The 57096-nt window shown below is 64.0% G+C and carries 52 protein-coding genes (1 of these 52 only partly in view); 18 read left to right on the top strand and 34 right to left on the bottom strand.

Annotated elements, in window-relative coordinates:
- On the bottom strand, window positions 1-373 hold a 373-nt coding region (locus QM685_RS19225; protein ID WP_415118209.1), incomplete at its 3' end, for an electron transfer flavoprotein subunit beta/FixA family protein.
- A 20-nt stretch (window positions 374-393) separates the two neighbouring features.
- Window positions 394-1566, bottom strand: coding sequence for an acyl-CoA dehydrogenase family protein (locus QM685_RS19230; RefSeq protein WP_415118211.1), 1173 nt, complete (start codon window positions 1564-1566; stop codon window positions 394-396).
- Here QM685_RS19230 and QM685_RS19235 point away from each other — a divergent pair.
- The gene (locus QM685_RS19235; RefSeq protein WP_415118213.1) at window positions 1565-1711 is read left to right on the top strand and encodes a hypothetical protein; all 147 of its coding nucleotides are present in this window, start codon (window positions 1565-1567) and stop codon (window positions 1709-1711) included. The two genes, QM685_RS19230 and QM685_RS19235, sit on opposite strands and share 2 nt — an antisense overlap.
- On the opposite strand, the gene QM685_RS19240 is transcribed toward QM685_RS19235, so the two are convergent.
- Together QM685_RS19240 and QM685_RS19245 are read right to left on the bottom strand one after the other, a co-directional pair.
- Complete coding sequence (locus QM685_RS19240) at window positions 1696-2988, bottom strand: acetyl-CoA hydrolase/transferase family protein (RefSeq protein WP_415118215.1); 1293 nt, start codon at window positions 2986-2988, stop codon at window positions 1696-1698. The two genes, QM685_RS19235 and QM685_RS19240, sit on opposite strands and share 16 nt — an antisense overlap.
- Before the next feature lie 78 nt (window positions 2989-3066).
- Window positions 3067-3912: an enoyl-CoA hydratase/isomerase family protein gene (locus tag QM685_RS19245; RefSeq protein WP_415118217.1), complete on the bottom strand. Its 846-nt coding sequence runs from the start codon at window positions 3910-3912 to the stop codon at window positions 3067-3069.
- A 370-nt stretch (window positions 3913-4282) separates the two neighbouring features.
- Between QM685_RS19245 and QM685_RS19250 the strand changes: the two genes are divergently transcribed.
- The 3 genes from QM685_RS19250 to QM685_RS19260 all read left to right on the top strand — a co-directional run bounded on the left by QM685_RS19250 (window position 4283) and on the right by QM685_RS19260 (window position 7422).
- The gene (locus QM685_RS19250; RefSeq protein WP_415118219.1) at window positions 4283-4579 is read left to right on the top strand and encodes a hypothetical protein; all 297 of its coding nucleotides are present in this window, start codon (window positions 4283-4285) and stop codon (window positions 4577-4579) included.
- 93 nt (window positions 4580-4672) lie between these two features.
- Complete coding sequence (locus QM685_RS19255; RefSeq protein ID WP_415118221.1) at window positions 4673-5455, top strand: SDR family oxidoreductase; 783 nt, start codon at window positions 4673-4675, stop codon at window positions 5453-5455.
- A gap of 2 nt (window positions 5456-5457) precedes the next feature.
- A complete protein-coding gene (locus QM685_RS19260; RefSeq protein WP_415118223.1) occupies window positions 5458-7422 on the top strand; it encodes an FAD-dependent oxidoreductase in 1965 nt (654 codons plus the stop codon).
- Between the two features lie 40 nt (window positions 7423-7462).
- On the opposite strand, the gene QM685_RS19265 is transcribed toward QM685_RS19260, so the two are convergent.
- A complete protein-coding gene (locus tag QM685_RS19265) occupies window positions 7463-8194 on the bottom strand; it encodes an IclR family transcriptional regulator (RefSeq protein ID WP_415118225.1) in 732 nt (243 codons plus the stop codon).
- Between the two features lie 368 nt (window positions 8195-8562).
- Between QM685_RS19265 and QM685_RS19270 the strand changes: the two genes are divergently transcribed.
- Complete coding sequence (locus QM685_RS19270; RefSeq protein ID WP_415118227.1) at window positions 8563-10248, top strand: flavin-containing monooxygenase; 1686 nt, start codon at window positions 8563-8565, stop codon at window positions 10246-10248.
- A gap of 6 nt (window positions 10249-10254) precedes the next feature.
- Entirely contained in the window at window positions 10255-11175 is a 921-nt protein-coding gene (locus tag QM685_RS19275; RefSeq protein ID WP_415118229.1) for an alpha/beta hydrolase, read from the top strand.
- 61 nt (window positions 11176-11236) lie between these two features.
- Here the strand turns inward: QM685_RS19275 and QM685_RS19280 are convergent, their stop codons facing one another.
- The 6 genes from QM685_RS19280 to QM685_RS19305 all read right to left on the bottom strand — a co-directional run bounded on the left by QM685_RS19280 (window position 11237) and on the right by QM685_RS19305 (window position 16356).
- The gene (locus QM685_RS19280) at window positions 11237-11977 is read right to left on the bottom strand and encodes a carboxymuconolactone decarboxylase family protein (protein WP_415118231.1); all 741 of its coding nucleotides are present in this window, start codon (window positions 11975-11977) and stop codon (window positions 11237-11239) included.
- Window positions 11978-12187: 210 nt separating this feature from the next.
- A complete protein-coding gene (locus QM685_RS19285) occupies window positions 12188-12967 on the bottom strand; it encodes an IclR family transcriptional regulator (RefSeq protein ID WP_415118233.1) in 780 nt (259 codons plus the stop codon).
- Window positions 12968-13015: 48 nt separating this feature from the next.
- Window positions 13016-13885, bottom strand: coding sequence for an IclR family transcriptional regulator (locus QM685_RS19290; protein WP_415118235.1), 870 nt, complete (start codon window positions 13883-13885; stop codon window positions 13016-13018).
- Between the two features lie 145 nt (window positions 13886-14030).
- Window positions 14031-14969: an alpha/beta hydrolase gene (locus QM685_RS19295; RefSeq protein WP_415118237.1), complete on the bottom strand. Its 939-nt coding sequence runs from the start codon at window positions 14967-14969 to the stop codon at window positions 14031-14033.
- On the bottom strand, window positions 14966-15751 hold the full coding sequence (locus QM685_RS19300; RefSeq protein ID WP_415118239.1) for an SDR family NAD(P)-dependent oxidoreductase: 786 nt from the start codon (window positions 15749-15751) through the stop codon (window positions 14966-14968). Before QM685_RS19300 ends, QM685_RS19295 begins: the two co-directional genes overlap by 4 nt.
- Before the next feature lie 32 nt (window positions 15752-15783).
- Entirely contained in the window at window positions 15784-16356 is a 573-nt protein-coding gene (locus tag QM685_RS19305; protein WP_415118241.1) for a nuclear transport factor 2 family protein, read from the bottom strand.
- 283 nt (window positions 16357-16639) lie between these two features.
- Here QM685_RS19305 and QM685_RS19310 point away from each other — a divergent pair, with 283 nt between their 5' ends.
- The 7 genes from QM685_RS19310 (at window position 16640) to QM685_RS19340 (ending at window position 23864) form a co-directional block, all read left to right on the top strand.
- Entirely contained in the window at window positions 16640-18298 is a 1659-nt protein-coding gene (locus QM685_RS19310; RefSeq protein ID WP_415118243.1) for a flavin-containing monooxygenase, read from the top strand.
- Entirely contained in the window at window positions 18295-19065 is a 771-nt protein-coding gene (locus tag QM685_RS19315) for an SDR family NAD(P)-dependent oxidoreductase (RefSeq protein WP_415118245.1), read from the top strand. Before QM685_RS19310 ends, QM685_RS19315 begins: the two co-directional genes overlap by 4 nt.
- A 285-nt stretch (window positions 19066-19350) precedes the next feature.
- Window positions 19351-20538, top strand: coding sequence for an ABC transporter substrate-binding protein (locus QM685_RS19320; protein WP_415118247.1), 1188 nt, complete (start codon window positions 19351-19353; stop codon window positions 20536-20538).
- A gap of 49 nt (window positions 20539-20587) precedes the next feature.
- On the top strand, window positions 20588-21463 hold the full coding sequence (locus QM685_RS19325; RefSeq protein ID WP_415118249.1) for a branched-chain amino acid ABC transporter permease: 876 nt from the start codon (window positions 20588-20590) through the stop codon (window positions 21461-21463).
- Window positions 21456-22403: a branched-chain amino acid ABC transporter permease gene (locus QM685_RS19330; RefSeq protein WP_415118251.1), complete on the top strand. Its 948-nt coding sequence runs from the start codon at window positions 21456-21458 to the stop codon at window positions 22401-22403. Before QM685_RS19325 ends, QM685_RS19330 begins: the two co-directional genes overlap by 8 nt.
- Window positions 22404-22408: 5 nt before the next feature.
- Window positions 22409-23152, top strand: a complete 744-nt coding sequence (locus QM685_RS19335; protein ID WP_415118626.1) for an ABC transporter ATP-binding protein — start codon at window positions 22409-22411, stop codon at window positions 23150-23152.
- The gene (locus tag QM685_RS19340; protein ID WP_415118253.1) at window positions 23142-23864 is read left to right on the top strand and encodes an ABC transporter ATP-binding protein; all 723 of its coding nucleotides are present in this window, start codon (window positions 23142-23144) and stop codon (window positions 23862-23864) included. The genes QM685_RS19335 and QM685_RS19340 overlap by 11 nt, the downstream gene beginning before the upstream one ends.
- Before the next feature lie 60 nt (window positions 23865-23924).
- Here QM685_RS19340 and QM685_RS19345 read toward each other — a convergent pair whose 3' ends face one another.
- From QM685_RS19345 to QM685_RS19365, 5 genes are all read right to left on the bottom strand, one after another.
- Complete coding sequence (locus QM685_RS19345; protein ID WP_415118255.1) at window positions 23925-25118, bottom strand: HNH endonuclease; 1194 nt, start codon at window positions 25116-25118, stop codon at window positions 23925-23927.
- Window positions 25119-25217: 99 nt separating this feature from the next.
- A complete protein-coding gene (locus QM685_RS19350; RefSeq protein ID WP_415118257.1) occupies window positions 25218-26858 on the bottom strand; it encodes a cyclic peptide export ABC transporter in 1641 nt (546 codons plus the stop codon).
- Window positions 26859-26878: 20 nt separating this feature from the next.
- A complete protein-coding gene (gene fhuB, locus QM685_RS19355) occupies window positions 26879-28909 on the bottom strand; it encodes a Fe(3+)-hydroxamate ABC transporter permease FhuB (RefSeq protein ID WP_415118259.1) in 2031 nt (676 codons plus the stop codon).
- On the bottom strand, window positions 28906-29826 hold the full coding sequence (locus QM685_RS19360; protein ID WP_415118261.1) for an iron-siderophore ABC transporter substrate-binding protein: 921 nt from the start codon (window positions 29824-29826) through the stop codon (window positions 28906-28908). Before QM685_RS19360 ends, fhuB begins: the two co-directional genes overlap by 4 nt.
- 2 nt (window positions 29827-29828) lie before the next feature.
- Window positions 29829-31991: a TonB-dependent siderophore receptor gene (locus tag QM685_RS19365; RefSeq protein WP_415118263.1), complete on the bottom strand. Its 2163-nt coding sequence runs from the start codon at window positions 31989-31991 to the stop codon at window positions 29829-29831.
- 250 nt (window positions 31992-32241) lie between these two features.
- Here QM685_RS19365 and QM685_RS19370 point away from each other — a divergent pair, with 250 nt between their 5' ends.
- Window positions 32242-33063, top strand: a complete 822-nt coding sequence (locus tag QM685_RS19370; RefSeq protein ID WP_415118265.1) for an AraC family transcriptional regulator — start codon at window positions 32242-32244, stop codon at window positions 33061-33063.
- A gap of 195 nt (window positions 33064-33258) precedes the next feature.
- Entirely contained in the window at window positions 33259-34386 is a 1128-nt protein-coding gene (locus tag QM685_RS19375; RefSeq protein WP_415118267.1) for an aminotransferase class V-fold PLP-dependent enzyme, read from the top strand.
- Window positions 34387-34489: 103 nt separating this feature from the next.
- Here QM685_RS19375 and QM685_RS19380 read toward each other — a convergent pair whose 3' ends face one another.
- From QM685_RS19380 to QM685_RS19465, 18 genes are all read right to left on the bottom strand, one after another.
- Window positions 34490-35392 (bottom strand): 2-dehydropantoate 2-reductase, encoded by a 903-nt coding sequence (locus QM685_RS19380; RefSeq protein ID WP_415118269.1) that lies wholly within the window; start codon window positions 35390-35392, stop codon window positions 34490-34492.
- 100 nt (window positions 35393-35492) lie between these two features.
- Window positions 35493-36218 (bottom strand): alanyl-tRNA editing protein, encoded by a 726-nt coding sequence (locus QM685_RS19385; RefSeq protein ID WP_415118271.1) that lies wholly within the window; start codon window positions 36216-36218, stop codon window positions 35493-35495.
- Window positions 36219-36330: 112 nt separating this feature from the next.
- Window positions 36331-37173, bottom strand: coding sequence for a helix-turn-helix domain-containing protein (locus QM685_RS19390; protein WP_415118273.1), 843 nt, complete (start codon window positions 37171-37173; stop codon window positions 36331-36333).
- 184 nt (window positions 37174-37357) lie between these two features.
- Entirely contained in the window at window positions 37358-37801 is a 444-nt protein-coding gene (locus tag QM685_RS19395; RefSeq protein WP_415118275.1) for a VOC family protein, read from the bottom strand.
- A 66-nt stretch (window positions 37802-37867) separates the two neighbouring features.
- The gene (locus tag QM685_RS19400) at window positions 37868-38725 is read right to left on the bottom strand and encodes a helix-turn-helix domain-containing protein (RefSeq protein ID WP_415118277.1); all 858 of its coding nucleotides are present in this window, start codon (window positions 38723-38725) and stop codon (window positions 37868-37870) included.
- A gap of 202 nt (window positions 38726-38927) precedes the next feature.
- Window positions 38928-39854, bottom strand: coding sequence for an aromatic amino acid DMT transporter YddG (gene yddG / locus QM685_RS19405; RefSeq protein WP_415118279.1), 927 nt, complete (start codon window positions 39852-39854; stop codon window positions 38928-38930).
- A 123-nt stretch (window positions 39855-39977) separates the two neighbouring features.
- Entirely contained in the window at window positions 39978-41480 is a 1503-nt protein-coding gene (locus tag QM685_RS19410) for an aldehyde dehydrogenase (protein WP_415118281.1), read from the bottom strand.
- Window positions 41480-42388 (bottom strand): dihydrodipicolinate synthase family protein, encoded by a 909-nt coding sequence (locus QM685_RS19415; RefSeq protein ID WP_415118282.1) that lies wholly within the window; start codon window positions 42386-42388, stop codon window positions 41480-41482. Before QM685_RS19415 ends, QM685_RS19410 begins: the two co-directional genes overlap by 1 nt.
- A gap of 78 nt (window positions 42389-42466) precedes the next feature.
- Window positions 42467-43798, bottom strand: coding sequence for an MFS transporter (locus tag QM685_RS19420; protein ID WP_415118284.1), 1332 nt, complete (start codon window positions 43796-43798; stop codon window positions 42467-42469).
- A 126-nt stretch (window positions 43799-43924) separates the two neighbouring features.
- On the bottom strand, window positions 43925-45244 hold the full coding sequence (locus tag QM685_RS19425) for an NAD(P)/FAD-dependent oxidoreductase (RefSeq protein WP_415118286.1): 1320 nt from the start codon (window positions 45242-45244) through the stop codon (window positions 43925-43927).
- Between the two features lie 87 nt (window positions 45245-45331).
- Window positions 45332-46063: a GntR family transcriptional regulator gene (locus QM685_RS19430; protein WP_415118288.1), complete on the bottom strand. Its 732-nt coding sequence runs from the start codon at window positions 46061-46063 to the stop codon at window positions 45332-45334.
- A gap of 439 nt (window positions 46064-46502) precedes the next feature.
- Window positions 46503-46976: a ferritin-like domain-containing protein gene (locus QM685_RS19435; protein ID WP_415118290.1), complete on the bottom strand. Its 474-nt coding sequence runs from the start codon at window positions 46974-46976 to the stop codon at window positions 46503-46505.
- Window positions 46977-47911: 935 nt separating this feature from the next.
- Window positions 47912-48739: an ABC transporter permease gene (locus QM685_RS19440; protein WP_415118292.1), complete on the bottom strand. Its 828-nt coding sequence runs from the start codon at window positions 48737-48739 to the stop codon at window positions 47912-47914.
- Between the two features lie 60 nt (window positions 48740-48799).
- Window positions 48800-50056 carry an ABC transporter permease gene (locus QM685_RS19445; RefSeq protein ID WP_415118294.1) on the bottom strand — a complete coding sequence of 419 codons (1257 nt, stop codon included), beginning with the start codon at window positions 50054-50056 and terminating at the stop codon, window positions 48800-48802.
- A 43-nt stretch (window positions 50057-50099) separates the two neighbouring features.
- Window positions 50100-51155: an ABC transporter substrate-binding protein gene (locus tag QM685_RS19450; protein WP_415118296.1), complete on the bottom strand. Its 1056-nt coding sequence runs from the start codon at window positions 51153-51155 to the stop codon at window positions 50100-50102.
- Window positions 51156-51157: 2 nt separating this feature from the next.
- Window positions 51158-52363, bottom strand: coding sequence for an ABC transporter ATP-binding protein (locus tag QM685_RS19455; protein WP_415118298.1), 1206 nt, complete (start codon window positions 52361-52363; stop codon window positions 51158-51160).
- A 44-nt stretch (window positions 52364-52407) separates the two neighbouring features.
- Entirely contained in the window at window positions 52408-53577 is a 1170-nt protein-coding gene (locus QM685_RS19460) for an aromatic ring-hydroxylating oxygenase subunit alpha (protein WP_415118300.1), read from the bottom strand.
- Window positions 53578-53699: 122 nt separating this feature from the next.
- Window positions 53700-54623, bottom strand: a complete 924-nt coding sequence (locus QM685_RS19465; protein WP_415118302.1) for a LysR family transcriptional regulator — start codon at window positions 54621-54623, stop codon at window positions 53700-53702.
- Between the two features lie 174 nt (window positions 54624-54797).
- On the opposite strand from QM685_RS19465, the gene QM685_RS19470 reads away from it, so the two are divergent.
- The 3 genes in view from QM685_RS19470 to QM685_RS19480 are tightly spaced (at most 10 nt apart) and all read left to right on the top strand, a layout consistent with a single transcriptional unit that may run on beyond the window.
- The gene (locus QM685_RS19470) at window positions 54798-56156 is read left to right on the top strand and encodes a flavin-containing monooxygenase (RefSeq protein WP_415118304.1); all 1359 of its coding nucleotides are present in this window, start codon (window positions 54798-54800) and stop codon (window positions 56154-56156) included.
- Window positions 56156-56587: a RidA family protein gene (locus tag QM685_RS19475; RefSeq protein WP_415118306.1), complete on the top strand. Its 432-nt coding sequence runs from the start codon at window positions 56156-56158 to the stop codon at window positions 56585-56587. Before QM685_RS19470 ends, QM685_RS19475 begins: the two co-directional genes overlap by 1 nt.
- Before the next feature lie 10 nt (window positions 56588-56597).
- Window positions 56598-57096, top strand: partial view of a DUF1028 domain-containing protein gene (locus QM685_RS19480; protein WP_415118308.1) — the 5' portion only. 188 nt of this gene lie beyond the right edge of the window; only the first 499 of its 687 coding nucleotides appear in the window; it begins with the start codon at window positions 56598-56600; the stop codon falls past the right edge of the window.

Genomic DNA, 57096 nt, shown 5'->3' on the forward strand with positions numbered 1-57096 from the left:
TCGAATCGTCGTCGATCGCCTGCTTGCCGAGGAGTACCAGTTGCGGCTGCTCCTTATCGACCAGCGCCTTCAGGATCTTCGCGACGGCGAGCGGCTCGACGCCGTTGTCCGACTCGACGAGGATCGCGCGATCCGCGCCGATTGCCAGCGCCGTGCGCAGCGTTTCTTGACATTGCGTCACACCTGCCGACACGGCGATCACTTCCGTCGCGACGCCCGCTTCCTTCAACCGCACGGCTTCTTCAACCGCGATTTCATCGAACGGGTTCATCGACATCTTCACGTTCGCGATGTCGACGCCCGATTGATCGGATTTCACGCCGACTTTCACGTTCGCGTCCACGACGCGCTTCACGGGTACGAGAATCTTCATGGAAAGCCATCCTTTCAGAGTCAGTAGGAACGCGGCAGTTGCAGCACGTGTTCAGCCACGTGTCCCAGGATCATGTTGGTGGAGATCGGCGCGACCTGATACAGACGCGTTTCGCGGAATTTGCGCTCCACGTCGTATTCGCAAGCAAAGCCGAAGCCGCCATGCGTTTGCAGACACGCGTTGGCGGCTTCCCAGCTTGCCTTCGCGGCCAGGTACTTGGCCATGTTGGCTTCGACCCCCGCGTTCTGGCGAGCGTCGATCTTTTCGCAGGCGCGCCAGCGCATCAGATTCGCGGCCTCGAGTTCGATGAACGATTCGGCCAGCGGAAACTGGATACCCTGGTTCTGCCCGATCGGACGGCCGAATACCTTGCGTTCGCTCGCGTAGTCGCGGGCCTTTTCGAGGAACCAGTAACCGTCGCCGATGCACTCGGCCGCGATCAGCGTGCGCTCGGCGTTCAGGCCGTCGAAGATCACTTTCAGGCCCTTGCCCTCGGTGCCCAGCAGTGCGTCCTCCGGAAGTTCCAGGTCGTCGAAGAACAGTTCGTTGGTCTCGTGGTTGACCATGTTGAGGATGGGGCGCACCGTCAGGCCGTTGCCGATGGCCTTGTCCAGTTCGACGATGAAGCACGACAGACCGTCGCTCTTCTTTTGCACCTGCTCCAGCGGCGTGGTGCGCGCGAGCAGGATCAGCAGGTCGCTGTGCTGGACTCGCGAGATCCATACCTTCTGGCCGTTGATGACCCAGCGACCGTCCTTTTTCACGGCCGTGGTCTTGAGCCTGGTGGTGTCGCTGCCGGTGGTGGGCTCGGTCACGCCCATCGACTGCACGCGCAGTTCACCCGACGCGATACGCGGCAGATAGCGTTGCTTCTGCGCTTCGGTGCCGCTGAACACGATCGTGTTCATCACGTACATCTGGCCGTGGCAGGCGCCGGAGTTGCCGCCGGAGCGGTTGATCTCTTCCATGATGACCGACGCCTCGGCCATCGACAGGCCGGGGCCGTCGTAGTCCTGCGGAATCAGCGCGGCCAGCCAGCCCGCTTTGGTGAGGGCATCGACGAATTCCTCGGGATAACCGCGGGCTTCGTCGATCTTGCGGTGGTATTCGGCCGGAAACTGATTGCACAAATCGCGTACCGCGTCGCGGATCTGCTGGTATTGGTCGGGGGCGGAAAAAATGGCAGCGCTCATGAATCTTGTCTCGTCATTGGCATGGATTGAATCCAGCTCAGGTTTTGCTGGATTCGCGAAAAAATGGAATTTCCTGATTGATGCATCAATTCTTGGTGTCGACGGCATACGCCTCTCGATCGCCTTCGCTCAACCGGCTGCATGAGATTCTCGCGACAGTCGTTCACGATGGTCGGGATGCGCAATCGCAATCATCTTCGGAATGCGCTGGGCGAGCGACAAGCCGCGCAGGTCGGCGATCCCGTATTCAGTGACGATCACGCACGCGTCGCTGCGCGGTATCGTCACGGGTCCCGCCACGCGCGTCACGATGCGGCTATGCCGGCCGGCGGTCGAAGGCAACGCAACGACGGGCACGCCTCCCCGGCTGGCCTGCGCGGCGCGCAGGAAATCGCCGACTCCTCCGACCGCGCCCACATAGGTGTCGCCGATCATCTCGGCGTTGATCTGTCCGGTGAGGTCCACCTCCACCGCCGAATTGATCGCCACGAAGCGATCGATCCCGCGCAGCACGTACGGGTCATGTGTGTACTCCGTCCCCCGCAGTTCGACGGCAGGATTGCGATGCGCAAAACGGCGCGCGCGTCCGGAGCCCATGATGATCCCGCCAACGGTGACGCCCGTATCGATCGTCTTCCGGGCATTCGTCACGACACCTGCTTCGCACAACGCCGCGATTCCGTCTCCGATGCTGCCGGTATGCACGCCAAGATCGCGCTTGCCGTGCAGTTCCGCCATCACCGCGTCGGGAATCGAGCCGATGCCGGTCTGCAGCGTCGCGCCGTCTTCCACCAGCGACGCGACGTTGCGTCCGATCATCCGTTCCACCGGTCCCGGCTCGGCTGCCGGGGCGTTCGGGAGCGACGCTTCCGACGCCACCAGCAGGTCGAAATCCGCTGTTCGCAGGTACGGCGCGCCGTAGGTCCACGGCACGTCGGGATGCACTTCAGCGACGATCGCGCGCGCGTGCTTCACCGCTTCGACCAGATACTCGCGCGCAAGCCCGAGGCTGTATCGGCCTTGTTCGTCCGGAGGCGAGACTTGCAGCATCACGACGTCGATCCGCAACTGGCCACTGCTGATCAGCTCCGGCAGTTGTGAATAGTGCACCGGAAGAATGTCGAGCACGCCCGCGCGCGCGAGCGTGCGATTGGATCCGCTGCCGCAGTAGGCGAGGAAATCGAATGCGTCGGTATGCTCGGGGCTCAATACGTCGGCCAGACCGATACCGAGAAAGATGCGGATTCGCTTCAGATGCTCCCGCTGGGCAACCAGCGCGCGCATCAGCGTCACCGGCTCCGCGTGCGACTGGCCCCACATCACGGTATCGCCCGGACGAACGATTCGGCAAAGATCCTGGCAGTCGCCGGATCGAGGGGCATGATTCGCGTGGCCCGGCATCACGATTTCTGGGTGGTTCATGCGTAGACGAAGTCAAATGTCACATTGAGTGATCCGGTTCAACCGACGTGGGGTCCCGCGGCGTCCGTCGCTATCCGCTCACGCCCGCGGCGTGGGCGATACCGGCGTATCGACCGGAAATTCGGGCGCACGCTTTTCGCGGAACGACTTCACGCCTTCGCGCACCTCGGCTCCGCCGAAACCGAGCATTTCCAGCGCCAGCGACGCGTCGAAAGTCGGGCCGGCCTGGCGCAGCCAGTTGTTGAGTGCATATTTGGTCCAGCGTGTCGCCGACGGCGCGCCGTTCACGAGCCGCGTGGCGATCGACAATGCCGTTGCCTCTACGTCCGCATCGTCGACCGAGACGGATACGAGGCCGATCTGCTCGGCCTTCTCGCCGCTCACGGGTTCGCACAGCATCAGGTGATACTTGGCTTTCGCCATCCCGCACAGCAGAGGCCAGATGATCGCCGCATGATCGCCCGCCGCGACGCCGAGGCGCGTGTGACCGTCGATCAGGCGTGCGCTGCGACCGGCAACCGAGATATCCGCGAGCAGCGCCGCCACGAGCCCGGCGCCGACCGCCGAGCCGTGAATCGCGGACACGATCGGTTTCGAGCAATTGATGATGTTGTAGACGAGATCTTTGGATTCGCGCCACACGCGCACGCGCGCGTCGAACGAATCGATCATCTCCTCGACCATATCGAAGTCGCCTCCGGCGGAAAACACCTTTCCCGCGCCGCACAGGATCACCGCGGCGACGTCCGGATCCTCGTCGACGTCCCGCCACACGCGGGCCAATTCATCGTGTCCGCGCGCGTCGAGCGCGTTCAGTCGCTCCGGACGGTTGAGCGTGATGCGCAACACACCCTTCGCGGGCCGATCGAACGCGAGACTCGAATACGACGCGTATACGGATGTTTGCTGGCTTGTTTCGGACACGATTCTTTCCTCTCCATGTTTGACCGCGGCGGCGCATGCGTGAACGCCTTCCACGCGGGATTGCCGGTCTGCACGAATACAGCGCGCCTATGCGAGCGGCGTCGGTACCCAATCCTGTGTGCTGCCCATGAACGCGTCAATGCACGAGCAGGCCATGTTCCGTACGTTGGAACGACCCCGTCCGGCCTTTTCGTCCGCACTGCATCCTTCGGTAAGCGCGGCCGATGCCATGCGTGCCGTGTGACTTCCGAAGTACGGAATCACCGGGCAAGCGATATTGACGTCGGGACCGATGGAGCCGCACTGTTGACTCTGCTGTCACCAAAGATTTCCGCTGCGATGGATGGCGAATTGCCGAATGGAAAGTCAGATGCAAAGCAAGCAGCACACTGAGGGTTCTGCATCGAGCATGACGCTGACGCGCGCCGCGGCGCGTGACAGCGCCAACGCGGAAGACGCGGCGCTATGGCGATGGTTCGCCGCGCTGCTGGATGAGCGGCGGATACGCTGGTGCCAGAGCGATCGTGGATGGCTGGTGAGCGTGGACCATCGTCACGTGGCGACCGGCACGCAATTCGATCAGGCGATCCGCATCGCAAAGGAAAACGTCGACGAAGGCAGTCAAGGAGGCGTCGACGCCGCGCCGAAGCTCGACGGAACCCGTTGAGCAAAAACGGTCCCTCGTTGAATGGACCTGACGGCATAGGGCTGCATCGCGATCTGCTTCGAGACTTGAGACAGAAAAAATACGGGAACCACAATGGACATGAAACTTGCAGGCCGGCGAGTATTGATCACCGGCGCATCCCAGGGCATCGGCGAAGGTCTTGCGAAGGCATTTGCCGCCGAGGGCTGCCACCTCGCGCTGACCGCACGCTCGGCGGACAAGCTGGAAGCACTGGCAGCCGGCCTGCGCGCCGCGCATGGCGTGCGCGTGGACGTGCTGGCGCTGGACATGACGGGTCCCGGCGCGATCGCGGAGATCGTCGCGTTCGCGGGAGATGCCGACATTCTGGTGAACAACGCCGGCGCGATTCCGGGCGGCACACTCTGGGATGTCGACGGAGAGGCCTGGCGAAAGGGGTGGGAATTAAAGGTGTTCGGCTACATCGATCTCACGCGCGCGATTTACACCCACATGAAGAAGCGCGGCAGCGGGGTGATTCTCAACAACATCGGCAACGGCGGCCAGAACTTCGATTTCAACTACATCGCGGGTTCGACCGGCAACGCCGCGCTCATGGCCTTCACATGCGCGCTCGGCGGGCGCAGTCTGGAAGACGGCATTCGTGTGGTGGGCGTCAATCCCGGTCCGGTGGGCACCGAGCGCATCGCCAAGGTGCTCAGAAACCATGCGGCGCGGCTGCTCGGCGACGAAGCGCGTTCCGCCGAGCTGATGGCCGGCTATCCGCTGGGGCGCGCCGCGACGGTGGAGGAGGTGGCCGACCTGTTCGTCTATCTGGCGTCGCCCCGCTCGGGTTACACCAGCGGCACCATCGTCACGGTGGACGGCGGCATCACCTCGAAGCGCTCGGTGGCCTGATCATGTACAAGCATGTTTTCTCGCCGCTCCGGATCGGCGCTGTGGAGATTCCGAACCGGATCGTGCGCACCGCGCACGCGACACGCCTCGCCAACCAATATGTCAACGACGATCTGATCGCGTATCACCTGGAACGAGCGAAGGGTGGCGCGGGTCTGTCGATCCTTGAAAGCACGTCGGTTCACCCGTCGTCGACCTTTTCGCTGAGTGCGAGCGACGACGCAGCGATTGCGCCGATGCGCAAGCTGGTCGATGCGATCGCGCCCACCGGCATGAAGCTGTTCACGCAGCTCTGGCATGGCGGGTACACCGACCCGGCGGCGGATGGCGGTCTTCCGTGGGCAGTGTCGGCGTTGCCGGGACGCTATTCGGTGGCGCCGCCCATTCCGATGACCACGGAGCAGATCGAAGAGGTGATCGATGCGTATGCAAAGGCAGCGGCGCGCATGGAAGCCGCGGGGCTGGACGGCGTGGAAGTGCTGGCCGGAGCAGGCTACCTGTTCTCACAGTTCTTCTCTCCCGTTCTCAACCAGCGCACCGACGCCTACGGCGGCAGTTTCGAGAACCGCATCCGGGCACTGCTGGAGACGTTGCGCGCGATTCGCGCGGCTACCTCGTCCGGGTTCGCGCTGGGCGTGCGCGTCGGCGCAAGCTCGGATCCACGCATTCTCACCGACGACGACGTCAATGCGATTGCGCTGCGAGCCCAGGCGGAGGGCCTGATCGATTTCGTGAACATCACGCATGGCGACTACTACTTCCATGTGGACCGCTATGCGGGCATGGATCAGCCCGTGGGCTACCAGTTGCCTCATGTCGAACGCGTTTCGCCGGGGCTTACCGTTCCGCGCATCATCGTGGGACGCTACGCGACACTGGATGACGCCGAGCAGGCGTTGAAAACCGGACAGGCCGACATGGTCAACATCGTGCGAGGCATGATCGCCGATCCGATGCTGGTCGTGAAAAGCCGCGACGGCCGCGGCACCGAAGTGCGCCCCTGCATCGGCTGTAACCAGGGTTGCCTCGGCGGCGCGTTCAGCGGCCGCATGGGCTGCGCGGTGAACCCGGCCGTCGGTTATGAACGCACGCTGTCGGACGAGACCATCGCACGGGCGGCGACGCCCCGCAAGGTACTGGTGGTGGGCGGCGGCGTCGCCGGGATGGAGGCCGCCCGCGTGGCCTTGCTCGCCGGGCACCATGTGACGCTCGCCGAGGCCACGTCCGATCTGGGCGGTCTGCTCAACTGCGCGAAGCACCTGCCGAAGCTGCACGCCATCGGCGACATCGCTATCTGGCTGGAGAACGAGCTGTATCGGCTGGGCGCGCAGGTGCGCCTGTCGACGTACATGGATGCGGACGACGCGCTGGCCGGGCAGCCGGATGCGGTCATCGTGGCCACCGGCTCGCAACCGCCGGATGTGCGCGAGTTCCGGCAGACGGCCGACCCCGCGGCCGGGTTGCCGATCTCGCGGGGTGCGCGGGTGCTGACACCGCTCGATCTCGCGATGGCGCCGTTGCAGGAGGTGGGTTCCACGGCGTTGGTCTTCGACGACGTAGGGCACTACGAAGCCATCGGTTGCTGTGAAGCGCTGATCGAGCGCGGGGCCGAGGTGACCTACGTCACGCGTCACCTGATGTTCGCCCCCGCCGTCGAAACCACGGGTCGAACTCAGGCTGCGCTGCGGCGCATGCACAAGGCGGGGCGATTGCGCATCGTCACGCAAGCGGCATTGGTTTCGATCGGCAACGGAAGCGCTGAAATCAGACCGCTCTTCGGGAATACCGCGGAGACCGTGGCCGCCGATACCGTCGTGCTGGTGGGTTACCGGCAGTCGCAGAACGAAATCTGGCAGGCATTGCGTGGGCGCGTGGGCCAGCTTCATCTGGTTGGCGATGCGCTGTCGTCCCGCGACATTCAACCCGCGATTCGTGAAGGGCACCTGGCGGGACGCTCGATTGTCTGAAGGCCACGCAACCGTGTACTCCCGGTTACGCTCGACGGCGTCAGCGGTGTGCCGGCAGGCGTTGCTGCAACACGTGCGCGCAGGCGACGAGGCGCGATCCAAGCTCCCGCTCGACACTGGCCTGGGCAACCTGGGCCGTACGGCCGACGCAGCACAGCACCAGCGGAGGGCGGTTGGGCAGCGTCACGGGCGTGGCGACGCAGGTCAGTTCCGGCTCCCATTCGCCATGCAGCATGCAGAAGCCGAGTTCATGCACCTGGGCGATCTTCCGGCTCATTCGACGGCGTATTGCAGGCGGCCACGTATCGCCGGCATGGCGTTCAACCTGAGTCTGGAGGTAGCGCCGCTCCTCTTCCGGAAGCGCCGCGAGCAGCGCCCATCCCATCATCGAATAGGCAATCGGCACGTGCATGCCGGGCGACAGCTGCAGCGCCAGCAACGAGCGGGGGCTGACCTGCGTTTCCAGCAGAATCACATCGAGCCGGTCGCGCGTGCCGAGCAGTACATAGGTATCCGTCGCTTGCGCGAATGCGCGCAATTCGATGCCGGCGATGCGCAGCATCTCGGGGTCGGCAATGGCGGTATAGCCCAGTGCGAGCGCGGCCGACGCCAGTGAGTACAGTTTGCTCGTCCGGTCGCGGTGCAGGTAGCCGAGCGCCACCAATGAACGTAGCAGACGCAACACGGTCGGGGCGGGAATGCCGGTCGCCTCGGCAATCTCCTGATTACCCAGCGACGCCTTGTCTGGGGTGAAGGCCGAAAGAATCGACAAGCCTCGCGCGAGCGGCGCAACGACGACATCGCTTTCGGCCGGACAGTTGCGCGGCACCCTGGGCCATGCGAGATCGATTCCATATGGCCCACTGTGGGACCTGATGCCGGCGTGCCGTGGTAAGGATCGTGCGGGTTGCATAGGTCAGGTAGCGCCAGTGGGATGAATCGCGCGTCCGGATGTGGTCTCGATCGGGATCCGCTCGGGAAGGCCCGGCTTTCCGTACTGCGGAATTCTACTGCACCGGCATGGCGCCGTCTGCGGCATCGACTTTCAAAGCACGGAATGAGCTATCGCCGCCGGTTGCCGCGCGCTGGTCGCTGGCCTCCAATAGATGCCAGGCGCGATGGAAACAATGGAGACGACTCATGCAATACCCTGATGAAACCGTGTCGAAGAACCTTGCTGACGGAGCTGGAAGCAGCGGCGGGAGTGCGTCGCCCGATGTCGACGTGATCGTCGTCGGGGCCGGCTTCGCAGGCCTTTATGCGCTGCACAGGTTTCGCAAGCTGGGCTTGCGCGCGCAAGTACTCGAAGCCGGCAGCGGCATCGGCGGCACGTGGTTCTGGAACCGGTATCCGGGGGCGCGATGCGATGTGGACAGCGTCGAGTACTCGTACTCGTTTTCCGACGAACTTCAGCAGGAATGGGATTGGCCGGAGCGATTCTCCGCGCAGGGCGACATTCTGCGCTACATCAATCACGTCGCCGACCGCTTCGACCTTCGCCGCGATATCCAGTTGAATACGCGCGTGCAGTCCGCCAGATTCGATGAGTCGAACGGTCTCTGGCGAATCGCGACTACCGATGGAAGGGCATACACCGCGCGCTTTTGCGTGATGGCGACCGGTAATCTGTCGCTGCCGCGCATACCGGAATTCAAGGGTCTCGATACCTTCAAGGGCAACTGGTATCACACGGGTCTCTGGCCCGACGAACCGGTCGACTTCAGCGGGCGTCGGGTCGGCGTGATCGGTACGGGTTCGTCGGGGATCCAGGTCATCCCGATTATCGCGAAACAGGCGAGCGAGCTGTTCGTTTTCCAGCGGACCGCCAATTTCACGCTGCCCGCCCGCAACCGCGCACTGTCCGCCGACGAGCTCGGTCGACACAAAACCCGCTACGGATTCTGGCGCGCCGAGGCGCAAAACACGCCGTTCGGCATTGCCGGGCACCCGGCTCCGACGAAAAACGCGCTCGACGATACGCCTGAAGATCGTCTCGCCAAATTCGAAGAGAAATGGAAGGCCGGCGGCAGCATCAGTTTCCTGTATGCCTACAAGGATCTGCTGACCAACAGGGCCGCGAACGACACGGCCGCCGAGTTCGTGCGCAACAAGATCCGCGCGACGGTGAAGGATCCCGCGACAGCCGAACTGCTCGTGCCGAAGGATTATCCGATCGGCGCGCGGCGCCTGTGCCTCGACACGGGCTATTACGAGACCTTCAACCTGCCGAACGTGACGCTGGTGGACGCGAAATCGGCGCCGATCGTCGAGATCACGGAGACGGGCGTGAAGACCACGTCCGGCGTGTACGCGCTCGACGACATCGTGTTCGCGACCGGTTTCGATGCCATCACCGGCGCGCTCGCGGATATCGACATCCGCGGTCGCGACGAACTTCCGCTGAAGCAGAAATGGCTTCATGGACCGCGCACCTATCTCGGCCTGATGACAGCCGGGTTCCCGAATATGTTCATCGTGACCGGGCCCGGCAGTCCGTCCGTGAAGGCGAATATGGTGTGCGCGATCGAGCAGCATCTGAACTGGATCGCCGATTGCATTGCCATGCTCGAAGCGCGCGGAAACCGGTTGATCGAGCCGGATCCGGACGCGGAGACGCGCTGGGTCGAGCACGTCAACGAGGTTGCCGACGCGACGCTCTATCCGCTGGCCGAGTCGTGGTACACCGGCGCGAACGTGCCCGGCAAGCCACGCGTGTTCATGCCATACGTGGGTGGGTATCATCGCTACCGGGCGATTTGCGACGAGGTCGTTCAGAACGACTATCGCGGCTTCGTCATTGCCAATGTTGCGACCACTGTCGAGTAACGTACGATGCCAATCGATCCTGAAATCGCGGCGATCCTGAAGTCGCTCGAATCGGCGCCGCCGATGGAGAGCCTTTCCGTCGACGCGCTGCGCGCGAGTCTCGCGTATCCGCCGCTCGAGCAGCGCGCGGCGGTGGCGGAGTCTGTCGACCTGTCTATCGTGCTGGCCGATCGAACGCTGGCCGCGCGTCTGTACCGGCCTCGCGATGCGCGGAGCCGGGGTGTCACCGTGTTTTTCCACGGCGGCGGCTTTGTGATCGGCAACCTCGACACTCACGATCACGTCTGCCGCGACCTGTGCGTCGCGAGCGGTGCCGCCGTGATCGCAATCGACTACCGGCTGGCGCCCGAGCATCGGTTCCCGGCCGCGGTCGACGACTGCCTTGCCGCGGTGCGCTGGATCGAACGGAACGCGGACGAACTGTCGGTCGATCCGTCGCGTATCGTCGTGGCGGGTGACAGTGCCGGCGGCAATCTCGCCACGGTGACGGCTTTGCGCATCCGTGACGAGGGCGGTCCCGCGTTGCGGGCACAGGTGCTCGTTTATCCGGTGACCGACTACCACACTCCGCCGACGCGCTCCTATCTCGACAACCAGTCCGGCTACTCGTTGACGCGCGCGGCGATGATCCGCTTCTGGGACGACTACCTCGCAAGCGGGAACGACGCCACCAATCCGCACGCGTGTCCGCTGCGCGCCCCTTCATTGGCGGGCTTGCCACTGGCGCTGGTCGTCACGGCCGGGTACGATCCGCTGCGCGACGAGGGTGAAGCCTACGCACGCCGGCTGTCGGATGCCGGCGTGGAAACCACGCTATGGCGTTATGACGGACTGATTCACGGCTTCTTCCGGATGGGATCCGCGTGCGCCACCGCGCGGGAGGCACTGCTGCGGACCGCCGGCTGGATTCGTGACGCACAGCGATGAGATGACCATATGAACCGGCTTTGCTGGCGCACGGTGCATGGTGACACGCGATCTCCGCGCGCTACGCGGCGGACCGCCGCAGGTGCGGAACGCCGAGCAGGAAGCTCTGCATGCCGAGGCAACTGACGATCTGCATGACCTGAAGCACTTGTGCGGGCGTCGCACCGTATCGCAACGCATTACGGGTATGAATGCGCACGCCGGGCTCGAACAGGTGGGTGGTCGACACGTCGATCGCCACGTACAGCAGTTCCTTGATAACGGGCGCCAATGTCCCCTCGCGCCACGGGGTAGACGAGAACGCGGTATAGCCGTCGAAGAACGCCGGTGAACTGCGTACCATTGTCTCCAGTTGTTCATTCCAGTAGCCGCGGCGGGCAGTGAATTCCGCCTTGACCTTCTCGAATTCGTCGTCGCGCGGGAATATCGAATCGACCGGCTGGCCGTTTGCCTCGAGTTCGTCGAACAGCACGGGCACGCCGACCATATAAGCGTGAATGCCGAGCACCGAGGCGATCTGCAAGGTCTCCGCGATCTCCTGGCGGGTGGCGCCGTGACGTAACGCGCCCTCGATGTGCAGCGCAACCGCGTCGGAGTTCAGATGGGTCACGCTCGCACTGGCGGCAATCATCACGAGATCGCACAGCTTCGGCTCGAGGTGGCCCGCGTCGAGCGCCGCGCGAGCCATGACGAGGAAATCGCTGAAGAACACCGGGTCTTCTTCCAGCGCCTGCTCGTACACGTTGCTCCAGTATCCATGCAGCCGTTCGAACTCGGCCTTCAGCGCTGATTTTTCTGTCACGGCAGTCTCCTCGGAAAGCGGGTTGAAGCGCGCGTATCGAGGCGCGCCCGGGAAATCGATGGATTTCCTTCGATAGCGACAAGGGCCGTTGTCATTGCCGGCCTGCTTCGCCACAGCCTCAATTGAAAGATATGCGGAGAACGTCCAGCAATTGAAACCGGCTGGCTCTTTCGTACTTTGAAAATGACGGGGTCAACGGCGCGCACGCGCTCACGGTTCGTAGCTCACGTCGCGCAGCAGGATCTCGAGATCGAGCGCGGCCTGCCTGAGTGCCGGCACGATGTGCTGCCTGACCGCATCGATATCGGGCTGGAATTGAATTGCGCCGCAGCTCAGCGACATCGGCGTGGCCAGGCTGCCGACCCTGACCGGCAGCGCGATCCCGAAGGCATTGCGCTGGAACTCGCCGAACGACATGCAAACGCCGTTCGCGCGGAGATCCTCGAACGCGTTGTCGATCCCGCTGCGTATCGCTTCGTGCTGGGGACCGGCGGCTTCCAGCAAACGGGTGACATAGCGCTGCCGTTCAGGCTCCGGCAGCCCCCACAGCCACGCGCGGCCGATCGCCGTCAGACCCATCGGAAGCAATGAGCCGACCCCGAGCCGCAGCGTCGCGATTCGCGAACTCGTGCGATGCGCGATATACAGCATGTCGAGCCCGTTGGGCGCGGCGAGCGCGACGGAAACGTCGAGCAGGTCGGCGAGCCGCTGCATCAACGGATGCGCCAGCCGCGTGACGGGATTGGTTTCCAGGTACGTATGTCCGATGCCGAACACGCCCGTCGCCAGTTCGAAGCGCGTGCCGCCCGCGACGCGGCGGATATAGCCGAGCTGAATCAGCGTCGACGTCAGGCGGGAAACGGCCGACTTGGACATGCCGGTGCGTTTGGCCAGCTCGCCGTTGGTCAGCGGCGCGCGTTCGGCGCGAAAGGCGCGCAGTATCTGAAGCCCGCGATCGAGCGTCAACGTGACCTGAGTGGACTCGGACATCGCGGCCGCGGAAGGTTTCGGCGAATTCGTCATCGTGATCGGGCGCGTTCAGACAGGTATCGGCACGCGTGCGCGCAGCGTCTGCGCGATCGCGACGAGTCGTGGTCCCAGTTCGCGTTCGAGCCGGGCCTGCGCGAGGCGGCCCGTGCGGCCGACGCAGCCGAGTACCAGCGGCGGCCGATCGGGAAGCGGCACGGGCGCGGCGACGCACGCGAGTTCCGGCTCCCAGTCGCCGTGAAGCATACCGAAACCCAGCTCGCGCACCTGGGCGATTTTTTCGTGCATACGGCGTCCGATGATTGGCCAGTTGTCGTCGGGATGCCGCTCGAGCTCGCCCAGCAGATAGCTTCGTTCCGCTTCCGGGAGCACGGCGAGCAGCGCCCAGCCCATCAACGAATACGCGATGTGCATCCGCATGCCGGGCCGCAGCCGCAGATCGAGCACCGCGCGGCTGCCGATCCGGGTATCCAGAATGAGGATGTCGAGCCGCTCGCGCGTGCCGAGCAGCACATAGGTATCGGTCGCTTCGGCGAGTTTGCGCATTTCGATGCCGGCGAGCCGCTGAAGATCGGGATCGGCGATGGCCGCATAGCCGAGCGCCAGCGAAGCGGCGGCCAGCGAATACTTCCGGCTTGTCTTGTCCTGATGCAGGTAGCCGAGCGCGACCAGCGACTTCAGCAGGCGCAGCACGGTCGGCGCGGGAATGCCGGTCGCCCGCGCGATTTCCAGATTGCCGAGCGCGGCCTTGTCCGGGGCGAACACCGACAGAATCGACAGCCCGCGCACGAGTGGCGTCACCGTCGTGTCGCTTGCCGCGCGCTCGCCGCGCGGCAGTTTGGGCCACGCGGTGTCGACGCCATGCGGGCCGTTGCCGGACCTCGCATCGACGTGGGTCGGCAACGATCTACCGGGTTGCATGCATGTCTCCGTCCGTTCTTTTAATGTCGGACCGCGTTGGGTCCAGTGCATTGCGCTTTACATGTCCAATCGTACTACCACCGCGCCGGCCGGCATGCTGGGGTGTGCCCGACGTGCGGCGGCGGGGGCGCGTGGCGGCGGCGCGTCAGCGCGAGGCACGCGCGGCGAGGCTGCGAAGCCGTTCGCAGACGAAGCCGAGGCCGTCGCGGCTGCCGGGCAGCACGCCGATCATCATCAGGAAGCCATGCATCTGCCCCTGCGCACGCAGATGATGAACCGGCACGCCGGCCTGTTCGAGGCGTCGCGCGTACGCTTCACCCTCGTCGCGCAGCACGTCGTGCTCGGCGGTCACGACGATCGCCTCCGGCAAGCCGCGGAGATCGGGCTCCCGCAGCGGCGACGCGAGACTCGACTGCCGGGCCGCGTCGGCCGGCGCGTAATGAGTCCAGTACCAGATCATCGTGTCGCGGGTGGTCAGAAGCTGATTGTCGGGCGCGACGTACGAAGGTCGGTCGAATACGCAATCGGTCACCGGATAGACGAGCAACTGGCCGGCGAACGATACCGTTTGCTCGCGACGGGCGAGCAGGGTCACCGCGATCGCGAGGTTGGCGCCCGCGCTGTCGCCGCCGACGAACAACGGCAGGTCGGCGCCGAGCAGCGCGGCCCGGTGCGCGGCGAGCCACTGCGCGGCCTGCCATGCGTCGTAGACGGGACCCGGGAACGGATGTTCCGGCGCTTTCCGGTATTCGACGAGCGCAACCGCGACACTCGCGCCGGCGGCGATTTCGCGGCCAAGCGGCGAGAATTCGTCGACGCCGCCGACCACCCAGCCGCCGCCGTGGAAATACACGAGCAGCGCTTGCGGGTGGTCATCCGGCACGAACAGGCGCGCGCGGAGCGTGCCGCCGTCGACGGGAATCTCGAGCGCAACGGTAGAGCGCACGTCGGCGCCGGCGGACAGGATCGTGCCGATCCGTGCGAACGCGGCGCGCGCTTCGTCCGGCGTCATCAGATGACGCGGCTTCGATGCCGCCGCGGCGAGTTTGTCCATGAACGCGCGGGTTTCGAAGTCGAGGCTCATGACGGCAACCCGGCCAGCACGGCGTCGACACCGCCGAACAGATTCCAGCCGAGCGTCGCGGTCGCACCCGCATCGACGACGATGTTGGTGCCGGTAATCGCGGCGGCCGCATCGGACAGCAGGAAGGCGATCGGTCCGGCCAGTTCGCCCGGCGTGATCACGCGACCGAGCGCGGTCTGCCGCGCCATGACGGCGGGATCGCGTTCGCCGCGCGCATAGCTGGCCTCGATCACGGGTGTGCGCACCGGCCCCGGCGAGACCGCGTTCACGCGCACGCCCTGGCGGCCCAGGTAGACGGCGAGCGCGCCTGCCAGATTGATCAGCGCGGCTTTCGACGGGCCATAGGCGAGATGGGGTGTCGGCATCATGCCGGCCAGCGACGACAGCATCACGATGCTGCCGCGTCCGCGCGATGCCATCCGCAGCCCGACCGAGCGGCAGACCGCATAAGCGCCGCGTGCGTTGATGTCCAGAATGTGGTCCCAGACCGGCAGGTCGACCTGCGACGGCCCCTGTGCCGGCGGGATCACGCCGGCTGCGAAAACGAGCCCGTCGATATCGCCGCATTCGCGCTCGACGGTGTCGATGCACGACTGAATCCGCTCGGCGTCGCCGACGTCGAGCTGATAGGCGCGGCCGCCCGTTTCGGCGGCCACGCGTTCGGCGGCCTGTCCGTCCCGGTCGACGACGATCGGGTTCCAGTCCGATGCAAGCGCGGCACAGCATGCCGCGCCGATCCCGCCGGCGCCGCCTACGACGAGCGCGTTTCTGCGCAATTTCATGGCTCCTCCTGCTCAGTCCCGCGTCCGGCGCGTCAGCTCAGGCCGGTTTCCGCCCGCACCGCGAACAGCGGATCGTGCTGATCGCGGCGGCCGAGTGTCCATGCCGGATTGAGCGCGTTGTCGCTGGCATCGACGAGCTGTGACTGGATCGCATCGAACACGGTGCGGCGCTGCGCGATCCGCCATTCGTCGTGGCGTTTCTCGAAGCGGTCGACATAGCGGCCGAACACCTCGACCCGGCTGTTGCGTGTGCTGTCGGCATGCTTCGCGTCCAGCATCGCGCGGTGTTCGCTGGCCTGCGGCGCGAGTTCCAGCCGCGCGATGAAATACGTCTCGACCGCGGCGACGCTGTCGGACGCGAATTCCACGAGGCAGTTGCCGAGAAAGTGCGTCGATTTCAGCAGGCTCGGCGCATCGTGCCGTTCTCTGACCCACGCGATGAAATCGTCTCGCGTGCCGTTGAAGTCCGCGTGCTCGTCGCGGCCATCCTCGAAGAACGCGGCGCGGACGAGCTCCCAGTCGCGGCGGTCGACGCCGCGCGCGTAACGCAGCATGACGTCGCGAATCAGGTCCTTGTCGATCAGGCGTTGCATTGCGGCAGACACGGCATCGCACTCCTTTCGTTCGATGGCATCCACGATGCCGAGCGGGCAGGTAGCGCGTCAACGCGCGCGGCGCGTGTCTACCGTACTTTGAAATTGATCGCGGCCGCGCGAGGCGACGCATCGCGATGCCGGGCGGGGCAAACGCAAGTCCGCTATCGGCGTGACCGGTGCCGAATCGATTTCAATGTACGGGAAAGCCTCGCCGTCGCAATTGATGCGAAGTGGCGCGAGGTCATTCAATAGGTTCCTGCGAAGAGCAATTCATTTCTCAGGAGACAACCCCATGAACCAACCCCTGGACGTGCTGGACGCCGTGGTCGTCGGTGCCGGCTTCGGCGGACTGTATGCGATCAAGCGGCTTACCGACGAGGGTTTCCGGATTCAGGCATTCGAATCGGGCGATGGCATCGGCGGAACCTGGTACTGGAATCGTTATCCGGGCGCGCGCGTGGATCTCGAGTGCTGGGATTACTCGTACTCGTTTTCTCCGGAACTCCAGGACGAATGGGACTGGCCGGAACGCTATCCGACTTCCGCGGAACTGATGCGGTATCTGAATCACGTCGCCGATCGTTTCGACCTGCGCCGGCATGTGCGCTTCAATACGCGCGTCGAATCGGCGGTGTTCGATGAACAGCGGAACATCTGGAGCGTGACGACATCGGACGGCAAGGTCACGAACGCGCGTTTCTTCGTGCCCGCGACAGGCGTGCTGTCGGTGCCGAAGCCGCCCGAAATTCCGGGCATCGATACGTTCGCGGGGGAAAGTCATCACACGGGCCGCTGGCCGCATCATGAGGTCGATTTCAGCAACCAGCGCGTCGGCGTGATCGGCACCGGTTCGTCGGGCATTCAGGTGATTCAGGCGCTGGCCGGCAAGTGCCGGCACCTGACGGTATTTCAGCGCACGGCCGTCTATGTGGTGCCGGCGAAGAATCATCCGCTGACGCCGGAGATGCGCGCACGCGTGCGCGCGACCTACGCGGAGCGGCGCGCGGTCAGCCGTCTCACGCGCTTCGGCGTCGCGGTGCCGTTCCCGGTGGAGTCGGCGCTCGACGCGACCCCGGAAGAACGCCTGAAAAAATACGAAAACGCGTGGGAGAACAGCCAGTTGCTCGGCTTTCGCATGTGCTACGGCGACATTCTGTCGAACGAGGCGGCGAACGAAACGGTCGCCGAATTCATTCGCGGCAAGATCCGCGAGACGGTGAAGGACCCGGCGGTGGCCAGCAAGCTCCTGCCGCGCGGCTTTCCGTTCGGCACGAAGCGTCCGTGCCTCGGCGACACGTACTACAGCGTGTACAACCGCGACGACGTGACGCTGGTCGACCTGAAGCAGACGCCGATCGAGCGCGTGGTGCCCGAGGGCATCGTGACGAGCGACGGCCTGCACGAACTGGACGTGCTGATCTACGCGACCGGCTACGACGCGCTGACCGGCGCGCTCACCCATATCGACGTGCGCGGCGTGAACGGCCGCCCGCTGACCGACAAGTGGTCGAGCGGCGCGAAAACCTACCTCGGCCTGATGACGAGCGGTTTTCCGAACCTGTTCACCGTCACGGGGCCGGGCAGTCCGGGACCGCTCGCGAACATGTCGATGAGCATCGAGCAGCACGTCGACTGGATCGCCCGTTGCATGGCCGATCTGCGCGAAGCGGGCGTCGAGCGCATCGACGCGCAGCCGCAGGCGGAAGAGAGCTGGATGCAGCACGTCCAGGACGTCGTCGCGAAGACGCTTTATCTGAAGGCGAACTCCTGGTATGTCGGCGCGAACGTTCCGGGCAAGCCGCAGGTATTCCTGCCCTATCTGGGCGGTCACGGCACCTACCGCAAAAAATGTGACGACGTCGCGGCGGCCGGCTATACGGGCTTCGTACTGACACGCGGCAGCGATCGCGAGAACGAATCACGCAACGAAACGATTGGAGACGCAGCATGAGCGACATCAAGGGACGTCTGGCGGGCAAGGTCGCCTGTATCACGGGGGCGGGGGCGGGAATCGGACGTGCGGCGGCGGAGCTGTTCGCACGCGAGGGCGCGACGGTCGTCGTCGCCGAATTCGATGCGCGGAGCGGCCAGGCGACGGTCGACGCGATTCGCGCGGCGGGCGGCGCCGCGACCTTCGTGCGAACCGACGTCACGAGCGAGGACAGCGTGCGCGAGTCGATCGCGGCGGCGCTCGAATTCGCCGGGCGCATCGACGTGCTGTACAACAACGCGGGCGGATCGACCTCGGTCGACGCGCAGGTGACGGATTGCCCGGTCGACGAATTCTGGCGGGCCGTCAAACTCGATCTGTTCGGCACCTGGGTCACCTGCAAGTACGGCATCGCGGCGATGATGAAGACGGGCGGCGGCTCGGTCATCAACAGCAGTTCGGTGTTCGCACTGGTCGGCACCCGCGGCAAGGACGCGTATACGGCCGCGAAAGGCGGCATCTCGGCGATCACGCGTTCGATGGCCGTCGAATATGCGGCGCATCGCATTCGCGTGAACGCGGTTGCGCCTGCCGTGACGGTGACCGCGCGCGTCGCCGGGCTTCTCAAGACGCAGCCCGACGTGCTCAACAAAACCGGTGAGCGTCAGCTACTGGGTCTGATCGACCCGAACGAAGTGGCGCTGACGGCGCTTTATCTGGCATCCGACGAATCGAAGACGACGACCGGGCAGATCTTCCCGATCGATGGCGGATTTTCGATTTCGTAGGTCCGGAGGCGATCGATCGTCGATGAGGGTGCCCGGTGTCCGACCGGGCTGCCCGGCGTTGGCTCGTCCTGACAGATCCGGCCGTCGGGATTCCCCCTATTGGTCGGATGGACAGAAGGGTCGCCTTTCGATGTACGGAACCGTTGCAACGCTTGCGTTGCTCTTCCTTCGCATGGCGAATCTAATGCACTCCACAAACATACCTGGTTTCACAACAACATCTTTCATGGGACCGGAGTAAGCGCTAAAGCGCTAACTCCGGTCGACACGACAAGGAGACCCACCATGTTGCACCCAACGATTCGCCACCTGTTTCGTACATCGCTCGTCATCGCCTGTTCCGCGCATGTTTGCGTGTCGATGGCGAATGAAACCATCAAGCTGGGGTTGTCGGTACCGCTGTCCGGATCGGGTGCGCCCTGGGGCGTCGGCGCGGAGTGGCTGTGCCGCAAGGCAGCGTCGGAAATCGCGCAAGCGGGCGGCGTGCGGGTCAAGGGGCAGGTGGTCAACTTCGAATGCGTGACCTACGACAACAAGTACAACGCGGCGGAAGGGGCGAAGGTCGCGCAGGCGCTGGTCAACAAGGACGACGTGAAGTTCATCGCCGGCAGCATCGGCACCGCGCCGGTTCGCGCGCTGCAGTCGCTGACCGAGCGCAAGGGCGTGCTGTTGTTCACCACCGCGTGGGGCGCGAGCATCAAGGGGACGCACTACCCGCTGACGTTCACGCAGATGAACACCACCCTCGAGATCGCGCGGCCACTGACCGGCTTTATTGCAAAAGCGCATCCGATCAAGACCGTCGCGTTGCTCAACCCGAACGATGCCACGGGTCAGGAAACCGAGAAGACCGCGCGCGAGGCGTGGGAGGCCGCCGGTGTCAAGGTGGTGTCGAGCGACTGGTACGAGCGGGGCAGCAGCGAGTTCCAGCCGGTCGCGGCGAAGCTGAGCGCGCTCAAGCCGGACGGCATCGATCTGTGTTCGACGCCGCCCGCCGATGCCGGTCTCGTGTTCAAGGAGCTGGCGGGCCTCGGCTGGAACGGCGTGAAGATCGTCGAGGTGGGCACCGGCGCGAGCGGGCTGATTGCAACCGGCGGCAACGCAGTGCAGGGCGTATATCTCGGTGCGGCGGTGAGCCTCGACGGACCGTCGGTGACCGCGCATCAGCACGCGCTCGACGATGGCGTGCGCAAGGCGACGGGCGATTCGATCAATGCGGTGCAGATCGGCATCTACGACGCGGTCTATGCACTGAAGGCGGCGATGGAGATGGCGCAGAGCACCGCGCCGGCCGATGTCGCGAAGGTGATGAGCAACGTGACGTTCACGTCGTTCTACGGCAACAAGTCGGGATTCGGCGGCAAGGCGGTGTACGGCACGTCGCAGCAGATGCTGCTGCCCGTGATCGTCACCCAGCTCAAGGACGGCAAGCTCGTGGAAGTCGCGCGCATCGCGTCCGGCGAGCAGCGTTGATCGCGGCGGCACGCACCCCGGCACGCACCCCTTCAAGGCAGGCGGTTTTATGCAGACGTTTCTCCAGCTCACCTTCACCGCGCTGCAGATCGGCGCGGTTTACATCCTCTTCGCGCTCGGTCTGACGTTGATCTTCGGTGTGCTGCGCATCGTCAATTTCGCGCATGGCCAGTTCTTCACGCTGTCGGCGCTGATCGTCTCGGTCGCCGTGCCGTGGTTCTCGCACCGCGGCTCGCCCGTGTGGCTCGCGTATACGCTCGCCTGCCTGTGCGGCGTGATCGTCGCGTCGGCATTGGGCGCGCTCGTCTACGAAGTGGGCTTCAAGCGTGTCGAGCGCGATATGACGGGCTCGTTCATTCTGTCAGCCGGGCTCGTGCTGATGATCGAAGGCATATTCACGAAGCTGTTCGGCGGCATCGTGCGCCCGGTGCCGCCGCTCGTCGACGGCAACATCGACGTGTTCGGCATCAGCGTGGCCGCGCAGCGCCTCGTGCTGTGCGGCGTGGCCGCGGCGCTCACGCTGCTGCTGACGCTGGCGCTCGGCGGCACGCGCTTCGGCAAGGCGTTGCGGGCGGTGTCGATCGATCATCAGGCCGCGATGCTGCAAGGCATTTCGTACCGGCGCATCGGCTTTGCCGGCTTCGTCGCGGCCACGGCGATCGGCGCGGTCGCGGGCGCGCTGATCGCACCGGTGGCCGCGGTTTCGCCGACACTCGGCGACGCCTATCTGGTCAAGGGTTTCATCGCGGTGGTCATCGGCGGCATGGGCAGTGTGCCCGGCGCGATTCTCGGCGGTCTGTTCATCGCGTTCGTCGAGAGCTTCGTCGGCTTTTATTTCGATCCGTCCGTCGCGAGCCTCGCGATCTTCGTCCTCGTGATGGCGGTGCTGCTGGTTCGACCAAAGGGGTTGCTCGGTCATGAATGAACGTTTCTTTCGCCGCGGACTGCTGGCCGTCGCGCTAGCCGCCTTGCTGAGCGTCGCCGCGGGATCGGGTTACGCGGGGAACCTCGTGATCTGGATCGCCGTCGCGGCGGTGCTGGCAAGCACCCTGCGCTTCGTGTTGCTGATCGGCGAACTCAATTTCGCCGTCGCCGCGTTCTTCGGCCTGGGCGCGTACGCGAGCGGCGCCGCGACGACTCTCTGGCAACTGCCGTTCGGTCTGTCGTTGCTCGCGAGCGGGCTCGTCGCGCTGGTGGTCAGCGCCGCGTTCGGCTACGTGACGCTGCGCGTCAAGGGCCCGTATTTCCTGCTGATCGGCTTCGCGTTTACCGAGGCGCTGCGCATTCTGTACACGCGTTCCGAATGGCTGGGCGGCAATTCGGGGATGGTGGGCATCTTTCCGCCCGCGATGCTCGGCGACTACTTCCCGACCTTCGTGGTCGCGGTGGCGGGCGCGCTGATCCTGCTGCTCGCACGGATCGAACACTCCCACCTCGGGCGCGTGTTCGTCGCGATTCGCGACAACGACAGCGTCGTGCGTTCGGTCGGTATTCCCGTGCACGCGATGAAGGTGCTGTGCTTCTGCATCGCGTCGTTCGTCACCGGCATCGCCGGCGCGCTGCAGGCGTTTTCCAACAACGTGATCAGCCCGCTCGACTTCAGTTTCATGCTGTCGACGTTCGCGCTCGCCTATCTGAAGGTCGGCGGCGAGCGTCACACGCTCGGACCGGTGGTCGGCGCGGTGCTGCTGGTGCTGCTGGCGAGCGTCGCGCAGCGCTTCGGCGGCGGCGAGCAGATCTTCTACGGCGCGGCGATCGTGTTCGGCGTGCTGTTCATGCCCGACGGCGTGACAGGATGGTTCGCGCGCCGCCGCACCGCGCGCGCGAAAGCCGCGATGCCGTCGCCGGCGGGAGAAATGCAATGAGCACGATGGACACGCCATCGGTCCGGCTGCGCGCGCAAGGGCTGTCACGACGGTTCGGCGGCTTGCTCGCCGTATCGGACCTGAGCCTCGAAATCCGGGAGCGCGAGATCGTTGGCCTGATCGGCCCGAACGGCGCGGGCAAGAGCACGACGTTCAACCTGCTCAGCGGTTTTCTCGCGCCGAGCAGCGGGCGGCTGCAGATCGACGGTCACGACGTGACGGGCTCGTCCGCGGAGACGATCAGCCGGCATGGGCTCGTGCGGACTTTCCAGCACGGCAGCATGATGCGCACGATGACCGTCGAGGACAACATCCTGATCGGCGCGATCGGCGGCATGCGCGGAGGAAGCCGCCACGAGCGCGCCCGGCGCGTGCGGGAGACGGCCGAGCTGGTGGGAGTGCAGCACGTGCTCGGCGAGACGGCCGGCAACCTGCCGCACGGGCTGCAGCGGCTGGTGAGCATTGCGATCGCGTTTGCGCCGCGGCCCCGTCTGCTGTGCCTCGACGAACCGCTGACGGGCCTGAACCAGACCGAGGTGGCGTCGGTGCTCGCGACGTTCCGTGCTATCCGCGATCGTTTCGATACATCGATCCTGCTCGTCGAGCACAACATGAAGGCGGTGATGCGGACGTGCGAGCGGCTCTACGTGCTGCATCACGGCCAGTTGCTGGCCACCGGCACGCCGGCGGAAATCCGTGAGAACCCGCAAGTGCTCGCCGCCTACCTGGGGAATGTGAATGTCGACTGAAACGCCCACCCTCGAGGTGACCGATCTGGACGCGGCGTACGGCGTCGTGCCCGCGCTGCGCGGCGTGAGCCTGCGCGTGATGCGCGGGCAGGTCGTCACGCTGATCGGCGCGAACGGTGCCGGCAAATCCACGCTGCTGAAATGCGTAAGCGGGCTGTTGTCCTCGGCGCGCGACGCGGTCCGGTTGTTCGGCCACGCGGTCGGTGGACTGCCGCCGAACGCGCTGGTCGCCCACGGTCTCGCGATGGTGCCGGAAGGGCGCCGCCTGTTCGGTCCGATGACCGTGCGCGAGAACCTCGAACTCGGCGCCTACAGCCGCCGCGATAGCGCCGGCATCGCGCATAGCATGGAGCGCTGCCTCGCGCTGCTACCGGATCTGAAAGCGAAGCTCGACAAACCGGCGGGCTCGTTGAGCGGCGGACAACAGCAAATGGTGGCAGTCGCGCGCGCCCTGATGGCCGAGCCGAAGCTGCTGCTGCTGGACGAGCCGACGATCGGCCTTGCGCCCGCCGTCGTCGACCACATTGCGCGCGTGGTGCGCGAAGTCAGCCGCGCCGGTGTCGACGTGCTGCTGGTCGAGCAGAACGCGGAGATCGCGCTCGGCATCGCGGACTACGGCTACGTGCTCGAAGACGGTGCGGTGGTCGCGCATGCGCCGGCAGGGGAGCTCGCGGCGAACGACGAGGTACGACGGGCGTATATGGGGATGTAGTCGGCGCATGATGTAGCGCCCGGCGCCTGGGGTGCCGTCTCTTCGGGTATCGGTTGAAGGTTACATCGACAACCTGAAGTGTTCGATCTTTTGCCCCAGAACGTCCTCGGCCAATCGTTCATCTGACTTCGCCATCAGCATCGCCTTGATGTCTTCATCGTCGAGGACCAGAATTAACTTCCGGTGGATAAGCCACTGTTCCCTCAAGGTATGCTCGCAACCCGACGAATCGCCGCCTCTGCGTGAAATGATTAACCCAAAAAGACCCGCGCCGTGAGGTTTCAAATAGTTTGCAATTTGCAGAACCTCGGATTTTTTTATCTTTCTCGTGTAATTCTTGGCGTCGATTACGATGTAATCGGCTTCGTACTTTTGTCTCATGAAAGACCAGAAACCGCGCTCCGTATAATTCGGCATTATAAAATCCCGCCGATTGGCTTCTGATTTGTCGGATAGCTCCGGAATCGGCTTTCCAAGCGGTGGGGTGAACAAACATTCGAGAATTTCCCCCACGAGAGTTTGATAGACGTAGCAGTCCGACTTTCCAGGCACACAGCTTTCCAGGGAATTGATGAGTTCCTGCTCACGGGCCAATTCCTTTGGACGCGTGATCCGCGCGAGAAGCAATGTCCGGTAGTAGCCCGGTTCCGATTCCCTTATCTGCATCGAAAAGCGCGATGCGATGTAGCGCAAATCCCATGCTTCGATGTTCGCCGCGCGAAGGGCCGATAACTCTTCTTCTCTCAATGTAGCCGGGATGGCGAGGACCATTCGGCAATCCCCATAGCCAGCCTTATACTTTTCAAGTTGCCCGATAGCACTATGAATGTGCGCGGCGGTTAAAGCTGGATACGTCTTGCACTCGATTAGCAATGTCTCGATGCCGTCGTCGTTGCGACGGTGAGCCAGGATATCCGCCCGATAGCGGATCTCGCGACCCAGCACGATCTCCCTTTGCACATCACTGTAATCTCTATGACGCGTCAATAGCCCTGCCAGAAAGCTGACGAACTCGATTTCGCGTGGCGGACGATCAAATGATCGATGACAATTTGCGCACAAAATCGTCAGGTTGTCTTCGGATAACTCGCCGCCCCTGGATAAAGGGACGAGATGGGCGAGTTCCAGTGGAGCCAGATCATCGGTGATACCACATGCGACGCACCTGTGATTATGTTTCTCCAGCAATCTATGTCGCAGCGCTGCTCCGGTTCCTGGAATTGACCTGATTTCTGTGATTTTTTCTTCACTCATATCATTCTCGGGCTGCGTGGGATGGCTGGGCAATCGCCGATCAGGACGTTCTTAAAAGTAGCATCGTCGGTTGATCGCATCAATGCGCCTCAGTGCGCATCAATGCGCGGCAAGCTGGGCGCGCGGCGTATCGCCCACACCGGTTTCCACGAGTTGACCGTATTCGAGCTTGATACGGCGATCGGCGAGGTGGAAATAGCGGTCGTCGTGCGTGATGACTATCACGGTCTTGCCCTTCGCCTTCAACCCGGGCAGCAGCGTCCGATAGAACACCTCCTTGAAGAGCGGGTCCTGATCCGCGGCCCATTCGTCGAACAGATAGAACGGTCGATCCTCCAGATACGCGACCAGCAGCGCGAGCCGCTTTCTTTGTCCTTGTGAGAGTTCCAGCGTGGAGAACGCGCCGTCTTTAATGCTGACTTTGTGATCGAGCTGCAGACGCACGAGCAGATCCCGCGCAGTCTGATCGAGGCTGTCGACGCGTATGCCCAGCAGGGTATCGAACAGAAAGAAGTCGCTGAACACCACCGAAAACAGTTGCCGGTAACTGTCGCGATCGGCTTCGTCCACGGGCGCGCCGTTGACCACGATGCGTCCGCTTTCGGGCGCATAGAGGCCGACGATCATCTTCGCGAGCGTGGTCTTGCCGCTGCCGTTGCCGCCGGTCAGATAGATCAGCTCGCCGGGCCTGAAGGTGAGATGGATCGGCCCGAGCGTGAAGACGTCGTTCTCTTTCTCGCGGAAATAGCGATGCGTGACGCCGTCGAGCACGATGCTCTCGAAGCCGTCCTTCACCGGCGCATCGAGGCCGTTTTCAAGGGGCAGTTCGGCGTTCACTGCCTCGATGCGCTCCAGCGCGACGCGCGCGGTGCTGATGTTCGGGAGCGCCGACAGCAGCGATTCGATCGGCATGATCATGTAGAGAAACACCATCGCGTAACCCGACATCACGTGCGTATTCACCGGATAAAGCCGCGCGACCACGAACAGCGTGATGCCGATGAAGGCAAACAGGATGAAGCTGCCCCAGCTCGCCGCCGCCGCGTAAAGCACGTAGCCGCGTGTGCGCTGCACGCGCACGGCTTCGACGTTGGGGGACAGCGTGTCGTCGATGAACGCGGCGCGGCGCAGGCGATGCAGCTTGAGTTCCTTGGCGCCGTCGAACAGCGCGCGGAAATGGCGCACCAGTTCGTCCTCGCGCTGGCGCGACGCGCGCAGATGAAAGAGCGCGCGGCCGTTGGCGACGCGAAAGCCCGCCGCGCCGATGCCGATCGTCATGATCGCCACCAGCAGAATCTGCCACGACAGCACGCTCAGATAGGCGAGACAGCCGATGATGACGGCGCTTTGCATCGCCAGCGCCGGCATGCGCACGAACAGCATCACGATGGCGTCGAGATCCTGCGTGAGCACGGCGAGCGAACGCGCGGCGCCCTGCTGTTCGAGATGGCGAAACGAGGCGTCGCCGAGGCGGCGGATGGTCTGCATGCGCAGGTTCGCCTTGGCGCGCTGGCCGAGGCTCATGAAGAGCGTCTGCGAGAGCGTGCGGGTGGCGAGCACGACCATGCCGAGCACGGCGAACCGCCAGCCGAGGTGTGCGAGCTGTGCGGTGGATGCCGACAGCGCCTGGTTGATGAGCGCGACGAGGCCGGCGTTGCCGAGGCCGCTGACGATACTGGTGACGAGCGCAACGAACAGGGTCCAGCGTGCGTTGCGCGCGAGCTTCAGAAGCAGAGTCATGACACTCCTTGAACGGTGCGTCAGGAACCGGGCCGGTCTTGCGCCGGTCGCCGGAACATCGTGAGGATCAGATAGAGTCCGCCGAGCAGCGTGGCCATCACGCCAGCCGGCATTTCCTGCGGGAACAGCACCCAGCGGCCGAGCCAGTCCGAGCCGATCATCAGCGTCGCGCCGAACGCGGCGGCGACGAACAGCAAGGGCATGGCGCGGCGGATGCCGAGCATGCGCGCCATGTGCGGCGCCATCAGGCCAATGAACGAAAGCGGCCCGATCACGAGCGTCGCCACGGCGCTCAACATCGCGCTCAGCATCAGCAGGCCGAAGCGTGCCCCGGCCATGTGCACGCCGAGCCCCAGCGAGACCGCATCGCCGAGCGGCAGGATTTCCAGCCAGCGGCGGCACAGCGGCACGGCCGCCAGCGCGAGCAGCGCGCAGGCGGCCACCAGGGCGGCCATCCACGGACCGACGTTGTAGGTCGAGCCCGCCAGCAGGTTGTAGAGGATGATGACGCGCGGGTCACCGCTCGATATCGCGATCACGGAGATGGCCTGGAATGCCGCGCTCAGCGTCATGCCCGCGAGGATCAGCGTATCCGGCGAGAACGACGCGGCGCGCGCGATCAGCACGAGCGCGCACAGCGTGAGCATCGAGCCCGCCGCGCACCAGACGAGAAAGGTCGGCAGCCCCGGATGCGCGGTGAGAAAAAGCGCGCCTGTCAGGCCGAGCGCACCGCCCGCCGGGATGCCGAGCAAGTCGGGACTCGCCATTGGGTTGCCGGTCATACGTTGCACGATGCCGCCCGAGAGCGCGAGCAACACGCCCACGCCCGCCGCCGCCACGACGTGCGGCATGCGCAGGAACAGCAGCGCGCCCGTTTCGTGCGCATCGCTCAGATGCCAGCCCGCGAGGCCGCGACCCAAGGTGAGCGAGATCACCGTAACCGACGCCAACGCCAGCACGCTCACGAGCGCCACGGCGCGCAGGCCGCGTGGCGAGAGCCGCGCGCCATGCTGCGCGGGCGTTTGTGCGAGATCGGGGCGGCCGCGCAGACGGCGCAGCATGATCAGCAGAAGCGGTGCACCGATCAGCGTCGTGATCGCGCCGGTCGGAATCGTCATACTGAAATGCGCCGTGCACAGTTGCGCGAGTTGATCGGCGAGCCACAGCAGTGCCGCGCCGGTCAGCGGCGACCAGATCATGCGCTCGCGCAAACGGCGCGCGCCCGCGAGCCGCGCCACCGCGGGCGCCGACAGCCCGACGAAGCCGATCACGCCCACCGCGCTGACCACGAAGGCGGCGATCAGCAGCGTGAGGCCGAGCGTGAGGCCCCGCGTGGTACGCATCGAGATGCCGAGGCTCGACGCGACCGTATCGCCGAGATCGAATACGGCCAGCGGCCGCAGCAACAGCAGCAACGGCAGCGCGCACGCCGCGAAGCGCACCGCGAGTGCCAGCGCCACCCGCCAGTCGTGCTGCGCGAACGAACCGCCGCCCCATACCAGCAGGCCGCTCAGCAGATCGTAGTGCGAGATCGCCAGCGCGAGACAGAACGCTCCGCCACAGAGATTGACGATCATGCCCGCGAGGATCAGCGCGAGCGGCGACATGCCGCGCCGCGCCGCCAGCGCGAACACGGCGGCCAGCGCCGTTGCGCCACCCGCGAGCGCGACTGCATCGCGGCCGGCCGCCAGCAGGAACGGCGCATACACCGTGGCGAGCGCCAGCGCGAGCCACGCGCCCGAAAAGATACCGAGCGTCATCGGTTCAGCGAGCGGGTTGCGCAACACCTGCTGGGTCGCGACGCCCGCAAGTCCGAGCGCCGCGCCGCACAGCAGCGTGACGGCCACGCGCGGGACATCGCTGTAGTGAACCAGCAGTTGCGCGACGTCGGTGTCGGCGGGCGCAACGAGCGCCTGCCACCAGAACGCAGCCGCGAGCCGCGCGTCCAGACGCAGCGCGAACAGCAGCGCCGCCAGCGCGAACAGCGCGCAGACGGGCCATAGCGGCGTGCGGCGCGGCGGCGCGAAGGGCGTCGTTATGGCATCCCTCATGCGGGCTCCGCGGCGTGCGCGGCAGGCAACGCGGCCAACGCATCCACGAGCGCCCGCGCGAAGTAGGCCGCGCTCAGGATGCCGCCCTCGGGCGGCACCTCGGCCATGCCGGTCATGCGGCCCGCGTGCGCGAACGGCATCGCCTGCCAGACGCGGCTCGTCCGCATCATCGACGCGGTCATGGCGGGCAGCGGTTTTGTGTACACGAGCGTCGCGCGCGGATCGGCATCGAGCGCATCGAAGCCGATCATCGCCGCCGCCGCGCCATCCTTTCCGCCCCATGCGTTGCGCAGGCCCAGTTGCACGATCAGCTCGCCGAACAGGCTGTGCGTGCCGAACACACGCAGATGCGATTCGTCGATAAAACGCGTCATGTAGATGGGCGCGCCGCGGTCTGGGTCCGCATACGCGGGCAACGCGGCGAGCCGCGCGCGCGCCTGCGCAATCGCGCGCCGCGTTTGCGCCACGGCGGCCGCGCCTTGCGCCTCGCGACCGAAAAGGCGCGCAAGGTGCATCGTCTCCTCGCAGGCACCCGTGTACGGCGTGGGACTCGCGCGGAACTGGCCGAGCGTGACGGTGGGCGCGATGCGTTCGAGCGTGCCGCCCATCGACGCATGCGCGGGCGTGATGAGAATGAGGTCGGGCTTGAGCGCCAACATGAGCTCCATGTTGGGCTGAAACATCAGGCCCAGATCGACCACCGCATCCGGCACCGGGCAAGCCGTGAAATTGCGCCGGAAACCCGGCGTGTTCGCCATGCCGACGGGCACCACGCCGAGCGCCAGCACCAGTTCCGCGAGGCCCCAGTCGAGCACGATCACACGGCGCGGCGCGGCGGCCCAGGCCTGCGCGCCGGGGGTAACGGAAGATAGAAGGGCGCCGCCCACGCAGGCGGCGATCAGCGTCCGGCGCTTCATCGCTACCACTGATACTTCGCGCCCGCGGTGAGCAGACGGCCTTGCCCCCAGTAGCAGTAGTTCGCACCGGTACACGAAGCGAAATATTTGCGGTCCAGCAGATTCGACACGTTCAGCCACGTGGTCCAGCCCTGCATGCTGGAGAAGTGTCGGCCCAGGTCGTAGCGCAGCGAGAGGTCCACGAGCGTCGCCGACGAGGTCATGAACGAGTTCGCCGTATCGCCGTACGAGCCGCCGATGTAGCGCACGCCGCCGCCGAACAGCAGCCCCGCGAGCGGTCCGGCCGAAACGGTGTAATCGGCCCACAGCGAGGCCGTGTTGCGCGGAATGCCCACTGGCACCTTGTTCAGAGTCGCCGAGTTGCTCCTGGTGTTGAGCAGGTTCGTGTAGGTGTAGCTCGCGATCAGTTGCAGGTTGCTGCTTAGGCTCGCATGGCCTTCCACTTCGAAGCCCTGCGAGCGGACCTGGCCCGTGAGCACGCTGAAGCCGCTATGCACCGGATCGGTGGTCTGGACGTTGTTCTCGGTGAGATGGAACGCCGACACCGTAACGAAGCTGTTAAAGCCCCTGGGTTGCAGCTTCACGCCCACCTCGTACTGTTCGCCCGTGAGCGGCGCGAATGCCTCGCCGCTATATGAGGTGCCGACCTGCGGCTGGAACGAGCGCGAGTAGCTGAAGTATGGCGCCACACCGTTGTCGAACTGGTACACGCCGCCCGCGCGCCACGTGAACGCGCGGTTGAACTGCGTGGTCGTGGCGCCCGTCTTGTACGAGGTCTGATCCTCGTTGGCCCAGTCCTCACGCGCGCCGAGCAGGAACGACCACTTGCCGATGTCGAGCTGGTCCTGCGCGTACACGCCGAGCTGCTTGATCGACGTGGCATTCGACGTCGCGAACATGAAGGTCGGATACGGGATCGTCTGGCCGTAGATCGGGTTGCTCTCCTGGAGACCCGGCGTGGAAGTCAGATTGCCGTAGAAGTAATGGTCGAACTGCATGTTCTGGTAATCGAGGCCGACCGTCACGTTCTGCTTCACCGGCCCCGTTTCGAACTTCGCGTTCAACTGGTTATCCACGGTGTGCGAATTCACGCTTCCTTCGTTCAGGTACGCGGTGCGCGCGAGCGTGTCGGTGCCGGCCTTGAAGCCGTCGTTGCCCACGTACTGGATCGTCTGCGTATTGCGCAGGAAGCGATAGCTCTGCCTGAACGACCACACGTCGTCGATGCGATGCTCCAGTTGATAGCCGATCGCCGCCTGGGTCTTGCGGAAGCTGTCCCACGTCGGCTCGCCCGGATTGAGGCTGCGGCTCTGCCACGTGTACGGCACCGAGTTGTAGATGCCCGCTTCCGGATCCGCCTGATAGTTCGCGTAGACGGTAAACGTCGTGTCCTTCGTCGGGCGGAACTGGATGGTTGGCGCAATCGAGAAGCGCTGCCGGTTCACGTAGTCGGTCTGCGTGCCGGTGTTGAAGCCGTCGGCGGTCAGGCGGTAGAGGACCTTCCCGTCCTGGTCGAGCGGGCCGCTGAAATCGAAGAAGCCCTGGATGCGGCCGTAGCTGCCCGTTTGCAGGCCGACTTCGTGGTACGGCGTGTCGGTCGGCATTTTGCTCACGAGATTGAGCGTGCCGCCCGGCGAGCCCTGGCCGTAGAGCACCGAAGCCGGACCGTGCAGCAATTCGATGCGCTCGAACATGTACGGATCGAAGCTCGTGACGTTGTAGCCGAACCCGCCGTTCGGACCCGGCGTACGCAGGCCGTTCCAGTACTCGTCGATCAGGAAGCCGCGCGCATAGAGGTATTCGAGCGAATCGGTATTGGTGCCGCGCTGCTCGGGGTTGATGCCCGAGGTGTAGCGCAGCGCCTGCGCGACGCTCTGCACGTTCTGCACGTCCATCTGATCGCGCGTGACGACCGAGATCGACTGCGGCACCTTGATGATCGGTGTGTCGGTTTTGGTGCCGGCCGTGCTGCGCCTCGCCACATAGCCCACCACTGGCCCCGTGCCCGTTTCCCTGTCGCGCGTGCTCTGCACGACCACGGCCGGCAGTTGCTCGCCCGGCTGCGCCGCTGTGTCCGACGCCGCCACGGGCGCCGCCGCCGTCTGCGCGCCGGCGATCTTCGCGATCGCCAGCGTCACGACCGCCGTGATGGTGCGAAGCTTCATCCGCCGCGCCTTATCCGTCACGTTATCCATGTTGTTCGACGATATCCTGCCCCATCCCCGATTCATCCCGTACACCCTGTCCAAGATTGAAGAATCGCCACAATACGAATACGAATCATTGCTATTTTTATCCGTGAAGCGGCATGCGGACGATAGAATACGGTCTGAGCTTCGCCGACGTCCTGTCAAATAGCTGTGCAGAACCAGCGAAATTTGACGGTTCCACGATATTTTCTTCCTCAGTTCACAAATGAGCGATTTCTGGCAACGCTTCACCGGGATGCAGCAGCGTTATCTCAAGCGTCCTGTCATCGCCAAACGCTATGACTTTGAGCCCGGTGACTGCGAAAGCTGGCATTCGCACACGCATCCGCAGTTCGTCTACACGACGCGCGGCGTGCTGCGTGTCATCACGCCCGACGGCGCCTGGACGCTCGGACCGTATCGCGGCCTGTGGATCGCGCCGCTCGTCGCGCACGAATTGCAGGCCATCAGCCCGACGGTGATGTACACGGTCTATTTCGACGCGGAGGTCGCGCCGCGCGACGAGCCAAGCTGCCACGTGCTGATGATTTCGTCGCTACTCCACGAACTGGTGGCCGCGCTCGTGCTCGATCAGCAGGCCGGCCATCCCGCGCGCCGCTCGGCGTTGATCGACCCGTTGCTGCTGCAGGAAATGCGCGACGCGCAACTCGCCTCGGAAGGGCTCTTGCCGCTGCCCAAGGACCGTCGCCTGCAGCAGATCTGCGGCCAGTTGATGGACGCGCCCGCCGACAACACACCACTGAACGACTGGGGCATGCGCGTGGGCGCGAGCGAAAGCACGCTCGAGCGCGCCTTCAAGGACGAGACCGGCCTGACTTTCGGCCAGTGGCGCCAGCGGCTGCGGCTGGTGGAATCGATCTCGCGCCTTGCCAGGGGCATGCCGGTCTCGACTATCGCCACCGAACTCGGTTATCGCAATTCCAGCGCCTTCATCACGATGTTCCGGCGCGCGATGGGCGAGACGCCGCAGCGTTTTCTGCGCAATCGTAGCTGGCTGGAGCGGGTTGAAGCGCAGAAGGCACAATAGACGGCGCGCACGACAACGCCACGGCCGGATCATCGGACACATCGCCCAAAGCGAATCCGGCGCTGAACTCGCGGCGCCCGCGCGCGACCATTTCGACGAGGTGAAACGAGGCAAGATCGCGGACAGATACCGTTGCAGCCAGCTTTCGTTAGAATCTGTTTTCGATTCTTTATTCGTCTATCACCGGAGGCGAACGTGCCAGGATTACTCCCCGATGTCGACCGCGAGGGACTTCTCGAATATTCAGTCGTCTACACCGACCGATCCATCAACCATATGTCGCAGCTTTTTCAAGGCGTCGTACGCGATATTTCCGGCGCCCTGAAAAAAGTCTACAACGCGAAGTCGGCCGTTATCGTTCCGGGCAGCGGGACTTTCGGCATGGAAGCCGTCGCCCGGCAGTTCGCGACGAACCGGAAGTGTCTGGTCATCCGCAATGGCTGGTTCAGTTTCCGCTGGTCGCAGATTTTCGACATGGGCGGCATTCCGTCTGAATCGATCGTATTGAAGGCGCGTCCGGTCGAACAAGGAAGGCAGGCTGCATATGCACCGCCGCCGATCGAAGAAGTGGTCGCCGCGATCAGGGAACACAGGCCGGATCTGGTCTTTGCGCCGCATGTCGAAACCGCGTCCGGGATGATGCTGCCCGATGCCTATTTGCGCGCGGTGTCCGACGCTGTTCATGCCGTCGGCGGAATGTTTGTACTGGATTGCATCGCGTCCGGTACGGTCTGGGTGGACATGCAAGCCAGTGGTATCGATGTGCTGATCAGCGCGCCGCAAAAGGGATGGAGCGCGTCACCCTGCTGCGCACTGGTCATGCTCAGCCCTCTCGCCCGCGAAAGAATCGACGCGACAACCAGCACCAGTTTCGCTTGCGATCTTCGCAAGTGGCTGCAGATCATGGAAGCCTACGAGAACGGCGGGTTCGCGTACCACGCCACGATGCCCACGGACAGTCTCGCGACGCTGCGCGACGTCATGAAGGAAACCGACGCATATGGCTTCGACAAAGTGAGAGCGGAGCAGCTCGAACTCGGCACGCGCGTTCGCTCACTCTTGAGTGCCAGGGGTTTCAAAAGCGTGGCGGCCGAAGGTTTTCAGGCTCCGGGCGTCGTGGTCTGCTATACGGACGATGATGGCATACGATCCGGCAAGAAATTCGCTGATGCCGGCTTGCAGATCGCTCCCGGCGTTCCCTTGCAATGCGACGAGCCTGAAGACTTCAAAACCTTCCGCATCGGATTGTTCGGGCTGGACAAACTGCATGACGTCGAAGGTGCGGTCGCGAGGTTTGCCAGGGCGTTGGACAGCATTCTTTAGAGCGTTTTTCCGGAGGACTCCGGAACCTGCCGGAATAGCTATGCGTATGCTTCGGCCCTGGCGGCCGTTCGGCGTGCAAGGTCTCCCCTGTCTCAAACAGAATTCAGGCGGCGTCGCTGATTGCCTGCAGGAGTACAAGCAGCATTCGGTTCAGTGGCGTCGGGATACCGAAACGTTCCCCGCAGGCAACGACGGCGCCGGTTAGCGTCTCGACTTCAAGAGGACGGCCCGCGAGTCGGTCGAAATACATGGAGGTTCCGGCGTCGGCCGGATACGTCAGAAGCGTTGCCAATATCTGCGTCGCTTCATCGTCGGCAAGCTGAGCGCCATCGGCACGTCCGACCACGGTGGCCTCTTCAAGAACGGCAACGCACAGTGCTTTGATTCCCTCTCGCCGGAATACGGCCTGGCGTTGCAAGGTCAATGCGGTAATAGGGTTGGCCACTATGTTGATGAGCAGCTTGCGCCAGGCGAGAGTGACGAAATCCGCGCTTCGCAAAACCCGCATCGGCGTACCCTCGATCAGGCTGGCAAACGCCTGTCCGTTCACGTCGTCCCGAACAGCCAATTCATACTGGCCGGCGCGACGGAAGCGCATGCGGTCCGGCGCCAGTCGCTCGCCGTTGTAATAAACGATTGTCGGCACGACCGTTGCCGTCCCGATAAAAGGCGCGAGACGCTCGGCGTGCCCGATGCCATTCTGCAAAACCGCTACTCGGGTTCGAGGCCCGCAGAGTCGGGTAAGCCACTCCGCCACCATAGGCGTTTGATGTGCCTTGGTGCATAGCAGTACCCAGTCCACGGGTTCGGCATCCGCGGCATCTGTCAGCGCCCGAATGGAGATATCGACCGTATCGTCTGGCCGTTCGACGACCAGACGATCTATGGGGGTCCTCACGCAAACGGTGACGTCATATCGGCCGAGCGCGGCAAGCGAGCCTGCGATGACCCCGCCGATTGCACCGAGGCCGACGACGGCAATCGTCACAGGGTTCTGGTGCTTCATGAACTTCTCCGGAAACTTGTCCGAGCGCCCCCCAACCCGTGGGCGTAGCCGCCGATCGTCCTACCCACGCCCAGAGCGACGGCCCCGCTCGTCTGCGTGCTCATGCGTTCACGAGACCGATACGCACGCGGCGGTTATGGCGGCCTTTGTTGTCGATTTTCAGAATACGGATCGGGCGGGACGCCCCGGTTTCCGCGAGATGCGTGCCACCGCACGCCTGGCGGTCGAGACCGACGATCTCGACGATGCGGATCCGGCCGTCGTCGGTGGGCGGCGGAGTCACCGACCTCGAGCGAATCAGTCCGTGCTCGCCGCGCGCGTCGGCCAGCGGCACATAGATGTCCCGGACGGCCAGACTCTGCCTGATGACGTCGTTGATCGGCCCCTCCAACGCGCGCAAGCGATCGTTGTCGGCGTCCGGCACGTCGAAATCCATGCGCGCGGTGCCGTCGTCGTTCATCTGCACGCCGGTAACGAGCGCACCGTCGAAGGCCTGGAAGACGAACGCATTGAGCACGTGAGTCCCCGTATGAAGCTCACGCATCATCTGCCGGAACGACGGGTCGACGGCGGCTTGAACGGTTTCCGCCAGCTCGGCCGCGGGATCGTCGAGAAGCGTCCAGAGCCGGCCGTCCACCGTTTCGAAGCCCGTCACCGCTGCTTCCCCTCCGTTGTGACGGAGCACGCCGCGGTCGGCCAACTGGCCGCCGCCGCCCGGATAGAACGGCGATTCGGCGAGAAGTACGCGCCCCGGCCTTGCATCGACCACCTGCGTTTCAATGACGAGTGTTTCGGGATTCGCGTGATAGAACGCGCGTGCGGGCATGCTTGCCTCCCATACTGGTTACACAGATAGGGGCAGTATCGCGCCACGCAGCGCGCGCGTATTGGTAAAAATTGCGGCGGAGTTGGGGCGGAGTGGCGGCGAAAAGGGGCGGCTAATGCGCGGCGGCGCCGGCCGCTGCCCTGGCAAACTGCAGCGGCGTGATGCCGTAGCATCGCTTGAACTGCCGTGTGAGCGCGCTCTGGTCGTAAAAGCCCGTCGCGGCGGCCACGTGCGCGATCGGCATGCCGCGGCGCAGAAAGTGGCATGCACGTCTCAGGCGCACCTGGGTCAGGTACGTGTGCGGGGTCAGGCCGAGGCAGCGCTTGAACAGCCCGATCAACTGAAAGGGCGTGAGCCCGGCGGCGGCACTGAGGTCTTCGAGGCGCAAGTCCTCGGCGTGCCGGTCGTTGACCAGATCGGTCACGATCGCGAGCAGCGCCTCGTCGCGCGGTGGCGGGTCGATGCGGCCACCGCCGCTGCCATGCCGCTGATACAGGCGCCCGAACGTCGAAAACAGCAATTCCCGCTCGCGGAAGAGATCGTGTCCGTCCTGGAGCGCCCGATGCAGCGTCAGGAAGCCTTCAACAAGATCGGCATCGCCGAACATGTTGCTCGTGAAATACGGAACGTCCTCGATCCCCAGACCTCGCGCGACGGCATGGATCGCCGACTGCGTGAGGTAGAACGACCGGTAGCGCCAACGCTCGCTGCACCCCATCCAGCCCGAATGCGCCTCGACCGGATTGAAAACGAACAGCTTCGATGCGCGTGCCTCCTCGACCACGCCACGGCTCCTGATCACCGCCCCGCCGGTCTCGGTGACGGCGATCACGAAGCCGTCGTGCGTATGCGGCGCATACTGCTGGGTTGTAAAGTCGGCACACATGAGGCTCAGGCCCGGCGTATGCCGATCCCACCAATAGCGCGACAGGTTCTTCGGATCGCTACGTGCCACGGTTAATTCTCACATTGCGCGGGTAAAGCCCGGAGTTTCTTCAAATGCATCACCATTGGCATCGCGTGCAGGTAGTTCGCCACGCATCTTTGCGCCTGCCTTGTGGTGCAGTGAGTGAATGTAGCCGATTTTCCCGGACTGATCCAGGGGCAGCAACGCGCGTCGTAACGGCCCGTTTTCCCCGCTATTTCTCGAACATCGCCGTATAGCGCCGCTGCATCTCGTCAGGCGTCACGGCTTCGAACTGCGCGCCGAGCAGCCATTCGTGACCGAACGGATCTCGCACTGTCCCCGAGCGCTCGCCGTAGAAATGATCGGCGAGCGGCCGCACGACCGACGCGCCCGCTTTCACCGCATGCTCGAATAGCTGGTCGACGTCGTCGCAATGGATGTGCAGCAGCACGCTGGTGTGACTGTCGGTGGCGGGGGCCAGCATGCCGTGCTCGGGATATTCGTCGGACAGCATCACGGTCGCCGGACCGATCTTCATTTCCGCGTGCCCGATGCGGCCGCTCGGCTCGGTCAGGCGGAATTGCTCGACTGCGCCGAATGCCTGCGCGTAAAAAGCGATGGCCTGCGCGGCGCCGCGTACGCGTAGATAGGGATAAACCTCGTGGATGCCGCTCATCTTCATCTCCGAGTGGGGTTGTCCTGCCATTATCGGGGAGACGCGCGCGCTGTTCTTGTATTGCTTTTACCTGCGTGCTGCCGGCGTGTTTGCGACGACATGATGGAGCGGGCTGTCGGGATCCAGCGCGCGGTATCGGCTGGGTGTGATGCCGCCCAGCGCGCGGCATTCGCGGGTGAAGTGCGGTTGATCGTAGTAGCCCATCTGCGCGGCGACGTCGGCCAACGCGGGACGCGGTTGTTGCGCGAGCATCCGCAGCGATCCGCTCAGACGCTGAATGCGCAGGTAGTGGCTCGGCGTCATGCCGATGGCCTCGCGAAACAACGCGATGAAGTGCCGCGGACTATAGCCGCCATAATCCCCGCGTGCGCGGGTTTCAACTGCGAGCTCGAGTGCTTGCGAATTGCTCCCGTGCATCAGCGCATGCTCGACGGCCGGATGCATCGACAGTGCGATTCGCAGGTGCTCACCGAGGCGCTGTTCGAGAATGCGAAAGATCGTGCGAGGATCGGGTGCCTCCATCAGTTGCTCGTGGAGCAGGCGGGCGCGATGTCCCCAGAGCGCGTCGAGACTCACATGGCAGTCCGCCAGTTCCGCTGCCCGGACGCCGAGCACCGGTCCGACGCCGCCCGTGCGGAACGACACACCGGCCACCGCTCCGCATGGTTTCGGGCCGTTCATGTAGTAGCGCGATTGCGGACCGTGTAACAGGCTGCCGGTCCAGACCAGCGGCTCGTACGCCTGGTCAGGTAGGCATACGATCCGCTGCTCGCTCAGGGTGAACACGAGTTGTGGCCGCCCGCAGGGCAGCGCGTGCTCCCAGTGTTCGTGGCGCGCGTCGCGCCGCGTCCACCAGAAGCAGTCAACGAAGCGGTCCAGCGGCGGGGCGGGATGGTGGCGGAGAAGTTGCACGCGATTGACCATGTGGTGAGCGGATAACGCGCGGGATCTTAGAATATTAAGCGTGTTCGCGGAACGATGAATCGCGGCCCAACGGTGTCCCGACAAAAGGGCGAAGGGCGCGCAGTCAACACATCGCCAGTCGCGGTCGCTATCTGGATCATAGTCGCATGTTTCGACCGCTCGCGCACCTTCGCCGATCCCGATCCGAAGTTCGACCGTTGCGTCAGGAACTCTCTCCGACCCGCACGGACATTGCAGTACCGGCTTGTCGACTACGCGTTGCAAGCCAGCAAAGGATCGATCCGCCGCAGACCATCAACGACCCCTGCCAGAACTGGACAGACAGGGGAGCGTGAAGCAGGGCCGCGGCGAACGCCGCGGAGAGTACGGGAATGAAATACGACGCTCCGGCAAGCACGGTGACATTGCCGTGCAGGATACCCACGTTCCATGCCGCGTAACCGAAGCCCATGGCGGAAGCGGCCAGCACGAGATAGACGATTACGTGGAGACTGAACGCCATTGCGCCGCCGCCTTCGGCAAGATATTTTCCCCACAGTACGGCAGCTACCAGCATGAAGAACAGCGTGGTGCCATTCTTGCCGCCGGCAATGCGCGCGGTCACCGTGCAATAGGCCGCCCAGATCACCGCGCCGAGTAAAGCCAGTCCGTAGCTCAGCGGATTGTCCCTGACGTTCTCCAGCATGCCGGGCAGATCCAGGCCCTGGTCTCCTCCCAATACCCAGCAGATTCCGAGCATCGAGAACAGAAAACCGGGGACTACCAGGAGGTTCGCCCTCTGCCTGTTGAACAGAATGGCCGAGACCAGCGTGAAAGTCGGCCACAGGTAGTTGACCATCCCGACTTCGATCGCCTGTCTGCCGTCGTTGGCGTAGCCGATCGAGAGCGACAGGCACAGTTCGTACGCGATGAACAGCAGACTTCCCCACATGAGATAGCTGCGCGGAAATTCACTGAGCCGGGGGAAACCAACCGTGAAAAAGAGAAAGACGGAAGCCACCGTATATATCATGGCAGCGCCACCGGTCGCGCCGAGGCTTTCGCTCACGCCCCGGATGAGGGCGACGATAGAAGCCCACAACAGGACTGCGACGAGTCCGATAAGCGTTGCCTGTTTCCTGCTTTTCATGCCTTCTATCAGCCTCAGATGATTCGATTTCGCCAGGATGCGTTGCCGTGATACACGAGAATTGCCGATGGCGACCACCGCAATGGATGGCCGCCATCGGCCATGACGCGAGGAGCCCGGAGCCTACGTGCGACTCGTCGGGACGTCAATCCAGATGGTTTTCATCTCGGTGTATTGATCGTGTGCCCAGATGGACTTGTCGCGGCCGCCGAAGCCCGACTGCTTGTAGCCGCCGAACGGCGTCGTGACGTCGCCCTCGCCGAAACAGTTGACGGTCACGACCCCCGCGCGAATTTCCCGCGACAGGCGAATGGCCTCATTCAGATTGCTGGTATAAACCGAGGCCGCGAGTCCATAAACGGAATCGTTTGCCAGTGCGATGGCCTCGTCGATCTCGGTGAACGTCGTGACCGAGAGGACGGGACCGAATATCTCTTCCTGGAACAACCGGCTTTGAGGATCCACGCCGTCCACCACTGTCGGTTCGACGAAAATACCGCTTTTCGTGTCGCCGCCGAATGCCACGCGCAGGCGCTCCGCGCTGGCGTGCTCAAGATACGAGCGTACCTTCTCGAAGTGGGCCTTGCTGACCATCGAGCCGATGCGGTGCTCCGGATCGAGCGGATTGCCCATTTTCCATTCGCGCATGTGCACGCCGACACGCTGCAGCAACGCGTCCTTGATGTCGGCATGGACGATCAGGCGCGAGGACGCCGAGCAGTTCTCGCCCATGTTCCAGAAAGCGCCATTGACGACGTGCTGCGCAACCGCATCGAGATCGTCGACGTCGCGCAGCACGACGGCGGGATTCTTGCCGCCGCATTCGAGCACGACGCGCTTCAGGTTCGAATCGGCGGCGTACCGCAGGAAGCGCCTGCCGGTTTCCGTCGAGCCGGTGAAACTCACCATGTCGACGTCGCGGTGCAGGCCCAACGGTTCGCCGACTTCCTTTCCGCCGCCCGGCAGGACATTGAAGACACCAGCCGGCACGCCCGCTTCGTAAGCTAATTGCGCAACACGCAAGGCGGTCAGCGTGGTTTCCTTCGCGGGCTTCACGACGATGGAGCACCCGGTCGCGAGCGAGGGACCAATTTTCCACGCCAGCATCAGCAATGGAAAATTCCAGGGAAGGACGAGGCCGACCACGCCAATGGGCTCGCGCACTACGAGAGCGAGCGCGCTCGAACCCACGGGAGCGGTGTTGTCGTAGATCTTGTCGATCTGCTCGGCATGCCAGCGGATCGTCTGAATCGTCTCCGGAACGTCCGTGTTCTGGCATTCGCGAATCGGCTTGCCGCTGTCGAGGCTCTCCATCGTGGCGAGTTCGTGCGCGTGCTGCTCCAGCAGCGCGGCGAATTTCAGCAGGATGGACTTTCGGCGCGAGGGCGCGAGATTTCGCCAGCGGCCGTCCTCGAATGCCGCCCTCGCGTTCGCGACGGCAATATCGACATCGGCGGCATTGCACGCCGCGATTTCCGCGAGCACCTTGCCGGTGGCCGGGTTGACCGTTGCGAATGTGTCGCCGGACTTCGAAGGCCGGAATGCACCGTCAATGAACGCCTGGGTCGGCAGCCGCAGTTCCGCGGCAATCGCCGCGTACTCCGATGCACTGAGCAGATGGGACATCAGGCTTTGCTCCCCGTGACCGATGCGACCTCACGCTTGAGCTCAGCGACAACGCTTTGGAGTCGGCTTTTCTCTTGTGCGTCGAGTTCTTGCAGGGGCGCGCGCACTCCGCCCGCGCGAAGGCCCGCGATCTCGCAACCGTACTTGATGGACTGAACGAACTTGCCTTCTTCGAGGAAATCCATGAGCGGCAGCATCGCGGACATGATGCGGCGGCCTTTGTCGAAGTCTTGCTGGACCGCGCACGCCTCGTACAGCGCGATGTGCTCGGCGGGCAGGAAGTTCGAGCCCGCGCACACCCAACTGCGCGCGCCCCACGCGAAGAACTCCAGTGCCTGATCGTCCCAGCCGCACGACACGTCAAGGTTCGGGAATTCGCGCGCGAGCATGTGCAGTTGCCCCATCTGGCCGGAGCTTTCCTTGATCGCCACGAAGTTCTTCGACGCCTTCAGCACCGTATCGAAGAACTCACGGCCCATGGTGATGCTCATGCGACCGGGGTAGTTATAGAGCATGATGGGCAGATCGGCGGCGCGATCGATGGCCAGCGCGTGCGCGGCATTTTCCTGCTGCGTGGGCAACGCGTACGGTGGCGAGCCGACCAGAATCGCGTCTGCCTTGATGGCCTTTGCCGCCTTCGCGTATTCGATCGAATCCTCGGTGCGGATCGCGCCGGTGCCGATAATGAGCGGCAAACGCGAGCCGATCACTTCCTTCGCCCAGGCGCCCAGATCGAAACGCTCCTGAGCGCTCTGTGCATAGTATTCGCCGGTCGAGCCGCCGATGATGATGCCGTGGACGCGGGCCGCGATCAGCGATTCGAGCACGTCGGCAAATGCCGTCCTGTCGATTTGCCCTTCGGCGTTCAAGGGCGTGATGGCGGGGGTGTAGATGCCTTCAAACTTCATGATGTTCTTCCAGTGAGAGCGAGTGTTTTGATGGAAGGTGTGCCGCCTTCATTGACGGCGGCACACCGGTGGTGAGTATCAGTGGTTCAGCGAGGCCGCTTCCTGCAGGCTCAGCGAGCGCGTCTCGGGTGCGAGAGCAAGCGAGGCTACGAGGCCGATGAACGAGACGGCAGCCGCTGCATACATGGTGTTGCCGATACCGATGGTTTGCAGCGCGATCGGTACCAGCCACGTTCCGATTGCCGCGCCGATTCGCGACAGCGACGCACCCATGCCAACGGCAAATGCACGGATGTCGGTCGGAAAGATCTCGTTCGGATAGACGAGTTGCAGCACCTGCGCACCGCCGATGAGCACGGCGTACGCGCCGAACAGAACCAGAATCACGGGCGCCGGACCGTTCGAGCATGCCCCGAGAGCCAGCAATGCCAGGCCCGACCACAGGAAGCTGTGGATCACCATTGCGCGACGGCCAAGTACGTTGATGATGCGCGTTGCGATAATGCAGCCGACTACGAACAGCAAGGTGATCGCGACAGAGCCGAGCGATTCCCACTTCCCGGTCAGATTCAGTGCCTCGAGCACGCGCGGCGCGAACGAATAGACCGCGAAGACCGGAATCACGGAGCAGCTCCAGAACACGGAAACGAACAGCATGCGCTTGCCATATCCGGAATGCAGCAGCGCCCACAGCGAGATCTTCTTTTCAGTTTGTTCTTCCGGCAGGTTCTTCAACGAGAACGACGGGCCGTAGACTTTCCTGATGACCGCTTCGGCTTCGGCGACGCGGCCTTTGCTGAGCAGCCAGCGCGGTGATTCGGGTGTGCCGATCCGCACGAGGAACAGCACGATACCAATGACGGCCGGACTGGCCAGCACCCAGCGCCATGCATCGGGGCTGCCGCTGCTCAGGATGACGTTGCCGACGATATAGGCCAGTGCGGCGCCGAGGAACCAGATGATCGTCAGCATCGCGAGGCGCGGTCCGCGGTACTTGCGGGGCATGAATTCAACGAGCAGCGAACCTGCGACCGGATACTCGATGCCCACGCCGATACCGATGAGAAAACGCAGAACGAACAGTGCTTCCCCCGAATGGACCCAAAGCTGCGCGAGAGAGCAGATGAAGAAAATGACGGGCCCCAGGAAGTAAGGCTTCTGGCGCCCCAGCCGATCCGACAGCCAGCCGCCCAGGAACCCGCCGAAGAAAATACCGATCAGCGCCGAAGCGGCGACCATGCCTTCCCAGAAGCTGGTGAGTCCGAGCACCGCGGAAAACTGCACCATCGCCACACCGATAATGCTGAGCACGTAGCCGTCCATGAGCCAGCCGCCGCTCGAGCGGATGGTAAGCAGTTGGTGGAATCCATTGAGCGGCACGTCCTCGATGGTCACGTGATTCTTCGACATCGTCTGTCTCCTTCCATGAAATTGGGCGCAAAACGTCCTGGCGTGAGCCATGGGTGTTGCGTTTGCGTCCCTCGTATAGGGTTTGTTCGGCCGATCTGCGGACTCGCGACGTCGACCGATGCGTCGTCAGCTTTCGAGTCCTGCCTTGCGTTGTCCCCACCAGAGGGTGGCGTTGACGCCGATGGAGAGGAACGGCTCCGGCGGGGTCTTGCTCGGTCCCGACGTAGCCAGCAGAAAATCGATCTGGTCGCTGCGCTTGCCCGCGAGCCAGTCGGCGAGCAGCGTGCCCGTCACGGTTCCGCGCGTGATGCCGAGCCCGTTGCAGCACAACGCGCCGTAGACATTGGGCGCGAGTTGCCCGAAGAATCCCTTATGGTTGTGCGAGAGCGCGAGCGATCCGCTCCACGTGTATTCGAAGTCGACTTTCGGCAGCATCGGAAAGCGTCGCTCGAACGACAGCCGATGGCGTTCGGCAAAGCGGGGGAGGTACTGTTCTTTGGGCCGTCCGTCCGGGTTGAAGCTGAAGCTGTTGCGCACCAGAATGCGGTTGTCGTGCGTGCGGCGCAGCGTGCTGCCAAACGGGTCTGCCGGTATGACGCCCCAGAACGGCTTGCCGTCGAGCTGTTCCTGCTCTGCATCGGTGAGCGGCCGGGTCAGGCTCGCATACAGAAAGACCGGCAGCATGGTGCGCTGGAGGAAGCCAAATCGCATACCGAAGGCATTGTTCGCGAGCACCAGCTTGTCGACGGTAATGCGGCCGTTGCGATGCGCGAGCACGATCTTTTCGCCATATTCGACCTCGGTAATGGGGGTGTGCTCGTACAGCGTGACATTGGGCGGCAGACAGTCGGCCAGCCCCTTCACGAGCGCCGAGGGCTGCACGAGGATGGTTCCGGGCGTGAAAAGCGCCTTGCGGTAGAACGACGTGCCGATATGGCGGGGCAGGTCCTTGCCTTCGATCACCTCGTACGCCTGGCCGAGCTTGTCGAGGCCGCGCCGATAGGCGTCGAGCACGGCCACACCGCGCTCTTCCACTGCGGCCTGATACTTTCCGGAAGCGGTCATATGACAGTCGATACCGTGCTCGCCCACGAGATCGCGCAGGATCGTCTGGCCGAGCAGGTTCAGCTTGAGCGTGGACTTCGCCGTGGCGATATCGCCGATATAGTCGTCGGCGCCGATATCGTGCGGGAGGTCGATAGCAAAACCCGCGTTACGCCCCGAGGTGCCGAAGCCGACCTCCTGGGCTTCGACGAGAATGATCTCGTCGTCGGGGAAATTCAGAGCCAATTGCCGCGCGGCGGCGAGACCAGTGAAGCCGGCGCCGATTACTGCCCAGCGCGCCTTTGATTCCCCGGCGTGACGCGGCCTCGGTTCGCGAGGCTGGCTCGTGTGATACCAGCCGCACATCTTGTCGTCCGCGGGGAGCGATGTAACACTCAGCATTCCTAATTCCTTGATCGCATATGAATCCGCGCCACGCTTCGGAGTGAACGGTGCACGGAAAATAACGTGCACCGTCCTGCGCGGCCTTTAAAACTGGATGGGTACGTTCAACCCTTCGGGAATCACATATTCAGCCATGCGCCGGCGCGATAACTCCATATGGTTGCGAACCAGTTCGCCGGCGCTCTGTGCATCGCGAAGCGCGATTGCCTCAATGATCTGGTCGTGTTGCTCAACGGCCTTTTCCAGGTCTTTTTGCATGTCGCTCGTGGTGGGCGAGCGATAGAAAATCTTGCCGAGGCGCGCGTGGTCGATCAATACGCGACGCAGGCTGGGCATGAGATACGCGTTACGCGCGATCCGGCCAATTTCGAAGTGAAACTCGTCGTTGCGCAGCACGCGCGACTGAAGGTCGTTCTCTTCGATAGAGGCACGAAAGAGCGCCTGGATCTGCTTCAATCTCTCCACGTCTTCGGGCGTGGCATTGTTCGCTGCCATTTGCGTCGTCGCGACGTAGATGAGCGGCGCCGCAAGAAAGAAGCTCCGCAACGACTGATAGCTCATCGGCGAGACGCGGGCCGGCCGGTTCGGCTCAAGCTCCAGATAGCCCTCCGCCGCCATCTGGCGCATCAACTCGCGCACAGGCGGGCGGGAGAGCCCGAACTCTTCGCTAAGGGCCAGCTCGTCGACCACGGCGCCGGGCGCGAGCTCCATGCTCACGATGCGGCGCCGAAGCGTCTCCGCCATCACATTCTTGCGATCTGCTGACAGGCCCGCTTCGGTGTCCGCGGCTGCCAGTTGAAGTTTGGGTTTAGGCATGGCTCATGTGTCTACAAACTGTAGACAAAGTATAGATTGATAATAGATCTTGCAAAAATAAGGGTTTACGCTGTCCACACTCACGTGTGGAGTCGGTCCGCCAAAGGCTTGATCACGGTATCGTGATCAAGCCTCTGTCACGCGGATGGCGACGGGTTTCAGAGTACGTGAACCGGGTGGATTCGCCCAGATGCGGGGGAAAGGGCGCCTGCCAGGTGGTTGGGCGCCTCGACAGTTTGAATCCGCTGCCTATAGTGGTCGAGCGAATGTCCGGAAGGCGCGAGCAAGCGTCTGTAGATGGCCGTGGGTACGCATACATTGGCTGTGAAACCTGTCATTCGCGACCTCGAAGGTCTGAACAACAGGCAAGCAACTCATAGCTGCCTTATCAATCGCGACATTTGTCCGACTGTCCGCATGGCTTCCTGGAGATGCCCCATCAGGGGTGATTGGCCTGCCGCTCGGCCGACGTCGTCATTTCTCCTGGACGGCGCAGCATCTTGTCGACTTCACCGGCGTGCATCTCTTCGACATGGATCATCTGACGGGCGAACTCCTCGAGTGCAACGGAGCGGCCCTCGACCAGCGTGAGCAGTTCGCGATAGAGATCCAACGCGAGCTTCTCGGCTTGCAACGATTCGCGGAGGATCGAAGAGATATCGAAGGTGTGTGAGTCGAGCAGGGGACCGATTTCAAGCGACGGGTACGCACCCAGAGTGGTGATCCATTCTCCGGCCTGCTGTGCGTGCAATAGCGATTCATCGGCCTGCGCGCGCAACCACGACACGATAGGAATGCGGCCGAATCCGAAAACAAGAAACGAATAGTGCGTATATCGAACGACGCCGGCCAACTCGGATTCGAGAATGCGGTTCAGCACCGCAACGACGTCTTCCTTGTTTATCTCTGCCATTTGGGATCTCCTTTCGGGGCACTGCGACAGACGCGGTCGACGAGTCGCCGCTCGTATCACGCCATGTGGTCTCGACGGATATTGATTAAATGTAGTCGCGCAAGCCGATTGCGCAAGCCGTCAGGCGCCCGACCCCTGCCGCTGAAGGGCCGGCAAGCAGGTACGAACCGGCGGTCGCACGCCTGAGCGCAACGTAAACGCGGATTGGCGCGAGGCGAGATGGCTCTTTTATGCGCACTTGCCGGGTTTAACGCCAGGACTTCACCGGCAGCCGTCACACGAACGCGCCTTGCCCAATCGCAGGCGTCCGGCACTCACTTTCGCCTCGCTACCGCAGTCGCACCGGCAAACCCACAAACCATCGCCGGCATACCGTTCCGTCGTCAGTTGGCCGAACACCTCGCCGCCGCGCAGCGCAATCGAGCCGGGGCGGGACCGCCACACGCGACGCTGCTCACGGCAGCCGCAATCCCGCGTTCGGCCGCCTTCCACCGCATCTAGCCCGGCAGCCACGTGGCGGCCGCACCGGCACCGCCAAAGCCACACGTCGGCGCCTTGATATTGAAGCGCGACGAGATCGCCGAAGGTGCGACCAGCGACATCGCGGCTGGGCGGGAAGGGCCATTCAGGCTTAAAGGGGGCACGGGTACGCTGGTTCACGAAAGGTAAATGGAATTCGGCGTCCTGTTCTCAGGCATAGCCGTGCCCTTTCATAGCTGACGGCCCCGGCTTCGATGTGAGCGTTTACAACAGCTTCGTGGTGCAATCCGAGATCCTTACGGTTCGCCACGATTTGCTCGCGAGCATTTCGGTCATCATTTTAGACCGCGAGCAGCCGACGTTCATTTGACCGGCCACCATTCATGCCGCAAAGGTGGTGGTTATTCGATTCCGGTCCGGATGGAAAGCGCCAATGTCCGTGGTCGCGGAAGCGCTCAGGCGAACGAGCGCCGAGCGGCCGCCGCGCGCTTGCGCAAGCCATTCATACAGGCGAACAAGGCGACTGCGAAGATCATCAGCAACGTGGCGACGGCAAGGATCGACGGATCGATCTGGTCGCGGATGCCGCTCCACATCTGGCGCGGCACCGTGCGCTGATTCGGACCGCCGATGAACAGAATGACGATCACTTCGTCGAACGACGTCGCGAAGGCGAACACGCTGCCGGTGGCGACGGCGGGCGCGATCAGCGGCAGCGTCACGCGACGGAACGCCACCCACGGCGGTGCGCCCAGTCCGGACGCGGCGCGCAGCAGGCTTTGATCGAACGACAGCAGCGAGGCCGTCACCGTGATGACGACGAATGGCGTACCGAGCGCGGCATGCGAAAGCACGACGCCGAGATACGAATTCACGAGCCCGAGCGGCGCAAACACCAGATAAAAGCCCGCGGCGACGACCACGATGGGAACGATCATCGGCGACACGATAATCGGCATGACGATCGAGCGAAACGGAAATTGCGCGCGGCTCAAGCCGAGCGCGGCCAGCGTGCCGAGCACCGTCGCGATCAGCGTCGCCGCCGCGCCGATGCCGATGCTGTTCGCGAATGCGCGTTGCCAGTCCGGCGAACTCAGCGCCTGGGCATACCAGTGCAGCGAAAACCCCTGCATCGGGTACGAGAAGAACGAGCCGGAATTGAACGACAGCGGCACGATCGCGAGGATCGGCGCGACGAGGAAAAAGAACACGATCGCGCAATGCATGCGTAATCCCGCGCCGGCGACGCGTTCCGAAAGCAGCCGGTTGCGTCCGTCTTTCATATGAGTCCGCCTGTCGATGAGCGATATGAATGAAGCATGAACGTCGAGGGTTGCCGCCCGCTAACCGAAGCGCAGACGGTCGATCCCGACCAGCCTGTTGAAGATGAAATAGAACACCGCCGTGAAAACCACGAGGTAACACGACAGCGCGCCCGCGAGCCCCCAGTTGAGCTGCTCGTTGGTCTGCGACGCGATGAGCTGGCTGATCATCTCGTCACCGGCGCCGCCCAGCAGCGCCGGGGTGATGTAATAGCCGAGCGCGAGCACGAACACGAGAAAGCATCCCGCGCCGACACCCGGCAGCGTCTGCGGAATGTACACGCGCACGAAGGCCACGGCGGGATGCGCGCCGAGGGACTTGGCCGCGCGCATGTACACCGGCGAGACGTTCTTCATCACCGAGTAGATCGCGAGGATCATGTACGGCAGCAGGATATGCGTCATGCCGATCAGCACGCCGGTGCGGTTGAAAATGAGCGGCAACGGATGACGGATGATCCCGAAACTGAGCAGCGTGCTGTTGATCACGCCGCCCGGTTGCAGCAGCACGTACCACGCGGTGGTGCGCACGAGCAGCGAAGTCCAGAACGGTACGATCACGAAGAGGATCAGGCGGTTGCTCTGTTTTTCCGGCAGCGTCGCGAGCAGATATGCGACCGGGTAGCCGAACAGCAGGCATAGCAGCGTGACCGTCGCGCTGATCGTCACGGTGCGGGCGAAAGCGGCGCGGTAGACGGCGCTGTCGGCCGCGACCTGCGTCACGGTGCCGTCCGGCGCGACCTGCGCGTCGAGCGCGTTCAGCAGATAGTCGGGCGTCGGCGAAATGGACGCGCGTTTGAGCAGACGCCACGTTTCCGGCTCGTTCCAGCGGGCGTCGAGATCGATCAGGGCCGGCTTCCATTGCGCGGGCGTTTGCGAGCGCGCGGCACGCGCCGTTTTGAAAAGCAGGCTGCGGAATTCGGGCTGGTAAAAGTTCATGCGCCGTGCGATGTTGCCGAGCTGGCCGTTCTCGCCGGTGTCCTTCAGATCGTGCGCCAGCGCGGCAAAGGCGGGCTCGCCGGGCACGCCCGCGCCGTTCCATGCGGCCAGCGCCGCGCTCAGTTGCGGCATGCCGGCGCGCACTTCAGGGTTCTGCACGGCGCGGCCGAGCAGGCTGGCGATCGGCGCGACGAACGTCACCAGCAGAAAGACGAGCAGCGGCATGGCCAGCAGCAGCGCGCGCGCCGCCGCCTTACGGCGCGCGGCGCGGAACGACTCGCGCTCCGTGGCATGCGGGCCGCGGCCAAAGCGGGCGGCGGATGGCAGCGGCGTATTCATCGTCGTGAATCTCTCCGGTGACGTCGTTTGTTCCGGCGCGGCATTACTGCGTCAGCCAGTTCTGGAACCGCTTGTTGATTGCGTCGGCGTTGTCGGCCCAGAACGTTGCGTCGATTTGCAGCGGACGCTTGAAGTTGTCGGGCGCGGTCGGCAGGTCGTTGAGGCGCGTCTTGTCGATCAGCGGAATCGCATTCTTGCGCGGCGGCGCATACGCGATGTACTTCGACAGGTCGGCATAGGCCTGCGGCGTGGAGGCCGACACGATGAACTTCTGCGCCGCGTCCGCATGCTTCGCGCCGTTGACCACCGCCCACCATTCATAGTCGTACACCTGGGCATCCCAGACGATCCTGAAGGGCTTTTTGTCCTTGTGCACGGCGTCGTCGATACGGCCGTTGTAGGCCTGAGTCATCACGACCGCGCCGTCGGCGAGCAACTGCGGAGCCTGCGCCCCGGCTTCCCACCAGACGATGCTCGACTTGATCGTGTCGAGCTTTTTGAACGCGCGATCAACGCCGGCGGGCGTGGCCAGCGTCTTGTAGACGTCCTTCGGCGCGACGCCGTCGGCGATCAGCGCCCACTCCATCGCCACCTTCGGCGACTTGCGCATGCCGCGCTTGCCGGGGAATTTCTTCAGATCGAAGAAATCGTTGATGCTGGTCGGCGCGGTTTTCAGCTTGCTGGCGTCGTACGCGTAGACCGTGGACCACACCATCGCCGCGACCGCGCAGTCGCTGAGCGAACCCGGCAGGAAGTCGCTGGTGTCGCCGAGCGATTTCCGGTCGAACTTCGCGAGCAAGCCTTCGTCGCACGCGGTGATCGCGTCGTTGGTTTCGAGGTCGATCAGATCCCACGTCGGATTTTTCGCCTGTTCCATCGCCTGCAGCTTCGCGAGACCGCCATCGTATGACTCGGTGGCGAACTGGTTGCCGGTTTTCGCGGTGAACGGCTCGAACCATGCCTTTTTCGCGGCGGTTTCATAGGCGCCGCCGAACGTGACGACGGAAATCGTATCCGCCGCGTGAGCCGCGGCCGCCGCGAAAATGCCGAGCGCGCATGCCGCGAGGGTGGTTCGCAATAGCGAGAGGTTGGTCTTCATTTCTAGTTGACTCCTGCGATGAGTGGCGAGGCGGACGAGGAAGGGGAGGCGGCGGAATAATCGGTGCCGCCGGACGACGAGGCGGCGCGTGGTGGCGCCGGGGCGGCGGGCAGCACCTTGCAGTCGTCGCGCCGCCAGGTGACGGCGGTCTGGCGGCCGAGCGCGGGCAGATCGTGGTGCTGCGTGTTCGGGACCTTGACGACCACGCTTTCCCCATGAACGAGCTTCAGGTGCACGCGATGATGATCGCCGCAATAGACGAGCTCCTCCACGAGTGCGTGCAGGACGTTCATGTTCTGGCGTTCCGCTTCCAGCACGGCTTCCGGGGTCGACGCGAGATGCGCGCGCTCGGGGCGCAGCGCGAGCATCGCGGTATCGCCGGGCGCGAGTCCCGCGCCGGGGCGGCCGTGCACGGTGCTGCCGTCGGCGAGCTGCATGGCGGCCCATTCGCCGTCGCCTGAATTGACGCGGCCGGTCAGCCCATTGTTCTCGCCGACGAAATTGGCGACAAACGCATTCGCGGCGTTCTCGTACAGTTCGGTCGGCGTGGCGGCCTGCTGGATGCGTCCGTCGGAGAACACGGCGACGCGATCGGACATCGTCAACGCTTCGTTCTGGTCGTGAGTCACGTAGACGATCGTGAGCGACAGCTCGCGATGGAGCTTCATGATTTCATACTGCATGCTTTCGCGTAGCCGCTTGTCGAGCGCGCCGAGCGGCTCGTCCATCAGCACCACGCTCGGCTCGAAGACCAGCGCGCGTGCCAGCGCGACGCGCTGCTGCTGGCCACCCGAGAGCTGCGCCGGACGCCGCTCTGCAAGATGCGACAGCTCCACCATGTCGAGCGCGCGCGCGACGCGCATCTTCTGTTCGCCGCGGCTCACCCTGCGCACCGACAGCGGAAACGCCACGTTCTCGGCAATCGTCATGTGCGGGAAGAGCGCATAGTTCTGGAACACCATGCCGATGTCGCGCCGATGCGGCGGCTTGTCGTCCAGACGCTTGCCGGCCAGACGGATTTCGCCGCGGGTGGGCGATTCGAATCCCGCGAGCATCATCAGCGTCGTGGTCTTGCCCGAGCCGGACGGGCCGAGCAGCGACACGAATTCGCCGCGCGCGACGTCGAGATCGAGCCCTTCGACCACGTTATGCATGCCGTCGTACGATTTGCTGACGCCCGCAAAGGAAATAAATGGTTGGCTTGACATGGGTGTCCCGGCAGAGTGTAGGCAATCCATACGAGGCGACGATGTCAGGTCGCGCCCACGCGTGCCGCGAGGTAACACGCGAAGTCGAAGTTCGGCCGCTCGAGATGGCTCAGGTTGCCCGGCTTCGCGAGCGGCGCGTGCACGCCGCGAAACACCGCCTCGACGCCGCGCCGGTCTTCGGCGTTCACCTCGTCGAGCAGCGTCTTGAGCGTCGCCATGTATTCGGCGGCCTTCGGATCGTCGATGAATTCCGGCGCAAGGCCGCCCCCGAACTGGATATGCACGTGGCCGACGCCGCGCGGCTGCAGGATCAGATACCAGAAGTAGCCCGGCGTCAGCGTGACCAGATGCGTCGGATAGATCGCCAGCAGCGCGGTGGTACGGCGCCAGTGGCCCTGCAGACGCGTGTTGTCCGGGTGCGCGTTGCCGATCGGCAGCGTCGCTTCCTTGGTGATCCAGTGATAGTTGAAGGCCGGCAGGCCCGGCGGACACTCCATTTCCTCGAGCTTCGAGTGCGGGCCCACCGTCGCCCGGTGCAGCATGGGCAGGTGATAGCTCTCCATGAAGTTTTCCGCGAGGATCTTCCAGTTGGTGTTCCACACATGCTCTTCGTGGAAGGTCTCGACGTAGTCGGCCATGCCGTACGGCTCGATCAATGCCGTCAATCCGGCGAGGTGCGTCGCGACCGGCGGCGCCCGTTCGTTGAGCGTCACATAGATCCAGCCTTGCCATGTTTCGCAGCGCACGGCGGGCAGCGCGTACTGTTCCTTGCAGAATCCTGGCTGGCGGTCCATCAGCGGCGCGCCGGCGAGCGTGCCGTCGAGCGCGTAATTCCACGCGTGATACGGGCACACGATGCGGCGCACGTTGCCGCGTCCTTCGAGGAGCACCGACATCCGGTGCAGGCAGACATTCGAAAACGCGCGCAGCTCGCCGTTCGTGTCGCGCAGCACGACCACCGGCTGGTCGTCGATCTGCGCGGTCAGATAGTCACCGCTCTTCGCGAGCGTGCTCGCGCGGCCCACGCACAACCACTCGTTGCGAAACACGTCGCGCTGTTCGAGCGCGAGAAACGCCTCCGACGTGTAGACCGCGGGCGGCATCGCGTGCGCATCCTCGAACGGGCGCTCGCAGTTCTCGCGCAGCGCGCGGACGATGTCGAGCCCTGTCTCCGCCGGATATCCGGCGTGCGTAGGATGGGGAAAGGCTGACATGCAGTCCTCCGTATCACTATATGCATCCGATGAGCACCAATCTAACAATCCAAATTGCTAGGGAAAATATTGTTTTTGGATGCAATGCATAGGGTCAACCTATGCCGTCGCGATCTGGCGGGCTATTCGATGTGCAGACGGCGAATGTAGGTCTCGCAAAAGGCCGAAAAGCGCTTGACGACCTCGCGCGGCTTTACGGTGCTGGATCGCGCGATGCCGAGGGTCGTCGCATTGACGTTTTCCTTGAATCGCTTAACTACGAAGTCTTCGCCGTCGACGGTCCGGTTCGACTTGAGCGGGAAGTTGAGGATGCTGTAGCCGAGTCCGTTGGCCACCATGCCGCGCACCACTTCGGGCTGCGACGAACGGAACGCCGCCGCCGGGCGGTTGCCGACGACGTCGAACAGCGCGGAGAAATATTCCCGGCTGTGCGGAAGGTCCAGCATCACGTAGGGCTCGGGGAGCAGGTCCGCCAGCGACACCTTGCGCGCCCGCGCGAGCCGGTGCGTCTTCGGCAGGATGACATACGGCGGCAGGGAAAGCAGCGGGGTAAACGCGATGCCGTCCGTGATGTCGAGGCTATAGGTCAGCGCGATGTCGAGCGAGCCGTCGTGCAGGCCGCTCAACAGGGTGTCCTGATGGGCTTCGGTGGTCCGGAACGTGATGGCGGCGTGGTCCTGCACGAAGCGGCTGATGATGCCGGGCATCAGCGGCGGGGCCAGCGATACCATGCAACCCAGCGAGATGGAACCGGACATGCCGCCGTCCATTTCCTTCGCGGTCAATTGCAGTTCCTCGGCGTTCTTCAGCAGATTGCGCGCATGGCCGAGCAGATCGCGGCCCGGTTGCGTCAGCGACAGGCCGCTGGCGTGGTGGCGGATGAAAAGCTGCACGCCGAACGATGCCTCCAGATCCGCGAGCGCCGTCGAGATCGACGGCTGGGAAATGTGCAGGCGCCTCGCAGCGGCGGTGAAAGAAAGCACCTCGGCCGTCACGACGAAATAGCGTAGCTGACGCAATGAATAGCGTATCGGATTGCCTTCCATCGGTTGCTCCGTTGAACGTATCGAGCCGATTGTGGCTCGCCGATAAAGCGCTTGCATAGAGAAAAGCGATGCAAAGCATTTTTTAAATATATTTTTTGGTACCGGCAACGGCGGCGTACATTCTGTTCGAACGTGAAGGACCTGAACCAGACCGGTTTTCAGAAGGAGACAGCCATGACGGCTGAAACATTGTCGATCGACACGCTGGTCATCGGCGCGGGTCAGGCCGGCGTGGCCATGAGCGAGCACCTGAGCAAACTGGGCGTGCCGCATCTCGTGCTGGAGCGCGACCGTATCGCGGAACGCTGGCGTACCTGCCGCTGGGATTCGCTGGTCGCCAACGGCCCCGCCTGGCACGACCGCTTTCCCGGCATGGAGTTCGAAGGACTCGACCCGGACGCATTCGCGCCGAAGGATCAGGTCGCCGATTACTTCGAAACCTATGCGCGCAAGTTCGATGCGCCGATCCGCACGGGCGTCGAAGTGACGGGCGTGGCGCGCCGGACGGGTCGGCCGGGCTTCACGGTCGAAACCTCGGATGGCACGATCGAAGCCGGTCGCGTGGTCGTCGCGACGGGGCCGTTCCAGCGCCCGGTGATTCCGCCGATCGCGCCGCGAGACCCGCATCTCACGCAGCTTCATTCAGCCGATTATCGCAATCCCGCGCAGTTGCCGGAGGGCGCCGTGCTCGTGGTGGGGGCGGGGTCGTCAGGCGTGCAGATCGCCGACGAACTGCAGCGCGCGGGCCGCAAGGTCTATCTGTCCGTCGGCGCGCACGACCGGCCGCCGCGTGCGTATCGCAATCGCGATTTCTGCTGGTGGCTCGGCGTGCTCGGCGAGTGGGACAAGGAAGTCGTCACGCCGGGACGGGAGCACGTGACCATCGCGGTGAGCGGCGCCTACGGCGGCCAGACCATCGATTTCCGCAGGCTCGCGCACCAGGGCATGACGCTCGTCGGCGTGACCCGGTCGTTCGAGCGCGGCGTCGTGACCTTCGAACGAGACCTGGCCGACAATCTGAAGCGCGGCGACGACAACCTGATGGCGCTGCTCGACGCCGCCGATGCCTATGTCGCGCGCACCGGTATCGACTTGCCGGAGGATCCGCAGGCGCGCGTCATTCCGCCCGATCCGGAATGTGTGACGCATCCGCTTGCGGAACTGGATCTGGCGCAGGCGGGCGTGAACACGATCATCTGGGCCACCGGCTATGCGCTCGATTTCGGCTGGCTGCATGTGAACGCGTTCGACGACAACGGCAAGCCGCAGCATCAGCGCGGCGTGTCGAAGGAGCCGGGCCTGTATTTTCTCGGCTTGCCGTGGCTCTCGCGCCGCGCGTCGTCGTTCATCTGGGGCGTCTGGCACGACGCGAAGCACATTGCCGATCACATCGTCACGCAGCGCAAATATCTCGCCTATCGCGACGCGTCGCAGCGCCAGCAGGATGCGCGCCGTCCGCAGGGCGCCGACGCGCCATCTACCGCGCACGACGAATCCCGCGCGCGCAAAGTCAACGAACTGGGAGTGAACTGATGCCGACGCATACCCGCATTCGCATGTTCAATACGAAGGATACGTACCCGAACCAGTCGCTCGACAACGATCTGTGCCAGGCGGTTCGCGCGGGCAACACGGTCTATGTGCGAGGCCAGGTCGGCACCGATTTCGACGGCAACCTGGTCGGCCTCGGCGATCCGGGCGCGCAGGCCGCGCAGGCGATGAAAAACGTCAAGCAACTGCTCGAGGAAGCGGGCAGCGATCTGTCGCACATCGTCAAGACGACGACGTACCTCATCGATCCGCGCTATCGCGAGCCGGTGTATCAGGAAGTCGGCCGGTGGCTGAAGGGCGTGTATCCGATTTCGACGGGGCTCGTGGTCAGCGCGCTGGGCCAGCCGCAATGGCTGATGGAAATCGACGTGATCGCGGTGATTCCGGACAACTGGACGCCCGCCCAGGCGTGAGGAGCGAGCCATGACATTCTCGATCGTCGGACGTTGCCGGAAGACGGGCCAGCTTGGCGTCGCCATCAGCTCGTCGAGCATTGCGGTCGGCGCGCGATGTCCGTGGGTGCGCGCGGGCGTCGGCGCGGTGGCGACGCAGAACGTCACGCTTCCCGCGCTGGGCCCGCAGATCCTCGACCTGCTCGAACATGAACAGCTCGCGTCCGATGCGGCGCTTCAGCGGGCGTTGAACGCGAGCGAATGGAGCGAATGGAGCGAGTATCGGCAGGTGACGGTGATCGACAGCCAGGGCCGGACTGCGATGTTCACCGGCGCCGAAGCGCTCGGCGTGCACCACGCGGTCGCGGGCGACCAGTGTGTCGCGGCGGGCAATCTGCTGGCCGGCAAGCACGTGATAGACGCGATGGTGAAGGCGTTCGAGCAGGCGCCGGGCGTGCTCGCCGATCGCCTGATGCAGGCGATGCACGCGGCCGTCGAAGCGGGCGGCGAGGCCGGGCCCGTTCATTCCG

The organism is Paraburkholderia sp. (assembly GCF_047605525.1).
In the GTDB taxonomy this organism is placed as follows: domain Bacteria; phylum Pseudomonadota; class Gammaproteobacteria; order Burkholderiales; family Burkholderiaceae; genus Paraburkholderia.

Excerpts from the sequence above, each read along its gene's own strand:
- QM685_RS19235 (WP_415118213.1), top strand. The coding sequence starts at position 1,565 with ATGAATCTTGTCTCGTCATTGGCATGGATTGAATCCAGCTCAGGTTTT.
- QM685_RS19230 (WP_415118211.1), bottom strand. The coding sequence starts at position 1,566 with ATGAGCGCTGCCATTTTTTCCGCCCCCGACCAATACCAGCAGATCCGC.
- QM685_RS19240 (WP_415118215.1), bottom strand. The coding sequence starts at position 2,988 with ATGAACCACCCAGAAATCGTGATGCCGGGCCACGCGAATCATGCCCCT.
- QM685_RS19250 (WP_415118219.1), top strand. The coding sequence starts at position 4,283 with ATGCAAAGCAAGCAGCACACTGAGGGTTCTGCATCGAGCATGACGCTG.
- QM685_RS19255 (WP_415118221.1), top strand. The coding sequence starts at position 4,673 with ATGGACATGAAACTTGCAGGCCGGCGAGTATTGATCACCGGCGCATCC.
- QM685_RS19260 (WP_415118223.1), top strand. The coding sequence starts at position 5,458 with ATGTACAAGCATGTTTTCTCGCCGCTCCGGATCGGCGCTGTGGAGATT.
- QM685_RS19270 (WP_415118227.1), top strand. The coding sequence starts at position 8,563 with ATGCAATACCCTGATGAAACCGTGTCGAAGAACCTTGCTGACGGAGCT.
- QM685_RS19275 (WP_415118229.1), top strand. The coding sequence starts at position 10,255 with ATGCCAATCGATCCTGAAATCGCGGCGATCCTGAAGTCGCTCGAATCG.
- QM685_RS19285 (WP_415118233.1), bottom strand. The coding sequence starts at position 12,967 with ATGTCCGAGTCCACTCAGGTCACGTTGACGCTCGATCGCGGGCTTCAG.
- QM685_RS19290 (WP_415118235.1), bottom strand. The coding sequence starts at position 13,885 with ATGCAACCCGGTAGATCGTTGCCGACCCACGTCGATGCGAGGTCCGGC.
- QM685_RS19295 (WP_415118237.1), bottom strand. The coding sequence starts at position 14,969 with ATGAGCCTCGACTTCGAAACCCGCGCGTTCATGGACAAACTCGCCGCG.
- QM685_RS19300 (WP_415118239.1), bottom strand. The coding sequence starts at position 15,751 with ATGAAATTGCGCAGAAACGCGCTCGTCGTAGGCGGCGCCGGCGGGATC.
- QM685_RS19310 (WP_415118243.1), top strand. The coding sequence starts at position 16,640 with ATGAACCAACCCCTGGACGTGCTGGACGCCGTGGTCGTCGGTGCCGGC.
- QM685_RS19315 (WP_415118245.1), top strand. The coding sequence starts at position 18,295 with ATGAGCGACATCAAGGGACGTCTGGCGGGCAAGGTCGCCTGTATCACG.
- QM685_RS19320 (WP_415118247.1), top strand. The coding sequence starts at position 19,351 with ATGTTGCACCCAACGATTCGCCACCTGTTTCGTACATCGCTCGTCATC.
- QM685_RS19325 (WP_415118249.1), top strand. The coding sequence starts at position 20,588 with ATGCAGACGTTTCTCCAGCTCACCTTCACCGCGCTGCAGATCGGCGCG.
- QM685_RS19330 (WP_415118251.1), top strand. The coding sequence starts at position 21,456 with ATGAATGAACGTTTCTTTCGCCGCGGACTGCTGGCCGTCGCGCTAGCC.
- QM685_RS19335 (WP_415118626.1), top strand. The coding sequence starts at position 22,409 with ATGGACACGCCATCGGTCCGGCTGCGCGCGCAAGGGCTGTCACGACGG.
- QM685_RS19340 (WP_415118253.1), top strand. The coding sequence starts at position 23,142 with ATGTCGACTGAAACGCCCACCCTCGAGGTGACCGATCTGGACGCGGCG.
- QM685_RS19345 (WP_415118255.1), bottom strand. The coding sequence starts at position 25,118 with ATGAGTGAAGAAAAAATCACAGAAATCAGGTCAATTCCAGGAACCGGA.
- QM685_RS19350 (WP_415118257.1), bottom strand. The coding sequence starts at position 26,858 with ATGACTCTGCTTCTGAAGCTCGCGCGCAACGCACGCTGGACCCTGTTC.
- fhuB (WP_415118259.1), bottom strand. The coding sequence starts at position 28,909 with ATGAGGGATGCCATAACGACGCCCTTCGCGCCGCCGCGCCGCACGCCG.
- QM685_RS19360 (WP_415118261.1), bottom strand. The coding sequence starts at position 29,826 with ATGAAGCGCCGGACGCTGATCGCCGCCTGCGTGGGCGGCGCCCTTCTA.
- QM685_RS19365 (WP_415118263.1), bottom strand. The coding sequence starts at position 31,991 with ATGAAGCTTCGCACCATCACGGCGGTCGTGACGCTGGCGATCGCGAAG.
- QM685_RS19370 (WP_415118265.1), top strand. The coding sequence starts at position 32,242 with ATGAGCGATTTCTGGCAACGCTTCACCGGGATGCAGCAGCGTTATCTC.
- QM685_RS19380 (WP_415118269.1), bottom strand. The coding sequence starts at position 35,392 with ATGAAGCACCAGAACCCTGTGACGATTGCCGTCGTCGGCCTCGGTGCA.
- QM685_RS19385 (WP_415118271.1), bottom strand. The coding sequence starts at position 36,218 with ATGCCCGCACGCGCGTTCTATCACGCGAATCCCGAAACACTCGTCATT.
- QM685_RS19395 (WP_415118275.1), bottom strand. The coding sequence starts at position 37,801 with ATGAGCGGCATCCACGAGGTTTATCCCTATCTACGCGTACGCGGCGCC.
- QM685_RS19400 (WP_415118277.1), bottom strand. The coding sequence starts at position 38,725 with ATGGTCAATCGCGTGCAACTTCTCCGCCACCATCCCGCCCCGCCGCTG.
- yddG (WP_415118279.1), bottom strand. The coding sequence starts at position 39,854 with ATGAAAAGCAGGAAACAGGCAACGCTTATCGGACTCGTCGCAGTCCTG.
- QM685_RS19410 (WP_415118281.1), bottom strand. The coding sequence starts at position 41,480 with ATGTCCCATCTGCTCAGTGCATCGGAGTACGCGGCGATTGCCGCGGAA.
- QM685_RS19415 (WP_415118282.1), bottom strand. The coding sequence starts at position 42,388 with ATGAAGTTTGAAGGCATCTACACCCCCGCCATCACGCCCTTGAACGCC.
- QM685_RS19420 (WP_415118284.1), bottom strand. The coding sequence starts at position 43,798 with ATGTCGAAGAATCACGTGACCATCGAGGACGTGCCGCTCAATGGATTC.
- QM685_RS19425 (WP_415118286.1), bottom strand. The coding sequence starts at position 45,244 with ATGCTGAGTGTTACATCGCTCCCCGCGGACGACAAGATGTGCGGCTGG.
- QM685_RS19430 (WP_415118288.1), bottom strand. The coding sequence starts at position 46,063 with ATGCCTAAACCCAAACTTCAACTGGCAGCCGCGGACACCGAAGCGGGC.
- QM685_RS19435 (WP_415118290.1), bottom strand. The coding sequence starts at position 46,976 with ATGGCAGAGATAAACAAGGAAGACGTCGTTGCGGTGCTGAACCGCATT.
- QM685_RS19440 (WP_415118292.1), bottom strand. The coding sequence starts at position 48,739 with ATGAAAGACGGACGCAACCGGCTGCTTTCGGAACGCGTCGCCGGCGCG.
- QM685_RS19445 (WP_415118294.1), bottom strand. The coding sequence starts at position 50,056 with ATGAATACGCCGCTGCCATCCGCCGCCCGCTTTGGCCGCGGCCCGCAT.
- QM685_RS19450 (WP_415118296.1), bottom strand. The coding sequence starts at position 51,155 with ATGAAGACCAACCTCTCGCTATTGCGAACCACCCTCGCGGCATGCGCG.
- QM685_RS19455 (WP_415118298.1), bottom strand. The coding sequence starts at position 52,363 with ATGTCAAGCCAACCATTTATTTCCTTTGCGGGCGTCAGCAAATCGTAC.
- QM685_RS19460 (WP_415118300.1), bottom strand. The coding sequence starts at position 53,577 with ATGTCAGCCTTTCCCCATCCTACGCACGCCGGATATCCGGCGGAGACA.
- QM685_RS19465 (WP_415118302.1), bottom strand. The coding sequence starts at position 54,623 with ATGGAAGGCAATCCGATACGCTATTCATTGCGTCAGCTACGCTATTTC.
- QM685_RS19470 (WP_415118304.1), top strand. The coding sequence starts at position 54,798 with ATGACGGCTGAAACATTGTCGATCGACACGCTGGTCATCGGCGCGGGT.
- QM685_RS19475 (WP_415118306.1), top strand. The coding sequence starts at position 56,156 with ATGCCGACGCATACCCGCATTCGCATGTTCAATACGAAGGATACGTAC.